This is a genomic window from Streptosporangium sp. NPDC001681 (genome assembly GCF_040298085.1).
Taxonomy (GTDB): Bacteria; Actinomycetota; Actinomycetes; order Streptosporangiales; family Streptosporangiaceae; genus Streptosporangium.
Genome location: NZ_JBEOZN010000021.1, coordinates 48,472 through 96,393, shown reverse-complemented (window position 1 = coordinate 96,393; position 47,922 = coordinate 48,472). Strand labels below are relative to the sequence as shown.

Genomic DNA, 47,922 nt, shown 5'->3' with positions numbered 1-47,922 from the left:
GCCGTGGCGAGGGTCGGTCAGGTGGTGTCTCGTAAGGCGGAGGAGGGAGCCGCAGCGTGCTGCGGTGACCGACGACAACGCGGCGAGGCGCCGCCTGACCGACCGCGGTAGGCAAAAGATCCAAGGGGCAGGGCCTAGGGCAGTGTCAGGATCTCGTGGCCGGTCTCGGTCACCAGAATGGTGTGCTCGAACTGGGCGGTCCGCTTGCGATCCTTGGTGACGGCGGTCCAGCCGTCGGGCCAGACGTCGTAGTCGATGGTGCCGAGCGTCAGCATGGGCTCGATCGTGAACGTCATGCCCGGCTCCAGCGTGACCGTCAGTGACGGGTCGTCGTAGTGGGGGACGATCAGGCCCGAGTGGAACGTGGTGCCGATGCCGTGGCCGGTGAAGTCACGGACCACGCCGTAACCGAACCGCTTGGCGTAGGCCTCGATCACGCGACCGGCCACGTTGAGCTGCCGGCCGGGGGCGATGGCCTTGATGGCCCGGTTGGTTGCCTCACGGGTGCGCTCGACCAGCAGCCGTGACTCCTCGTCGACGTCACCGACCAGGAAGGTGGCGTCGGTGTCGCCGTGCACGCCCCCGATGAAGGCGGTGATGTCGACGTTGACGATGTCGCCGTCGCGCAGCACGGTGTCGTCAGGGATGCCGTGGCAGATCACCTCGTTGATCGAGGTGCACAGTGACTTGGGATATCCCCGGTAGCCGAGCGTGCTGGGATACGCTCCCCGCTCGCAGAGGAACTCGTGGCCGATCCGGTCGAGTTCGTCGGTGGTGACGCCGGGCGCCACGTGCTTGCCGACCTCTTCGAGCGCCTGAGCCGCCAGCTTGCCCGCGATCCGCATCCGCTCGATGATCTCGGGGGTCTTGACGTCGGCCTCTCCGGTCTTCGGGGATTTCTTCCCGACGTACTCCGGCCGCTGGATGTGAGAGGGAACCCTGCGGAGGGGAGAGATCCGCCCGGGCTGGAGCAGTGTCGTCATGGTTCCACAGTCTAGTTGCGCTTCCCACTGGGCAGGATTGCCGCATGAGTGACCAATGGTGGTTCTGCCTGAAGCACATGGCCGTCGAACCCGACGAGGGTTGCCCGAACAAGGACCGGATGGGACCGTACCCGACGCGCGAGGCCGCGGCCAACGCGCTGAAGACCGCGGCCGATCGGAACGAGGACTGGAAGAGGGAGGACCAGGCCTGGGAGGACGACGACTGAGGGCGGAGCGCGGCCGGTACGTCTAGTCGGTGACCTGCGGGCCGCTGATCTGCTCCAGCAGCCTGGCCAGGCGGTCACGCAGGGTGGGGCGCCGTTCGACCTCGCCCGCGGCCATGCTCACCAGATGCTGTGCCCCGTCGAAGGAGAACGGTGCCCGTTCGGGGACCGTCAGCGCGTCGTGGGCCAGGCCGGTAAGGTCCGTGTCACCGCCGTCCAGGGCCAGGATCGTCGTGCCGGTCCTGCGGGCGTCGCTCACCCGCTCCAGCAGCGCCTCGGGAGCGCGCTCCTCGGCGACCACGAACAGGGTCTCGCCCCGTCCGGCCTGCCGGATCCGGTCCAGCCCGACCCGCAGGTGCGCGGGCGCGTCGGGGGCGGGTGCCCAGCGGACCAGCGTCGGGGAGAGCTGGGGCAGCCCGGAGAGCCTGGCCTCGTCGCTCAGGTGCGCGGTCAGGTGCCAGGGCTCCTCCTCGGGCGTGCCGACCACCAGCAGGCCGCCGGCCGAGCGGGTCGCGCGCAGGGCGAGGCCCAGCTCGCGGGTCCGCTCGATCCAGCCCGTCGAAGCCAGGATCTCGCGCAGCAGTGTCACCGACCCAGCGTCCATGGCACCATCGTGCACCAGCCCCCCGCAATGATCCTGGGAATGCGCCCCTGAGAGGATTCGGGGCAGACGATATGGTCGATGAAGTCCGATCTTGAGGGTCGGGGATGATGAGGAGCGGTGAGTGAGCACTGATATTCCGGACGTGGGGGGAATCTCGATCGGGATCCTGGGCGGGACCGGGGACCAGGGCAAGGGGTTGGCGCGGCGGTTCGCCCTCGCCGGGCACAGCGTGCTGATCGGCTCACGCAGCGCCGAGCGTGCTCAGGAGGCGGCGGCGAGCATCGGCGGATCGGTGCGCGGCGCCGGCAACCCGACCGTGGCGGCCGAGGCCGACGTGGTGATCGTGGCCATTCCCTGGGACGGGCACCGCTCCACGCTGGAGTCTCTCCGTGCCGAGCTGGCCGGAAAGATCGTCATCGACTGCGTCAACCCGCTCGGCTTCGACAAGCAGGGCGCGTACGCACTCGCGGTCGAGGAGGGCAGCGCCGCCCAGCAGGCGGCCGCGGTCCTGACCGAGAGCCGGGTGGTCGCCGCCTTCCACCACGTCTCCGCCGTCCTGCTGCTGGACCCCGAGGTCGACAAGATCGACCTGGACGTGCTGGTGCTGGGCGACGACCGCGAGGCCACCGACACCGTCCAGGCGCTGGCGGGCCGCATCCCCGGGATGCGCGGCGTGTACGGCGGTCGCCTGCGCAACGCCCACCAGGTCGAGGCGATGACCGCCAACTTCATCTCGATCAACCGCCGCTACAAGGCCCACGCCGGCCTGCGCGTCACCGACATCTAGCGCGACAGCCGGATATCTGACGATCTCGACCGCTCGGCAAGCCGGTGGCACCGGGGTCGCGGGAGAGCCGCCCGGCGCCGGCCGTGATCGGTGCTTCCGATGTTCACGGGCGAGGCGGCTCCGTCAGATCCAGCCGGCGTCCTCGGCGATCCTGTCGCGGGCGCCGCTCCTGGCGATGGCGCTCGTCAGGTGGTCGCGCACCGTCCCCGCGAACAGGTGCAGCCGCCTGGCGATCCCCTCCGCGCCGGCGCCCTGCGCGGCCTCCCTCAGCACCGTGCTCTTCCGGGGGCAGCGGGCTCGCGCCGGACCCGGCGGCCGTGGCGACCGGTTCGGGATCCAGCCCCCGCGGCCCCGGTGCGGTGCGCCGGATCGCGTCGGCCAGGGGTGTCCTTCGCCGGGTCACCCGACGGGGATCGCGAACACGCGGCCGGGAACCTGAGGCTGCCACGGTGGTCTTCCCGGTGTCCCGGGTCAGGGTGACCTGTGCTTTTGATGACGAACATCGCACCAAGCAGATCTGACAAACAGCCTGTTAACCGGACATTCTTATCTCATGACTGATTTTCGCCCGGAGACCCGCACCGTCCACCTTCCCCAGCCGCAGCTGAACGGCAGCCGCTCCATCACGGTGCCGCTCTACCAGACCTCCGGCTTCGTCTTCGACGACCCGGCCGTCTTCGCCGACGGGATGGGCCGCCCGGACGGGGCCTTCGTCTACGGGCGCCTGTCGAACCCGACGGTCCGCTCCCTGGAGGAGGCCGTCGCCGGCCTGGAGGGCGGTGCCGGGGCCGTGGCCACCGGTTCCGGAATGGGGGCCATCAACTCGGTGCTGCTCGCGCTGCTGGAGCCCGGTGATCACCTGATCGCGCAGCAGGCGCTCTACGGCGGCACCGCCTCGATGATCAACGACCTGGAGCGGCGCTTCCGGATATCGGTCTCCTACGTCCCCGAGGACGACCCGGCGGCGCTGCGCGCGGCCGTGCGGCCGGAGACGAAACTGGTCTACCTGGAGACCATCGCCAACCCGGTGACCCAGGTCGCCGACCTGCCGGGCATGTGCGCGGCGGCACGCGAGGCCGGACTCGTCTCCGTGGTCGACAACACCTTCGCCTCACCGATCCTGTGCCGGCCGCTGGAGCACGGAGCCGACATCGTGGTGCACTCCACGACCAAGTACCTGGGCGGGCACACCGACGTGCTCGGCGGGATCGCCGTCTTCGCCGCGGAGGAGATGTACCGCAGGGTGTGGGCCTACAACGTCAAGCTGGGTGCCACCGCGGATCCGTTCGCCGCCTGGCTCACCCTGCGCGGCATCCAGACGCTGCCGCTGCGGATGGAGCGCCACTGCTTCAACACCCGCGAGCTGGCCACCCGGCTGAACGACCACCCCGCGGTCTCCGTCGTGCACTGGCCGGGCCTGCCCTCGCATCCCTCGTACGAGCTGGCGGCCAAGCTCCTGCCGGACTTCGGGGGTGTCTTCTCGTTCGACCTGGTCGGCGGCCGGGCGGCGGGCGAGCGGTTCATGAGCTCGGTGCGGCTGGCCCTGCTGGCCCCGTCCCTCGGCGGTGTCGAGACGCTCATCCTGCACCCCGCGACCACCTCCCACCGCTCCCTGACGGCCGAGGAGCTCGCCCGGCACGGGGTCGGTGCGGGCACCGTACGGGTGGCGGTCGGCATCGAGCACATCGAGGACCTGTGGGCCGACTTCGAGCAGGCGCTCGCCTGAGGGATCCACGGCGTCTCCTAGACTGCGGCACGGGGCCGCAGGAAGGATGGCCGCTTTCCGAGCCGCTTTGTGGGAAGGAGACGCGCGTGAGCGTGTCGATCGGGGACGTGCGACGGGCCGCCGAGCGCATCGCGGGGTACGTCCGGCGCACACCGGTGGTCGAGGTGTCGCCGGGGCTGTTCTTCAAGCTGGAGGGGTTGCAGCACTCGGGGTCGTTCAAGGCGCGAGGAGGTTTCAACCGCGCCCTGTCCATGGGAGAGATCCCCGAGGCCGGGTTGATCGCGGCGAGCGGGGGCAACCACGGCCTGGCGGTGGCGTACGTGGCACGCGGTCTCGGTGTCCCGGCGGAGATCTTCGTGCCCACGGTGTCCAGCCCGGTGAAGGTGGCCGGGCTGCGCGCGCTGGGCGCGCGGGTGACCCAGGTCGGTGCCGTCTACGCCGACGCCTACGAGGCGTCCGTCAAGCGCGCGGCCGAGACCGGTGCCCTGGACGTGCACGCCTACGACCAGGCGGAGGTGGTCGCGGGGCAGGGCACGGTCGGCCTGGAGATCCTGGAGCAGACCGGGGGAGTCGACACGGTCCTCGTCGCGGTCGGCGGCGGCGGGCTCGTCGCCGGGATCACCGTCGCGCTCGACGGCCACGCCCGCGTGGTCGCCGTCGAGCCCGAGCTCATCCCGACCCTGCACCGGGCGCTGGAGGCCGGCCGGCCGGTCGGGGTCGAGGTCGCGGGGGTGGGGGCCGATGCCCTGGGCGCGAGCCGGGCGGGCGAGATCGCCTGTGAGATCACGGGCGCGGCGGGGATACGGAGCCTGCTGGTCTCCGAGGAGGCCATCGTCGAGGCACGGCGCGAGATGTGGCGGGAGCACCGGATCGCCGCCGAGCACGCGGGCGCCACCGCGTACGCGGCTCTGCTGTCCGGCCGCTACACCCTGGCCGAAGGGGAGCGGGTGGCCGTGGTCGTGTGCGGCGCCAACACCGACCCCGCCACGCTCGCCTGATCTCGCGCCGCGCCTGAACGCCCCGGCGCCGCCAGGGTTTCCTGGGACGCCGGGGCCCGGAGTCGTCAGCTGTAGCTGTGCTCGGGAGCGGGGAAGGCGCCGGTCGACACCTCGTCGGCGAAGCTGCGCACCGCCCGGTCCATCTCGTGGGCCAGGTCGAAGTACTTCTTGACGAACCTGGCCGGGCTGGCGGTCAGGCCCATCAGGTCCTGCCAGACGAGGACCTGCGCGTCGGTGCCGGGCCCGGCACCGATGCCGATCGTCGGGATCGACAGGGACGAGGTGACCCGCTCGGCCAGCTCGGCGGGAACGCACTCCAGGACCACGGCGAACGCTCCGGCGTACTCCAGGTCCTTGGCGTCGGCCATCAGCTCGTCACCCGACTGGCCGCGGCCCTGTACCCGGTAGCCGCCGAGCGCGTTGACCGACTGGGGGGTCAGGCCCAGGTGGGCCATCACCGGAATGCCCGCCGAGACCAGCGTCTCGACCTGGGGGAGCACCCGCCGCCCACCCTCAAGCTTGATCGCGTGGGCACCGGCCTCCTTCATGAACCTGGCGGCCGTCTCCAGGGCCTGCTGGGGAGATGCCTGGTAGGAGCCGAACGGCAGGTCGGCCACGACCATCGCGCGGGAGGAGCCGCGTACCACGGCCGCGGTCAGCGGCATGAGATCGTCCACCGATACGGGCAGCGTCGAGTCGTAGCCGTACACGACCATGGCCGCCGAGTCGCCGACGAGCAGCACGGGGATGCCGGCCTCGTCGAAGACCCTGGCGGTCATCGCGTCGTACGCGGTGACCATCGGCCACCGCTCGCCGCGCTCCTTGGCGGCGGCGACGTCGCGTACGGTGATCCTTCGGCCGGCCTGGCCGCCGTAGAGCGAGGTCGGCCGGCTGGGGGAGGAAGAGGACATGGGACCTCCAGTGAAGTCTCGAGGCGCCCCTGATGGCGTCCCCGGACGGTTCCGATGATTGCACGCGTTCGGCAGGTTCAACAGACCCGGCCGGCCTGGTAATCCGATGGCGGGGGTGTGGGTGGCGTACCGCACACCCCCGCGGTAAATCCGGTGGCGGAAGTGTCGGGTGCGTACGGCACAATGCTGGCGGAGGTAAGTAATCACAATGGCTGTAGAACCTTACCGCCGCCTGCTGGCACTGCCGGGCGTGCGGTCGTTGTTGCTGGTGGGGCTGCTCGCCCGCATTCCCTCGACCGCGGTCGCCATCACACTGACGATGCATGTCGTCGACCCCGGCGGACTCGGCATGGGCTTCGGCGCGGCCGGTCTGGTGACCATGGCGAGCACCGTGGGCATGGCCGTCGGCTCACCGCTGGCGGGCAGGTTCGTCGACAGGCACGGCCTGCGCCCGGTGCTGGCGGTGACCACGCTCGCCCAGCTCGTCTTCTGGTCCGTCGCGTGGGCGATGCCGTTCCCGGTGCTGCTCGCCGCCGCGGTGCCCGCGGGCCTCCTCGCCCTCCCGGTGTTCAGCGTGATCAGGCAGTGCCTCACGGCGCTGGTCCCGGTCGACCAGCGCCGGATGGGGTTCTCCCTCGACTCCATCATCGTGGAGCTCTCCTACATGGCCGGCCCCGCCCTGGCGATCGCGGGGGTGACCTCCCTCGGCAGCGTCCCCACCATGGGCATCGTCGCGATCGGTCTGGTCGGCTCGGGGACGGCGCTGATCGTGCTGAACCCGCCCATCCGCTCGGCCGAGGAGCTCCGTGAGCCGGTGGCGAGGGTCGCGCGCCGCCAGTGGCTCACCCCGGGCATGCTCGGACTGCTCGGCACCGTCGTCGCGGCGACCTTCGTGCTGGCCGCCACCGAGCTGTCCTTGGTGGCGACGATGCAGCGGAGCGGCGACACCGCGTGGATCGGGCTGGCGATCGCCCTGTGGTGCGCCTACTCGCTGACCGGCGGCTTCGTGTACGGCATGCTGCCCCGTGGGCGCTCGCCGCTGGTCCTGATCGGAGCCATGGGGCTGCTCACCATTCCCGTCGGGCTGGTCGGCGGCGACTGGCACTGGCTGGTCCTGGCCCTGCTGCCGGCGGGCGTGCTGTGCGCCCCCGCGCTGTCCTCCTCGATCGACACCGTGAGCCGCTGGGTTCCCGCGGAGGCCCGTGGCGAGGCGATGGGCCTGCACGGCACGGCGCTGCTGATCGGTGGTGCCTCCGCGGCGCCCATCGCGGGTGTGATCATCGACGGCCCCGGTCCCGGCTGGGCCTTCGCCGCCGCCGGGTTGGGCTGCGTGCTGATGGTCCTGGTCGCCCTGCCGTTCTGGCGGCGCACCGAGAGCTCGGTCGAGGAGCCGCTCCCGCTCGCCGCCTGAACCCCGGCGCGCTCCCAATGGTGCGTGTATCGCGATATGTCCTGATAAATACGAAACGACACGGTTGCGTATCGAAAAAGATGGCGCTACGGTGATGTTTCGAAACTCATACGTATCGAAAAACGGGGCCTTCGTGGAACAACAGCTTGGTCACCCGAGACGGTGGCAGATCCTGGGAGTGCTGGTCTTCAGCCTCCTGGCGGTCGTGCTCGACAACACCATCCTCAACGTCGCGCTGAAGACGATCGCCGATCCGAAGGTGGGCCTGGGAGCCAGCCAGAGCCAGCTGGAATGGGCGATCAACTCGTACACGCTCGTCTTCGCGGGCCTGCTGTTCACCTTCGGGGTGATCGGCGACCGTACCGGCCGCAGGCGCATGCTCATGGTGGGCATGGTCCTGTTCGGCCTGGCCTCGCTGGCCAGCGCCTACGCCCAGGACCCCATGCAGCTGATCGTCGCCCGGGCGTTCATGGGCATCGGCGGTGCCGCGATCATGCCGGCCACGCTGGCCATCATCTCCAACGTCTTCCCCCCGCAGGAGCGCGGCAAGGCGATCGGCGTCTGGGCCGGCGGCGTGGGCCTGGCCGTGGCGATCGGGCCGATCACCGGGGGCCTGCTCATCGAGCACTTCTGGTGGGGGTCGGTCTTCCTGATCAACCTGCCGATCGTGCTGATCAGCATGGTGCTGATCAGCCTGGTCGTGCCCGAGTCGCGTGACCCGCACCCGTCCAAGCTCGACCCGGTCGGCGTGATCCTCTCCATCGTCGGTCTGGTCGCCGTCACCTACGGCATCATCCGGGGCGGCGAGCTGGCCACGATCGCCAGCGCGGAGGTGCTCGTCCCGACGATCCTCGGCATCGTCGTGCTCGGCGTCTTCGTCTGGTACGAGCGCCGCATCGACCACCCGGCCTTCGACGTCCGCTACTTCCGCGACCCGCGCTTCGCCACCGCGGTCGGCATGGTCGGCATCGTGTTCTTCGCGATGATGGGCGCGATGTTCTTCCTGGTCTTCTACCTGCAGATCGTGCTGGGCTTCAGCGCGCTGCAGGCGGGCGCCCTGATGATCCCCTTCGCCGCCGCCCAGCTGATCTTCGCCCCGCTCAGCCAGCAGATGGCCGCGCGCTTCGGTGGCAGGCTGACCGCCACCGTCAGCATGGTCATCGTGGCCGGCGCACTGGCCGCCTACTCGCTGATGGACCAGCACACCCCGATCCTCGTACTGGAGATCGTGTTCTTCGTCCAGGGTGCGGCGATGGCCAACATCATGCCCCCGGCGACGACCGCGATCATGGAGGCGCTCCCCAGGGAGAAGGCGGGTGTCGGGTCGGCCATGAGCAACACGGTCCGCCAGGTGGCCGGCGCGCTCGGGGTCGCGCTCCTCGGCTCGCTGCTCTCGGCCACCTACCGCGACCAGATCGCTCCCGCGCTGACCGGCCTGCCCGAGCAGCTCAGGCACATCGCCGGGGAGTCGCTGCCCGGAACGCTCAATGTGGCCCAGGGCCTGGGTGAGCGGGGTGCGGCGCTGATCGAACCGGCGAAGCTCGCCTTCGTCGAGGGCATGCACGTCACCGCCCTCGTCTCCGCGGCCATCGCGCTGGTGGGAGCCCTGGTGGTGCTCAGATGGCTGCCCGGCAGGTCCTCCGGGACCCCCGCCCCGCGGGGCGTAGATCGCGAAGCGGAACCGGCAGTAGTGTAGGTGTGCGATGACGACCGCCGACGAGACCCAGATGGCCGAGGCTCGGACAGCCCAGGCTCAGACGACCCGCCCCGCGGGCCGTCCCCGCAGCGCCAGGGCGGAGAAGGCCATCATCGACGCGACCCTCGATCTGGTCGGGGAGAGCAGCGGCCTCTCCGAACTGTCGATCGAGGGCATCGCCGCTCGCGCGGGGGTCGGCAAGACCACCATCTACCGGCGCTGGTCCAGCAAGGAGGACCTGCTCGTTGACGCGCTGGCGACCCTCAAGAGACCGTTTCCCGCGCCGGGGGGCGTCTCGGTCCGCGAGGATCTGATCACCTACATGCGGGTCTTCCAGCAAGACGCGTGCGACGCGCGCAACCGCTGCGTGATGAACATCGCGATGAACGAGGCCGAGCGCCACCCGCGCCTGGTGGAACGCATCCGCCAGGCGACCATCGAGCCGCGCAGGGCGGCGATGGCCGCCCTGCTGCGGCGCGGCATCGCCACCGGCGAGCTCCGGGCCGGCCTCGACGTGCGCATCGCGATGGCGACGGTGGTCGGCACCATCATGTGGTACATCCGCACCGAGGGCCCGGAAGAGAACGGCGAGCTCCCCTCCGACCTGGCCGAACGGATCGTCGACCAACTCCTGACAGGCCTCGGCTCCGGCTGAGGCTCCTCGCTGCCTTCCAAAGGGATGTCGGCGACCTTCGGAAAGGTCTTCGTTTCTCGCTTTCCCGGGGAGGCCGAGATCGTAGAAATGACCTCTCACCAGAGTGAGGCTCGGCTGACACGTCGCTGCCTCACCTCAGCTCTTCGCGTGTCACGGTGAGGCCCCCGACACAAGGTGCATCGGGGGCCTCACCCACGTTCGTCAGTTGTCGAACTCTCCGAGCTTGACGCCGACGACGAAGGCATCCCATTCGGACTGGGTGAAGAACAGCTTGGGGCCCTCGGGATTCTTGGAGTCGCGGATCACATGAAGGGGGCCGGGGTCTGCCTTGTGACCGGTATCGGAGACATCCACGACGGCCACCTCAACGCAGTTACCCCCGCTGGAGCCGCTCAGGGAGGATTTGTGCCAGGTTACGCCGGTCAGGTCTGTTGCCATTCCTTCATCACCTTTGTTATGAGGTCGGCGCTGGCCCGTGCGGACAGGGCCTCCGAACGGATCGCTTCGTAACGCCTGCAGATCGCCACTACGTCGCGGGGATGATCCGTGACGTGCCCTGCGGCGGCGGACTCCACGAATACACTATCGGGGCTGCCCTCGACGCCTGCAATGATGAATGCTCCCTCCAGACCCGCTATGGTGCCGCCCGTCATGCCCAGCCCGCTGGGAACGATCTGTACGGAGATGTGTCTGTGCTCCGCTGCGATGAGCAGTGCGGACAGTTGGTCGTGCATTATCTCGGGACTGCCGATGTGGAGGTGCAGAGCTTCCTCTCTGATCACCGTCAGGAAAAGTGGCGGATCATCTTTGGTCAGCAACTTCTGTCGCTCCAGACGTCCGGAGACGAGTTCCTCAGCCCGCTCGTCGCTCACTCCTGGTTCGGCGCGAAGAACTGCGCTGGCATAGTCGGCGGTCTGGAGTAGGCCGGGGATTAGGAGAGGTTCCCAGTTCCTCAGAGTGTGGGCCTGGGGCTCGATCTCCAACCAGGGTTGGAATTGCGTGGAGTAGGCGGTATTGGCCAGCAGCGGCCAGATCCGTATGAGCAGTCCGCCACCGTTGAGCCTCTCGTCGCAACGTCTGGTGAAGTCGCGGGACGGGTTGCGTTTCCCGGTCTCCACCATGCTGATCAGCGCGATCGAGTAGGAGATCTCCCGGGCGAGCTGTTCCTGTGTCAGCCCGGCCTGCTCGCGCAGGCGACGTAGCTCCATGGCGAAGAAGGCGAGTGGGCTGGACGCGCTGTCGAGCTCACGCGAAGGGGGCATCGCGGACTCCTATCTCCCGGCCGACTGTAGTCGAATCACTACTAAAAGTAGTTCTCGGTCGCCCCGACCGGAAGCTCCCCTCGGAACTCATTGAATTGACTTCCGATTTGTCTGCTAACTGTTCTCGCTGTTTTCTTCACACTCTCGGTTGTGGGGAAGTCGGGATAACATGTTGAGGCTTTGTCATCCCAGCGTCTCTATCCAAGGAGACCAGGCTAAATGGTGGAGTTTGTCGGCATTGATCCAGCGGGGGCGCGACGTCTGATCACTGCCATGGGCGATGCCGCGCAACGGGGCCGGGTGTTGAGGCCCTCGCTGGCCGCCTCCATTGCCGAAGCGGGCCCCGACTGGCCGGTGGGTCCAGGCGCTGAGGTGCTGGACAACGTCGGGCGGTTTCTCGACGAGGCGCAGCGGGACCTGACCTGGCGGACCCAGACGATCGAGCGTGTCGAGGACACAGCACCGAAAAGCGGCCTCAAGACCGCTGAATTCGCTTTCGGCGACGCCACCACGTCCCGGAACGCGGGGACACTCGCCGGAGAGCGGACCCTGGCGGCGTGGCATGACTACCTGAAGGACCCCAGCGTCCAGAACTGGGAGAAGGTTCAGACGACGCTCCGGGAGGGACAGGGCAAGACCGTCGACGCCGCCTACTCGGCGGGGTTGCTGACGACGCTGGGCAGCGCCACTTTCGGAGCGATCTTCGCCGCCGTGAGCTCGCGGAACCAGAACGATCCGCGCGGTTACAGTCCCGGGAACCTGAAGAAGGCGGGCAAGGATCTGAAACCGCTGGCCGAGGCGTTCGCCTCAGCGGATGCGGCAGGCACCCTTCCCCAGGGCCTGCGTGACCACGCCCTGGGCAACCTCCCCATAGGCGACATGGCGGCACTGCTCGGCCTGGCCCGCCAGTCGCGCGAGTTCGTCCTCGCGGCCAGCGCCAAGCTGCTCCAGTACAGCGGCTCACGCGTGTCGGGAAAGGATTGGAACATCTACTGGCTGGCCAAGGCGCTGAGCCAGGATGTGGGAGCGACCCAGCGATTTCTGGTCTCAGCTGAGAACGCGACGTTGCTGTTGCGGCCCGAGGTGGTGAACGGTCTCGACGGTACGGACTTCGAGAAACTCCTAGCCACCGCTCTGGGCAGGGCACTGGCTCCCGGTGCGGGAGACGCCACCCTCCGCCGCGACTCCTGGCTCAACATCATCGATCTCTACAGCAGGAAGAACTTCTGGCCCGCACTGGCCGCCCCGTCTCCGATCGGCCAGGTGCTCGCCACACATATCTCACAGTACTTTCCCGAACTTGTCGATACCTGGAATCGAAAGGATAGGTTTCCGAGCCGCAGCACGGATCAGGGGTGGCAGAAGTTTGACTCTGCAAAGATTTCGAACTTCTTTGGAGGGTTACTGCAGAGCCCTGGGGCGCTGATGCCGCTCAGGAATGGCTATGGAGAATTCTTAAAGAAACTCGATTTAGGGGAAAGTCACCCGTTTGGTGATGCCTCAACCGAGGAGGCCAGGAAAGGTCAGCGTGAAATTTTCTATGAAAAAGTGGTCAGGTCGGGGGCGTTGGCATCGATTTTCTTCAGCGGTTTACATGAAGCTGATTTGTCTGCCGACGAAACGGATAAGGTCATCGTAGAGCTCCTTACTTTCCCCTTGGATATTTTTGCCGGAAGAGTCTTCGGTGAAGTGATCGATGGTGGGGTGTTCAAGGAGACGGTGGCTGGAAAGGCGACCGACATAGTCGGAAAGAACGACCTGAAGAGCGCGATTGAGGGGATCCTTGACCGGGAGCGGCCGGGAGAGGCCTCGGACCTGGTTGAGGTCCTGGTCGATGCTCAGGTGGCCGCCCTTAGCGCCTCCCGGCAGGCCCACGGTTACCCACCGCTTGGGGATTCGGACCTTCGACAGCTCAGGGATCTGTTCTACGGGCGGCTTGAGCCGGTTTTGAAGACCGCGCTCGACGCGCGCGGAGGATGACGATGGGGCCAAATGAACTGCTACGCCAAGCCGAAGAGAAGGAACTGCTGGCTGATCGACTTGAGGGATACGTCAAGAATCTTGAAACGATCCTTGATCGAGTTGAGACCGATTCGGCTGTTGATGGTCCAGTCTGGACCGGGCCATCGGCTCAGCGTTTCAATTCCGATGTAATTCAAAGGCGGTCGGACATCATTCGGCTTGCGGAACAGTGTCATGGCGCTGCGCGCAACCTGAGGCGGACCGCTTCGCGACTTCGAGAGCAGGCTCGTCTTTCCCGAACCCCTCTGTGATCACCGGCTTTCAAATATGCAGTCGGTCTTTCCGATGATCTCTACGTTGGGTTGGGAATCCTGTGCGACCAGGATGACGGTAATTCCCGGATCTTTTTTGTGTAGAACGCCGATGGTTCGCCCGGGGCGCGCCCAGCTGGATTTTCGATCGGCTTCGTAGCCGATTTTTTTAAGCTCCTCCATGAAGAGGAGACTGAATGACTCGACACGCTGCTCCGGAGAGGTCGGACTGTCTTTATTGAAATCACTGCTGAGTTCATAAGAGCGGAGGGCGGTTCCGTCTTTGCCGCAAACCGCGAAGTCGCTTTTTTCCTTGCCGGTCCTGTCGACCGTTTTCTTGTTTGTCGTCGGATAGAAGGGCTCAAGCTTTTTCATGTCCGCGGCCAGAACCTGGGCGGCCTCATCGAGGGTGGGGCTGCTGTTTGTGCAACCGGCCACCAGCAGAAGTAACAGAACGCATCCCGCGACATGACGCACCCTGCCGACTGTACTGATCATTCTCCGGTCAGGGGAGTGTGATGCCCAGAAACGTTCCCAGACCTCGTTAGGTCGTCTCGCGCCAGCGGTTGGTGATGGGGAGGCGGCGGTCGCGGCCGAAGTTCTTGGGGGTGATCTTGGGGCCCGGGGGATACTGGCGGCGCTTGTACTCGGCCAGGTCGACCAGGCGGATCACCCGGGCGACCAGCGCGGGGTCGTGTCCGGCGGCGATCAGCTCGGCCGAGCCCATGTCCTTCTCGACGTAGTCGCCCAGCAGCCGGTCCAGGACTCCGTACTCGGGAAGGGAGTCGGTGTCGCGCTGGTCGGGGCGGAGTTCCGCGCTGGGCTCCTTCTCGATCGAGTTCTCCGGGATCGGCGGCACCGCGAAGGGGTGCAGGAACTCACCCGAGCGGCCCGCCTGGGCGTTGCGCCAGCGCGACAGCTCCCAGACCAGGGTCTTGAGCACGTCCTTGATGGGCGCGAAGCCACCCGCGGAGTCGCCGTAGAGGGTGGAGTAGCCGGTGGCCAGTTCGCTCTTGTTGCCGGTGGTGAGGACGAGGTGGCCGTGCTGGTTGGACAGGCTCATCAGGAGCATGCCGCGCACCCGGGCCTGGAGGTTCTCCGCGGCCAGGCCGGAGAGCTCGATCTCCTTCTCGAAGCCGTTGACGATGTCGGCGATCGGCACGGTGCCGGCGTTGATCCCCTGTCGGTCGACCAGTTCCTGGGCATCGCTCAGCGAGTGGTCAGAGGAGTAGCGCGACGGCATCAGCACCGCGTGTACCCGGTCGGGGCCGAGGGCGTCGGAGGCGATCGTGGCGGTCAGCGCCGAGTCGATGCCGCCGGACAGGCCCAGGATGACCGACCCGAAGCCGTTCTTGGCGACGTAGTCGCGGACCGCGAGGACCAGAGCCGAGTAGATCTCGGCGGTGTCGTCGAGCTGCTCGGCGAGCGTGGGGGGCTCCGGCTCGTACGGCTCCAGGGGGCGGGGCGACAGCTCCAGCCGCTCCACCGTGATCACGGTGTTGTCCCCGGCGTCCACCTGGAACTCCCCGAGTCCTCCGTACCTGGCCTCGGGCAGCTCCAGGTCCGTGACCAGCAGTTCCTCGGAGAAGCGCGCCGCGCGCGCGATGAGCTCGCCGGAGGCGGAGACGATGAGCGAGTCGCCGTCGAAGACCAGCTCGTCCTGGCCGCCGACCTGGTTGACGTAGGCGAGGACGCAACCGGCCTCGCGGGCGCGCCTGGCCACCAGCGCCAGCCGTACGTCGTCCTTCTCCTTCTCGTACGGTGAGGCGTTCGGCACCACCAGCAGCCCGGCTCCGGCCTCGGCCGCCACGGCGACGGGGCCGCCCTCCTGCCAGAGGTCCTCGCAGACCGCGATCGCCACGTCGACGCCGTGCAGCCGGAAGATCGGCAGCCGGTCGCCGCGGACGAAGTAGCGGTACTCGTCGAAGACGCCGTAGTTGGGCAGGTGGTGCTTGGCGGTCTTGACGACCACCCGGCCCCGGTGGAGCAGCGCCGCCGCGTCGAGCGGGGCGCCCTTGGGCTGGCCGACGCGCGGGGCGAGATTCGCGCGGTCCACGTAGCCGACGACGACCGGGATCTCGCCGAGTCCCGCCTCGTCCAGTCGTCGCGCGGCCTTCTCGATCGCGGAGATCGACGCCTCCACGAACGAGGTGCGCAGCACCAGGTCCTCGACGGGATAGCCGGTCAGGAACATCTCGGTGAAGACGACCAGGTGCGCGCCGCGGTCCGCGGCGCGCCGGGTCCACTCGACGAGCCTGTCGCCGTTGGCGGCCAGGTCGCCGACGGCGGGATTGCTCTGGGCCAGGGCGATACGGAGTTGAGCCACCTGTCCATCCTATTGGGACGTACCACGAGATCACCGTTCAGGTGATCCCTCTGGGTGTGTTTTACCCACATAACCTGCCGTATCAGGATGAAAGGCGCAGTCCAGGCCCGGCGGCCGCCCGGGAAGTCCGGTGAGGTGCGACGAGAACGGCACGTTCCGAGCTCTGCCAGCCGGTTGCCAGCCGGTTGCGGCCGGTTGCCCGTCGGCCGGCGTCCGATGTCGCCGTCCGGCGGGCAACGCGCGGGTCATCAAGCCTGCCGACGGCGTCGTCTCACGCAGGGGAAGGCGTCAGTCGAGGACCCCGACCAGTCCGAGGTTCCTCGCCCCCGCCGGCTCGGCCACCCGCTGGAGCTCCTTGCCCGCGCGGGAGAGGATCACGATCGTGTTGGCGGTCGTGCCCTTGACGCGGACCGCCAGGCGGCCGTCGCGCAGGTAACGCGCGCCGAGCAGCCGCCCCTTGACCGGGATGGCGATCTTCGCCCCGGTCTTGGTGTCGTAGATCGACGGGGAGAATGACAGCGGCCAGGAACCGTCACCGCCCGGGGCGTTCGCGCCGATGGCGTTGACCACCACCCTGCGGCTGTCCGGCGACAGGCTCTCCACGTGGTTGGCGAGCTTGATGCCGGGGTTGCGGTTGGCGACACGCCGCCTGGTGTCCAGGAGGTAGACGCCGTTGACGTCGCCCGCGTACCCGGCGAGAGTCCTGCCGTCGGCCGACCAGGTCAGGTGACAGGGACCGAGGGTCTTGCCGGCGTTGAACCGGCCCTTGCCGTCGGCGCCGACCACGGCCACGGTGGTGGCCTCGGCGGTGCCCCGCACCGGGTAGGCGATCTGCCTGCCGTCGGCGGTCCAGGCGGGGGTCAGGCAGGGGCCGCCGTAGGCGGCGTTCTTGGCGATCACCTTGTCCCCGGTGGCCGACTTGACGTGCAGCCTGCTCTTGTCGTCGATCCAGGCGATCTTGCCGCCGTCGGGCGCGACCGCGAACTGACCGGCGAAGGCCCCCTCTCCGGCGGTCAGGCGGCTCCAGCCTCCCCGGTGGGTCAGCGCCTCGACCCCGCTGCCGGCGTAGCGGAAGTAGACGGCACCCGCTACGGGAGCCGTCTGAGGTGAGGCAGTTCGGGGTGAGGCCACCGCGGGGGTGGCGGTGGCAGACACGGCGAGTGCGGCGCCGGCGGCCAGTGCCCAGTACTTCAAGGAGATCTCCTCGGGTCAATTCCTTAACGGAGTTAGAGTCCCGAAAGGGGCAAAGGGTTTACAAATGATCAGCCGCGATCGGCAGCACGGCCTCCACGACCGTGCCGCCGCCGGGGGCCGCCCCGATCACGCAGGTCCCGCCCAGCTCGGCGGCGCGCTCGCGCATGGAGAGCAGCCCGACTCCCGAGCGGGGGCCGGCGGGCAGCCCGTGCCCGTCGTCCTGGACGCGCACCACCAGCGACTCCCCGCGCCGCAGCGAGATGGTCGCGGAGCTGGCCCTCGCGTGCTTGCGGACGTTGGTGAGCCCCTCCTGCGCGATGCGGTAGGCGGCCACCTCGGCTGCCGCGGGCAGGTCCGACAGGTTGCCCTCGGTCTCCACGGCGACCCTCGGTGTGCCCTCCTGGGCGAGGGCCCGCACGGCCCCCGCCAGGCCCAGATCGTCGAGGGTGGGCGGTCGCAGGCCGTACACCAGTTCCCTGATCTCCTCGCTGACCGCGTCCATGCCGCTGCGCAGCTCCGCCAGGAGCCGGTCGGCGGAGTCGGGGGCGGTGCGCAGGCTGATCCTGGCCATGTTGATGGCCATCGCCATGTCGGTCAGCGCGTGGCCGAGCCCGTCGTGCAGGTCCCTGCGCAGGCGGCGGCGCTCCTCCTCGCGGGCGGTGAGGATGCGCTCCCGGGAGTGCTGCAGGTCGGCGGTCATCCGTACCGCGTGTACCACGTCGGCGACGTACGGGGTGGCCACCGCGATCAGGCGGTCGTTGTACGCCGCGGCGAACCTGCGGGGGCCGGGGGAGCCCAGAAGCAGCAGCCCGACCGGCTCGCCGTGCCAGACCAGCGGTACGCCGCGTGGCGCCGGGCCCAGCAGGCCGACCTGTACCTGCCTGGTGCCGGGCTCGTACACCTCGACCGCGACCCCGGTGACGCTCAGCCCGTCCTTGACCACCGCGGCGACGGCGGCGAGCGCGTTGGTCGGCTCGGTCTCGCGGACCTCCCAGGCCAGGCGCGCGGCGAACGCCCGCGGGTCGCCGTGCGTGCCGTACATGAGCCGGTCCACCAGGCTCCTGAGCCTGTGCCGGAGCGGGTGGAAGATCACTCCGGCGAGCAAAGCCGCGATCAGGCCGCCGATCCGGTCATATCCCGACAGGGCCAGCCCGGCGACCGTGCCGACCGCGTAGATGACGCTGATCGCGGCGATCAGCCCGGCGGCGACGAAGGCGCGGCTGACCACGGTGTCGATGCCGTAGAGCCGGTAGCGCAGCACGGAGAAGGCGATGGCCACGGGGATCAGCCCGGCCCAGGTCGCGGCGGCCGGCCACCAGTCGGGTCCGGCGAGCAGACAGGCGACGTAGAAGGCGAACGCGAACAGCGGCCAGGCGATCTGCCGGCGCAGCGTGGGGCCGGCCCGCCGGAAACGCAGCACCAGGGAGACCAGCGCCAGCAACGCGAGAACCGATACCAGAATGGCGGCCGCCTGGCGCGCGGCCATGCTGTAGGGGGCCGTGGCCTCCAGCGCGAGTGGGTTGGGAATGATCCGCGGCCAGGGGTAGCTCGCCTGGTCGGGTGCCGGGCGGGTGAGGTCGAGCAGCGTGCTCGTCACCGCCGCGACCGCGCCGACCGCCACCAACGGCCGCCAGCGCCGGGAGGGCAGCCGGCCGTCGGGGGAGTAGAGCGGGAGTATGACCGCCAGCAGGATCCCGCCGGCGTGGTGGCTCATGACCATGGGCCAGCGGAGGTAGCCGGCCGTGTCCATGTCTCCCGCCGCGGCGAAGGCGAACAGCACCGATTCGGAGAAGATGTCGATCGCGCACAGCAGGCCGCCCACGCACATCAGCCATGCCGTGGCCGGACGCGAGCGGTGAGCCAGCAGGAAGGCGCCGACCACGGGGAACATCAGCCCCGCCGTCAGCTGGGGTGTGCCGTCCAGCATCGGTTGCCACTCGGGCGGCAGGTCGAGGCGGAGCATGACCCCGCCCGCGATGAGTCCCACGGAGAGGGTGGCCATCGCCACGGCGGCGAGCCGCCGTGGCGAGCGCGACAGAGCGCGCGCGAGCGGCACAGCGGGCCCGGCGGGCCCGGCGGGCACCGTGAGCGCGTCGACGGCCCGTCTGGGCACGTCGCCGACGCCGTCGAGCACCCGGTCGTGCTCCCGTGCCCGCGGGTGCATCGCTATCTGCCCACGTCGCCGGGGTTGACCAGCCCGGACTCGTACGCGGTGACGACGAGCTGGGCCCGGTCGAACAGCCCGAGGTGGTCCAGCAGCTTGATCACCGACTGTGAGACCGACCGCTCGGAGACCGCGAGGGTCGCCGCGATCTGCCGGTTGGTCAGCCCCCTGGCGACCAGCTTCATCAGGTCGAGGTCCGCGTCCCCGAGACCGGCCAGGCCGGGCGGCGCGGACGGGTTGGTGCGCCCGGCGAAGGCCGCGATCAGGCGGGTGGTGACGGCGGGGTCGATCAACGCGTCCCCTGCCTGCGCGGCTCGTATCGCGGTGATGAGCTGCTCGGGCGCCGACGTCTTGAGGACGAACCCGCTCACCCCCGCGCGCAGCGCCGCGTAGAGGTTGTCGTCCGTGCCGAAGGTGGTCATCATGACGACCTTCGGCGGTGCCTCGTCGGCCAGAATCCGTCGCGCGGCGGTCAGCCCGTCCAGCCTGGGCATCTGGATGTCCATCAGCACCAGGTCCGGAGCGGTCTCCCGGACCACGGCGATCGCCTGCTCGCCGTTCTCCGCCTCCCCGACGAGCTCGAAGCCGGGCTCGCTGTCCAGCACCACGCGCAGGCCGGTGCGGACCAGCGCCTGGTCGTCCACCACCACGATGCGCAGCCCGGGCAGCGCCCGCGCCCGCTCCTCGGTGGCCGTCGGGCGCGGTGCCGCCGGTTCCGCCGCGCGCGCGGCGACCGGCTCCGCGGGCGGGTCGAGGTGAACGGCCTGGGCCAGCATGTCGGACTCCAGGCGCTGCAGGGCGGCGCCGAGGTCGAGGCCGAGCTCGTCGCGGAGCATCCCCCTGGCCCGTCGGAGCGCTCCCAGCGCGTCCCCCTGCCTGCCGTTGCGGTACAGGGCCAGCGCGAGCAGCCGCCAGGCCTCCTCCCGCAGCGGGTGCGCCGAGGCGTGCGCCTCCAGGTCGGCGACCAGGGCACCGGAGTGACCGAGGAGGAGTCCCGCGTCGGCGCGGCGTTCGACCGCGATCAGCCGCAGCTCCTCCAGCCGGCCCGCCTCGGTCACCGCCCACGGCAGGTCGGAGAACTCGGCCAGGGCCGGACCCCGCCAGAGCGCGAGGGCGGTCTCCAGGCGCCCCCACACCTCGGTGGGTTCGCCACCGGCCTTGACCGCGTTCTCGAACATCCAGGAGTCCACCTGGTCCGCTGAGGCGCGCAGCGCGTAGCCCGGCGGGGCGGAGACCAGTACCTCGGCCTCCTCCCGTGGCGCGCGGCCGGGTTCCAGGGCGCGCCGCAGCCGCGACACGTATCCCTGGATGGTCGACAGGGCCTGGGTCGGAGGCTCACCCGGCCACAGCTCGTCGATCAGCATGGCCACCGGGACGGCGCGGCCGCCGGCTACGAGGAGCCGGGCCAGCACCGCCATCTGGCGCTGGCCGCCGAGATCGAGCAGCGTGCCGTTGTGGCGCGCCTGGAACGGTCCGAGAGCACGAAATGTCAGCATTGCAGGCGCAAGGTTAGAGCTACCTGGGCCAACGTCATAGGGCAACACTCGCCATCGTTCGCAGGCTGTAAGAAATCATCGATGGTCATATCTCCACATTCAAGTTCACCGGAAGAACAGCTTCGACCGTGGTGCCCCCCTCGGGCGGTGCCGTGATCATGCATGTCCCGCCGAGTTCGGCGGCCCGCTCGCGCATCGAGGCCAGTCCGATCCCCGCGCGACGCTCCGCGGGGATGCCGATCCCGTCGTCGTGCACCCGGATGCTCAAGAAGTCCTCGCCGCGTTCCAGCGACAGCCGCACCGTCGCGGCACCGGCGTGCTTGCGGGCGTTGGTCAGCGCCTCCTGCGCGATCCGGTACGCGGCCACCTCGGTGGCCGCAGGCAGCCCCGACAGCTCGCCCCTGACCTCCACGGTGACGCCGGGGCCCGCCATCTCCGCCAGCGCACCGGCCAGGCCCAGCTCGTCGAGGGTGGGCGGTCGCAGGCCGTACACCAGGTGCCTGATGTCGCTGGTGACGCTGTCCATGCCGGATCGCAGCTCGCTGAGCATACGCTCGGCCGTCTCGGGGGAGACGCGCAGGGAGTGCCTGGCCGCGTTGATGGACATCGCCATCCCGCTGAGTGACTGGCCGAGGCCGTCGTGCAGGTCACGGCGGAGGCGGCGGCGTTCCTCCTCGCGGGTGGTGACGATCCGCTCCCGGGAACGCCGCAGCGCGCCGACCAGCCGGACCGCGTGGGCCGCGTCCGCCACGTACGGCGTGAGCGCGGCGATGACCCGCTCGTTGTGCGTGGCCGGCAGGCGCCTGACCCCCGGCGGGCCGATGAGCAGGCGGCCGACGGGCTCGCCGTGCCACACGAGCCGGATGTCGCGCGCCACCTCCTCCAGCGTCCCCGCCGTCGCCTCCTCGGGCCAGCCGCCGGAAAAACGCACGCCCGTACCGGTGACGGCCAGACCGTCGCGCAGCACCTCCAGGGCGGCGGTCAGCCCGCCCGCCGGATCGGTGTGCTGCAGCCTGCGCCCGAGTTCGGCGGCCAGCGTCACCGGGTCGCCCTTGCTGCCGTAGAGCAGGCGGTCGGCGCCGCGCTGGAGCACCCGCCGTATCGGATGGAAGAACGCCCCCGCGCAGAGCGCGGCGATCAGGCCGCCGATCCGGTCCACGTCCGACAGGAACAGGCTGGAGGCGGTGCCCACCGCCACGTACACCCCGCCGATCACGCCGACCAGGCCCGCGCCGACCAGGGTCCTGGTGATCAGCGTGTCGATCCCGTAGAGGCGGTACCGCAGTACCGAGAAGGTGATCGCGAGCGGGACCAGCGGGATCGTGAACGACGCCAGCCACCACACCGGGTTGCCGAGCACCCAGGGGACGACGACCGTGGCGATCGCGACCAGCGGCCACAGGATCTGCCTGCGCTCTTCGGCGTCCGCCCGGCGAAACCGCATGGCCAGCGAGGCGAAGGCCAGGAGGATCACCGCGTTGGTGAGCATGTCCAGGGAGAACCTGAGGGGGTACGTGTCCCCTCTCCCCGGCAAGGACATGAAGTCCGTGACGAGTACGTCGAGCGCCAGGATGGCGACCGAGGCCCAGATCAGTGGCCGCCAGCGCGGGGAGGGCAGCCTTCCGTCCGGGTAGAGCAGCGGCAGCAGCACGACCAGGAACAGGATGGTCAGTCTCCAGTTCACCCCCGCGAGCGTCCAGGTGGCCTCGGACGGAACCGTCCACTCCCGTGCCGTGCCCAGCAGGGCGAGGTTCATGGTGAGGCTGTTCAGCGCGGAGAACAGCCCGCCCAGGCAGAGTAGCCAGCCGATGACCAGCCGGGGCCGCTGGAACACCAGCAGCGCTCCGAGGATGGGGAACGCGGTGCCGGCCACGTCCTCCGGCGCGAACGGCAGCGGCGTGTAGGAGGGCTGTGGGAGCAGCGTTGTGGCCCAGACGTTGACGCACACCATCGCGACGGACGCGCTGGTGATCAGCACCGCCGCGACCCGCCCCCGGACAGGCGTCACCCTTTGGATCAACAGGTTCAGCCCGCGCATGGTGGTTCAGGCCCTTCATCTGGTACTTGGAAGGACCTTAACCGGCTTGAAGCGCAATCCAATCAATAAGCGATCAAAGCAGGGCGTATCTCGTACGGAGCCTCGGAGTCGGCCCGATCGCCGGCGGGGCTTGGGGCAGGACACCGCTCCCACCCGGGCGGGCCCGCCCGGGTGGGAGCGGGCCGGTCACGGCACGTCGTACCGGCTGGACTCCAGGAGCCATTCCAACTGTGCTCTCGGCGCCGCGAGGAACGCGCACGCGACCTTGCTGACCTCCCTGGCCTGGCCGATCGACAGCTCGAACCGGTCGAACAGCGCCGGCAGCCGGCGCGCGGAGATCCGCAGGTCCTCGGCGCGGGCGGCGATCCGGTCGTTCACCCAGGTGACGGCGGCGCCGTCGGAGAGCCCGAACGCGGTCGCGGCGACCGTCACGTAGTTGTGCACGTCGCCGTTGGCCCGCTCCTTGTGGTGCGAGGCGACGTCGTTGCACCACGCGGTGACGTCGTTGCAGGCGTCCACCAGCGTCCGCCAGGTCGTGCTCTCGCGCAGTCCCGCGGGCACCTCCACCCCCAGGCAGGGCTCCACCAGGTCGAACAGGTAGGGGCCCGCGGTGCCCCGCCGCAGCCGCGGATACTCCGCGGGGGAGGGCACCCGGCCCGCGCACCGGTTCTCGGCCTCGGTGCGGCATGCCTCGCCCTGCGCCGCCAGCCCCGCCAGGAACCGGTGCCGCCACCGGGTGCTCATCCGCCCCGCGGTGATCTCCCAGAGGTCGGCGAAGGCGATCTCGACGGGCGAGGAGGCGTGGACGGGAGCGCGTGCGACGAGGTCGAGCCTGGCGAAGGTGGCCTCCACGATCTCGGCCGCGCGTCCGGCGGGCTTCTCATCCCACTCGTCGTCGAAATGGAACAGCCAGGTCAGCCATTTGGCGAACAGCAGCGCCGCCTCCACGCCGAACCCGGCGAAGGCCCGGCCCGCCATCCGCTCGAACCCGGCGCGTGGGGGAGCCTCCAGCCCGGCCTCGCGGGCCCAGCCGGCGAGCTCGGCGCCGATCAGGTCGACCGAGGGATGCATCCGGCACGGTGCCGACATCGACGGTACGAGCTCGGCGAGGGGGAGCAGCGAAGCCGCGGCCACCCCGGAGGGGGGTGGCGGCTTCGGGCATCCCGCGGTCCCGGGGGGCGGGGCGGCGAAGGGACGTGTGACAGGTGAGGGGGACGGGTGCAGGGAGTGTGACAAGGGTTGTGAGTGGGGTCGGGGAAAGGTCAGGGGATCGCCGAACGTCGGGGTGAGAGCCACTACAGCGGACCGAACAGCCAGTTGCCGGCCACGTCCGGATCGGTGCCCGTGTAGAACTGCCGGGTCGCCTCGACCAGTTCGCCCACGGACACCGCGCCGTCGCCGTCGCCGTCGAGCCGCTCGAAGGCGGCCGTCACGTCCTCGCGGGAGGTGCCGAACGCGGCCATCATGACCCAGAACTCGTCCGGCCCGACGGCGCCGTCGCCGTCGGTGTCGCACAGCCAGGCCACCGCCTCGGCCGCGGGTCCGAAGACCGCGTCGAACCGGTCGCCCTCGACGAACGCGGAGGTCATGCCGGCGCGGAACTCCTCCGGGGAGATCGCCCGGTCGCCGTCGGTGTCGATCTCCGCGGCCAGTGTCCGCCAGATCCCCTCGAAGCCCTGGGCGAGCCTGCTGCCGGCCGGGGAGGTCGGCGACTCACCGAAGCCGACGAGGATCCGGGCTCCGAGACCGAGAAGGTCCTCGCGCTCGATCGATCCGCTGCCGTCGACGTCCATGTGCTCGAAGGCACGGTCAAGCTTGCGATTGAGGAGCCTGGTGCTCATCGTTTACTCCGTCGTCACTTGATGAACTCGAACTGTTACCCTAAGTGACGATAGCGGGGCGTTTCCAGGAGCCACTCCAGATAAGCCCTCGGGATGGTCAAGAAAGCACATGCCACCCGCGTCACCTCCCGGGAGGCGGCGAAGCCGAGATCGTGCCGCTCGGTGAGCGCCGGGATCGCGCGGGCCGCCGTCCACAGCTCCTCCATCCGGGTGGCCACGCGGTCGATCACCCGCTCCTCCGCCATCCGGTTGGAGCGTTCCAGGAAGGCGCCTCTCGCGCCGTCGTGTTCGGCCGCCGCCTCCGCGCACCAGGTGGTCACGTCGCCGCTCGCCTCGACGAGCGCCCGCCAGCGCGGGCTCCGCCGTACCGGGGCGGGCACCTCCACCCCGTAGCAGGGCTCCACCAGGTCCAGCAGCCGGCGGCCGAAGGCGTTCGCGTGCTCGCCGTCCGGATGCGCGCCGCCGGCCAGTCCGGCGGTGAAGCGCTCGCGCCACGCGGCACTCATCCGGGGGGCGCACGCCCCCCAGAGACCGGCGAAGGCCCGCGTCAGCGGTGCCGTGCCCGGCTCGCCGCCCGCGGCCACGGCGAGGACCGGGGTGATCGCCGCGGGCTCCTCGCGCAGGCGCGCCTCCCAGGTCAGCCAGCGGGCGAGCAGCGTGACCGCGCGGGTTTCGCAGCGGGCGAACGCCCGCCCGGCCAGCCAGGAGGCGGCGGGGTCGGGGGTCAGCCCGGCCGCGTGGGCCCAGTCGGACGCGGCGGCCTCGACCAGGTGTATCGACGGGTGGACGGGGCAGGGCATCGCCAATGCCGCGAGGCGTTCGGTGAGCCTGACCGGTGACGAGACCGCGTACGGTGGTTCGTGAACTTCAGTGCGCATCATCGTTTCCCCCCGGATCGAACTTCCAGCGGCTCCGGTCGCACACTGTAAGAGGAGACGGGGTCTGTCGAGCGGAGGCGCGACGCGCATCTCACTGTTCTTCCTCGTAACGTGTGCGAAACACTTAGCGGGCAAACTGATAGACCACCAGGCGTGTCGCAGCACGTCAGCAATGAAGGAGAAGCCTTGGACCGCCAGCAGGAGTTCGTTCTCCGCACCCTTGAGGAGCGCGACATCCGGTTCATCCGGCTGTGGTTCACCGATGTGCTCGGGTTCCTGAAGTCGGTGGCCATCGCCCCGGCCGAACTTGAGGGAGCCTTCGCCGAGGGCATCGGCTTCGACGGTTCGGCGATCGAGGGCTTCGCCCGGGTCTACGAGTCGGACATGCTCGCCAAGCCCGACCCGTCGACCTTCCAGATCCTTCCGTGGCGCAGCGAGACGCCGGGGGCGGCCCGGATGTTCTGCGACATCCTCATGCCGGACGGCTCGCCTTCACACGCGGACCCGCGCTGGGTGCTCAAGCGCACCCTGTCGAAGGCCTCCGACATGGGCTTCAGTTTCTACACCCACCCGGAGATCGAGTTCTTCCTGCTGAAGAACCGGCCGGAGGGCCGTGAGCGGCCCGAGCCGATCGACGGCGGTGGCTACTTCGACCACACCCCGCACAGCTCCGGCCACGACTTCCGGCGTAACGCGATCATGATGCTGGAGTCGATGGGCATCTCCGTCGAGTACAGCCACCACGAGGGCGGTCCGGGCCAGCAGGAGATCGACCTGCGCTACGCCGACGCGCTCACCACCGCCGACAACATCATGACCTTCCGCCTGGTCATGAAGGAGGTCGCGCTGGAGCAGGGCATCTGGGCGAGCTTCATGCCCAAGCCCTTCACCGAGTATCCCGGCTCCGGCATGCACACCCACATGTCGCTCTTCGAGGGCGACCGTAACGCCTTCTACGAGCCGGGCGCCGACTACCAGCTCTCCAAGATCGGCCGCTCCTTCATAGGCGGTCTGCTGGCGCACGCCGCCGAGATCACCGCGGTCTGCAACCAGTGGGTCAACTCCTACAAGCGGCTCTGGGGCGACGCCGAGGCGATCGCCGGAGCCGGCGGCGAGGCCCCGAGCTACATCTCCTGGGGCCACAACAACCGCTCGGCCCTGGTCCGGGTGCCGATGTACAAGCCGCACAAGGGCGGCTCGACCCGCATCGAGTTCCGCTCGCTCGACTCCGCCTGCAACCCCTACCTGGCCTTCGCCGTGATCCTGGCGGCCGGTCTGAAGGGAATCGAGGAGGGGTACGAGATGCCCCCCGGAGCCGAGGACGATGTCTGGGCGCTGACCTCGGCCGAGCGCAGGGCGCTGGGCATCCAGCCGCTGCCCCAGTCGCTGGACGAGGCCATCGCGGTCATGGAGCGCAGCGAGCTCGTCGCCGAGACCCTCGGCGAGCACGTCTTCGACTACTTCCTGCGCAACAAGCGCGCCGAGTGGAACGAATACCGCCGCCAGGTCACCGAATTCGAGCTCGGCCGCTACCTGCCGGTTCTCTAGCCGCTTCCGCGTTGCCGGCACGGCGGGCGTCGTGGGCTCCCGTCGTGCCCGGAACGACCGCGCGGACCGTGCCGCACGGTCGTTGCCGGCGGCGTACCGACACGCCGCGGAGACGGGTAATCCGACGCCGCCCGCCGAACGTCATACCGGTGTTACCCGCTGCTAATCGAGGCGTCATCGACCCCGAGTTGGCTGTATGTACAAGCAGTCCGGTAAAATCGGTTAGTCCGAATACCGTTATTTTTGAGGATTAATCGCCATAAAAGGCGACAGGAGGTGCGGCATGACGACGGCTGCCGAGCTGCAGACCGTGCTGACCGTTCCGGCGCGTTTCCGCGGCCCCGAGGGCTCCGCGAACGGCGGATGGATCGCGGGCACGGTCTCCGAGGCGTTGCACGGCGCCCGGCACGACTCGGCTGTCGAGGTCACGCTGCACGCGCCCACGCCACTGGATACCGGGCTGTCCCTGCGCCACCTCGCCAACACCACGACCCTCACCGACGGTGAGAGGCTCCTCGTCGAGGCCATCACGGTCACCGAGGAGTTCGACGTACCGGCCTTCGTGCCCTTCAACGAGGCGGCGCGGGCCGAGGGCGGCTTCGCCGGCCTCGTCGAACACGCCTTCCCCGGCTGCTTCGCGTGCGGTCTGCGCGATCCCGGCGACGGCCTGCGGATCTTCCCCGGCCCGGTGTCCGGCACCGGCCTGATCGCCGCCGGCTGGCGGGTCCCGATGACCGTCACCGACGAAGACGGCGCGGTCCCCGACGCGATCGTCTGGGCCGCCCTGGACTGCCCCACCGGCTGGGCGCACTTCCAGCCGGGCGAGTTCGCCCTGCTCGGCCGGCTGACCGCGCGGCTGCACCGCCGGATCTATCCCGGCGGCACCTACTCCGTCGTCGCCCGCGCCGGCGGCCGCGAGGGACGCAAGCTCTTCGGGGAGAGCGCCATCTACGAGGCCGACGGCACCCTGGTCGCCGCCGCCAAGGCCGTTTGGATCGCTCCCGCCTAGGTCCTGCCCCCGGGTCCTTCGCCCGCGGCCGCCTTACGAGACCCGCTCGACCGATCCTCGCCACGGCGGGATCGGTCGGGCAGGGCCTGGTACGGGTGACCGTCGTTCCCTACGGTCAACGGGTGAGACGATCGGCGATCAGCGAGGCGCAGCGGTCGTCGAAGAGGATCGTGTAGTGGTTGCAGTCCTCGACCAGCTCGTCCTTCAGCGAGGGCACCCGCGCGGTCCACTCGGCGGCGAGCTCGTCGGGCAACATGCCGACCGGCTGGTTCAGCAGCCCCCTCGGGGCGCGCAGCAGTGACAGGGGCGAGGTGATCGCCCGCAGCGCGGCACCGATCGCCTCACCCTCGGTGAGCATCCACCGGCCGTCCTCGCGGACCGGCTCCTGCCGCGCCCGCGAGCGCACCGCGCCTTCCGGCCCCGAGGCGTCGTAGCGGACGTACTCCTCCGCCTCCTCGGTCCACGCGCCGACGAAGGCCGGGTGGGCCTTGAAGAAGTCCACGTACGCGTCGACGCTCGGGAAGGTCTGGGCCAGCCGGGCGACGGCGGGCCCGAGCGTGGCCTCGATGACCGCGTCGGGGTCCGCGCCGGGAGGCATCGGCAGCGGGAGCCCGCCGTCGACCAGCACCACCTTGGCGTAGTCGTGGCCCGCCGCGGCGAGCGCGGTGACGTAGGCGCCCATCGAGTGGCCGGTGAGCACGATGTCGGACTCCGCGCCCACGGACCGGGCGACGAGGTTCACGTCCTCGGCGTGCCCGGCCAGGCCGTACGGGCCGGGGAGCCCGGCGCTGTGGCCACGGCCGCGCAGGTCCATCGCGACCAGCGACCATTCGGCGGGCAGTCTGCGGGCGACGCCGGTCCAGGACATGAGCGAGGCGGTGATGCCGTGCACGGCCACGATCACGCGCGGCCCGGTTCCGAACCTGGCGACGCGCAGCGCGCCGCCGGGGACCTCGACATCACTCAGGACGGGATTCATCGCTACTCCTTGGAACTGGAGACCTCCACCTGCTTCCGGCGAAGGGGGGAACGCGGCCCTTCGGCAATGTATCTGGATCCGGTCAGGTCACCGAGCGCGTGACGGCGGCGGGTGCTCCGCTCAGGGGCGGCGGTTCTCCGGTTTCTTACGTCCGCTCTTGTATCCGTTTAAGCCCATAATTGCCGTATGAGAATTACCGTCATCGAGCACGAGGCGGATGCGGGCCTCGGGTTCCTCGCCGAATGGCTGTCCGGAGCCGGGGTCGCCTGCGAGGTCGTCCGGCCCTACCTGGGCGAGGCCGTGCCCGAGCGGGCCGCCGACGGGCTGATCGTCCTCGGCGGCGAGGCGGCGGCCTGGGAGGACGAGCAGTACCCCTGGCTGCCCGCCACCCGAGACCTGATCCGCGGCTGTGTCGAGGCGGGCGTGCCCACCCTGGGGATCTGCCTGGGAGCCCAGCTCATGACGCTCGCCTGCGGTGGCGCCGTCGAGCGCGGAGAGCACGGGCTGGAGGTGGGCGCGACCGAGGTCGTCCCGCTGCCGGCCGCCGGGGCGGACCCGCTGTTCACCGGCCTCGCCCCCGCTCCCGCCATCCAGTACCACCGCGACGCGATCACGCGGCTCCCCGCGGGCGCGGTGCCGCTGGCCACCGGCGACCCCTACCCCAACCAGGCCTACCGGCTGGGGGAGAACGCCTGGGCGGTGCAGTTCCACCCCGAGGCCACCCCGGAGATCTTCGCCGGCTGGACGGCCGGCTCGGCCGACCGCCTGACCGACCTGGGCCACCCGGTCGAGGAGCTCAACACGCAGGTGAAGGAGGCCGGAGAGCGGCTCGTCGCCGCCTGGAGGCCGCTCGCCGAGCGATTCGCCACCGCCGTCCAAACCGCGTGACTGAGCGATTACGTTCCGAATCCGCTAACGACGCCGCACAGTTTCAGGATTAGCCTGTGCGGCGACGCTCCGAATGCCCGAGGTGCGCGCCGAGGCCGACGCGACCGCGAGGGGCGTGCACCTTTGATCGCTCGGGGTAAGGATTGAGGAAGGGCACCCGTGCCTGTGATCGAGGACCATGGAGGGTCGGTGGAGACCGTGCCCCGGATGCAGACGACCGCCGGGCGTCTGGCCAGGCTCGGCTTCGCCGACGGGGCCAGGGCCGAGCGACTGCTCGACGAATTGGGGCCGGAGGCCTTCGGAGACATCGACCTGCTGACCTCGCTGGTCGCCGCGGCCGATCCCGACCTGGCGCTCACCTCGCTGAACCGGCTGGCCGAGCAGGACCCCAGCGTTCTTGGAGCGCTCCGATCGGATTCCGGGCTGCGTGCCCGGTTGCTCGGCGTCTTCGGCGTCAGCGCCGCGCTCGGCGACCATGTCGTCAGGCACCCGGAGCACTGGCGCCTGCTCTGCGGGGTGTCGGCGATGGAGCGCCCGGGCGAGGGGGAGCTCCGCGCGGAGCTGCTGCTCGCGGTCGGCGCCGAGCCCGACGACCCCGAGCCGAGGGCCGCCGACGCCTCCACCGCCACCCTCTCGGCGCTGCGCGTCGCCTACCGGGGCCGCCTGCTCCACCTCGCCGCGCGCGACGTCACCGGGGCCGTCTCGCTGTCGGAGGTGACCGCCGAGCTGTCCGACCTGGCCGGGGCCGCGCTGGAGGCGGGGCTCGCCGTCGCCAGGTCGGAGCACCCGGAGGCGGGGGCGGTGCGGTTGGCCGTCATCGGCATGGGCAAGTGCGGGGCACGCGAGCTCAACTACATCAGCGACGTCGACGTCGTCTTCGTGGCCGAGCCGAGAGAGGGGGCCGACGACTCCCTCGACGAGCACGGGGCCATCAAGCTCGCCACCCGGCTGGCCCAGGGCATGATGCGCGCCTGTTCGACCAGTACCCCGGAAGGGGCGCTGTGGGAGGTCGACGCGGCGCTGCGCCCCGAGGGCAAGGCCGGGCCGCTGGTCCGCACCCTCGCCAGCCATCTGGCCTACTACCGGCGCTGGGCCAAGACGTGGGAGTTCCAGGCACTGCTGAAGGCACGGCCGGTCGCGGGTGACACCGAACTCGGAGAGCAGTACGTCGCCGCGGTGAACGAGATGGTCTGGCAGGCCGCCACCCGGGACAAGTTCGTCGAGGACGTGCAGGCCATGCGCCGCCGGGTGGAGGAGCACGTCCGCGGCGGCGAGGCCGAGCGCCAGCTCAAGCTGGGGCCGGGCGGGCTGCGCGACATCGAGTTCGCGGTGCAGCTGCTCCAGCTCGTCCACGGCCGTCTCGACCCGCTGCTGCGCCGCCGTGCCACGCTTCCCGCGCTCGCCGCCCTCTCCCGCGGCGGCTACGTGGGCAGGGACGATGCCAAGGCCCTCGCCGAGGCGTACACCTTCCTGCGCCAGGTCGAGCACCTCATCCAGCTGCACCGGCTCCGCCGCACGCATGTGGTGCCCGACGGCAACGCCGACCTGCGCCGCCTCGGCAGGAGCCTGGGCATGACCGCCGACCCGGTGGGAGAGTTCACCACCAGGTGGCGGCGGCACGCCATGGAGGCGCGGCGCCTGCACGAGAAGCTGTTCTACCGGCCGCTGTTGCAGGCGGTGGCCCGGCTGCCCGAGTCCGAGGACCGGCTCTCCACCGCCGCGGCCAAGGCCCGTCTGGAGGCGCTCGGCTACACCGACCCGGCCGGGGCGCTACGCCACATCAGCGCGCTGACCACGGGTGTCTCCCGCCGTGCCGCGATCCAGCGCACTCTCCTTCCGGTCATGCTCGGCTGGTTCGCCGACGCCCCCGACCCCGACGCGGGCCTGCTCGGCTTCCGTCAGGTCTCCGACAAGCTCGGCTCCACCCCGTGGTACCTGCGACTGCTGCGCGACGAGACCGCGGTGGCCTCGCAGCTGGCCCGGATGCTCGGTACCAGTCGCTACGTGACGGGACTGCTGATGCACGCACCGGAGTCGGTCGCGATGCTCGGCTCGGACACCGAGCTGGCCCCCAGGCCCGCCGAGGCGCTGCTGTCGGAGGCGCGGACCGTGGTCGCCCGCCATCCGGGGGACGCCGAGGGCGCGGTGGCCGCGGTCCGGGGGCTGCGCCGCAGGGAACTGCTCCGTACCGCCGTCGCCGACCTCGCCGGGCTCATCGACATCGAGGAGGTCGGCCAGACGCTGTCCGGGCTCAACGACGTGACGATCCAGGCCGCGCTCGACGCCGCGATCGACAAGGTCGAGATGGAACGCCGTACCCCGCTGGGCACCAGGTTCGCGGTGATCGCGATGGGCCGTCTGGGCGGGATCGAGTCCTCCTACGGCAGTGACGCCGACGTGATGTTCGTGCACTCTCCGCTGGAGGGGACGGCCGAGCGCGAGGCCACCGAGATGGCGTTCGAGGTGGCCAACGAGCTGCGCCGGCTGCTGGCCCTGCCCGCCCCCGACCCGCCGCTGCTCATCGACCCCGGCCTGCGCCCCGAGGGCAAGGCAGGGCCGCTGGTCCGCACCCTGGCCTCGTACGCGGCCTACTACGAGCGGTGGTCCTCGCCGTGGGAGTCGCAGGCGCTGCTGCGCGCCCGCTTCTCCGCCGGGGACGCCGAGCTCGGGGTCGGCCTGCTGCACCTGGCCGACCCGCTGCGCTATCCGCCCGAGGGCATCTCCGAGGCGGCGGTGCTGGAGATCCGCAGGCTCAAGGCCCGGATGGAGGCCGAACGGCTCCCGCGCGGCACCGATCCCGCCCTGCACACCAAGCTCGGCCCCGGCGGGCTGTCCGACGTGGAGTGGGTGGCCCAGCTCATCCAGCTCCGCCACGCCGGGCGCCTCCCGGCGCTGCGGACCACCCGCACCCTGGAGGCCCTGGGCGCGGCGGTCGCCGAGGGCCTGCTCGCGGAGGCCGACGAGGCGATGCTCGCCGAGGCATGGCGGTTCGCCTCCCGCATCCGCGACGCCATCGTGGTGGTCCGGGGCCGGGCCTCGGACACGATCCCGGTGGACGCCCGCGAGCGCATGCTCATCGCCCGCGCCCTCGGCTACCCGCCCGACGGTACGGAGGACTTCGTGGACGACTACCGCCGAGCCACCCGCCGGGCCCGCCGGGTCGTGGAGCGCGTCTTCTACGAGGACTGACCGTTCTCGCGGCCGGATGGGACCGGCACCTGTTCCGGCCACGCGCGAGGAGGCGGCGGCCCACCCGAAGCCCGCGCGGCGGGCGAGGATCTCCGTCCCCCCGGGGTGGAGTGGATGCCTGGCACCCGACCTGGATCGTCACGAAAACCGACCCGTTTCGGTGATCTCGTTGCGCCGCCGGGGGCGGGCGTGTATCAACGGTCCGGGTGATCCTTTTGATATCGGTTTACATTGATCTGGCCATCGGCCTGATCCTGGCCTTCCTGCTCCTGTCGCTCCTGGTGAGCGGGATCAACGAGGCCATCGTCCGGCTGCTCGGGATCCGCAGCAAGTTCCTGTGGGCCTATCTCAGGGACACCCTGGACGGCTCATCGGAGGAGGGCAGATCGTGGATCCCGTCGAAGGTGGCCGACGTCTTCGCGAAGCTGCCCTTCTCCGGTAACGATCCGCGCCCGGCGCACAGTCCCGATCCGGCGCCCGCCGTGGTCGAGCCGATGCGGGTCGACTCCGCCACGGTCCTGGCCACCGAGAACGCCGAGGAGAAGGTCTCGGCGGAGATCGCCGAAGGGATCGCCCCGGAGGGCGTCGCGGGAAAGACCGCCGGGGAGATCGGACCCGACGAGGCGGGCGTCGGTGGGCCCGCGGCCGAGGACCGCGCGGAGCCGCCCACGCCGGCGGTCGACATGACCGCGCGGCTGTACGAACGGCTCCAGGAGATCGACCACCCCAAGGGCACCCGCACCAGCATCGCGAACATCCCGCCCGAGCGGTTCTCCGGTGCCGTCATGGAGCTGGTCGCCGCGGAGGAGGGCGGGGTCGACGGCCTGCTCGCCAAGCTGGAGGCCATCCGCAGCCCGCTCGCGGGCCATCTCAAGGGCGTCTGGCAGGGTGCCCAGCGGGACGCGCAGAAGTTCCGGCAGGGCGTCGAGGACTGGTTCAACGGGGAGATGCAGCGCCTGTCCACCCTCTACGCCCGCTACGTCAGGTGGGTGGTGTTCGCGCTGGGTCTGGTGCTGACCCTGCTGTTCAGCATGGACGCGCTGGAGTACGGCAAGACCCTGCTGCGCGACAACGCCTACCGCGCCGGGGTGGCCGCCATCGCGGGCGGCGGTGGGGAAGGGTACGCCGCGCTGAAGGACAAGTGCGCGGGAGCAGGGAGCGGCCTCGCCGAGCCGTACCAGTGCGTGACCGAGTCCCTCAGCTCCCCGGCGCTGGTCAAGATCTTCGACCACGCGATCGTGAGCATCACGATCCCGCCCGACGGCTCCGACGATCCTTCCTTTCACTGGAACGGCGCAGCCTGGTGGGACCGGCTCGTCACCCCCGGCCACTGGCCGGGTTACCTGCTCACCATGGTGGCGCTGCTGTTCGGCGCCTCGTTCTGGTGGGACGTGCTGCGCCGCCTGACCGGCGTCCGGGGCAACCGTTCCTAGGCCTGGCCGTGCCGCTGTCCGGTGCCCGGTGCCCGGGACGACCGCCCCTAGCGGAGCTCGGCCAGTAGCAGGTCGACCTGGGGGAGCGGGTCGGGTCCGAACGGGCGGACCACGACGGTGCGGGCACCCGCCTCCCACAGTGACCTGACCTGGTCGGCGGCCTCCTCGGCGGAACCCACCGCCATCACCACCTCGTCCGGGGCGACCTTCAGGAACTCGGCGGAACCCTCGGCCAGCGCGGTGACCGTCGCGGCGTCGTCGCCGATGTAGAGGTTGACGAAGACCACCAGCTCGTGATCGCCCCCGCCGGTCAGCGTGAGGGCCTCCTCGATCTTCCCGGAACCGACCCCCTCGGGCAGGATCGTGCCCTGCGCCACCCGTCCCGACAGTTCCAGCGAGCGGGGCCGCAGCACCCCGGCCAGCAGCGGCGGCACGACGGCGGGGGGATGCACCAGGCGCACCCCGTCGAGCCGCACGGCCTTGCCCTCCAGGGTGACCGTCTCACCGCGCAGCAGCTCGCGTACCGCCGTGATCGTCTCCTCCAGCAGTGCCAGCGGGGAGGGCGCGAGTGCGCCCACCTGGCGCATCCAGTCCTGGACGCCGTGCCCGATGCCGGCCGCGAGCCGGCCCGGGTGCAGGCGGGCCAGGTTGCCCAGCTCCATGGCCAGCAGGGCGGGGTTGCGCAGCGGCGCCGGGGTGATCCCGATGCCCACCCGCAGGTGCTCGGTGACGGCGAGCGCGGTGGCCGCCGACGAGATCGCCCCGGTCCAGCCGAGATCCTCCACCACCCAGACGTCGTCCACCTCGGCCGCGTCCAGATGGCGGCAGAAGGGGATGAGCGACTCGGGGGGAAGGTCGCGATCGAACATGACGCCCAGACGCATGTCTCTCCTACGGTCGATGTCTTTCCCGGTGCGGGACCCCGGGTGTTCCTGCCGCGCGGTTTCCGCGGCACCTCATCTTCGCGGCATCCCGCTTTCGAGGCACCTCAGAGGGCTCCCGCGTAGCGGAAGTAGCCGACGAGGTCGTCGAGGGCCGCGACGCGATCGATCCGCACCTCGGTCCCGGTCCTCCGTGCATTGATCATCTTGCCCTGGCCGACGTAGACGCCGACATGATGGGTGCTGACCCTACGCTTGCCGATCTTGCCGTAGAAGACGAGGTCTCCCGGCCTGGCCACGGCGGCGGGGATCCTCTTGAGCCGCTTCACGTGGTCGTCGGTGTTGCCGGGCCCCAGCACGTCGCGCCCGTAGGCGAGATGGTAGACCCAGCGGGTGAGGCCGGAGCAGTCCAGGCCGAGGGTCCGGGTGGCCGGGCAGGGCCGGATCGCCCCCGTGTAGCCCTGGCAGGTGCCGAGGGAGGGGCCAGGCCTCTCGCCGTGACCGCCGCCCCAGGAGTACGGGATCCCGCCGCCCTGCCAGCCGGGTTGGTGCCATCCGGCCTCGATCGCGTACGCGATGGCGGTGATCCGGTTGAGGGCGACCGGCAGGGTCGGCACCGAGGCGCTCAGCAGCAGGAGCATTCCCAGCAGCACGGCCGCCGCGGCCTGCCGCCGGTGTCCGAGAAGATCGCGAAGTCGGTGAGGGCCGGCCTCTGTCACGTCACCTCGCCAGACTTGTCGCTATAAGTCATGACAAGTCTGCCCAACAATCCGGCCCCGTGCCGGCTACGCCACTCCTGCGGCAACGGCGCCAAAGGAGTGGCGTAGCCAGGTCCGGCTCTATCCGGCCTGGTACCGGTACGTGACCCTGACCATGCTCGCGCTGGCCTTCCTCCGGCGGCCTCAGCCCCCGATCGCGGGCATGCTCTCGGGAACGGTCTCCGCCGCCGCGTCCGGTCTCGGAGTCGCGAGAAGCTTCACCAGGTGGTCCGCGATCGCGGAGATGGTGGGCTGCTGCCACAGCAGGGTCGCGGGGAGACGGCAGCCGAAGCGCTTCTCCAGGCGCCGCCGGACCATGACGGTCATCACCGAGTCCAGCCCCTGCTCGACAAGGGGACGCCGGGTCGCCAGGTCCTCGGGGGCCAGCCTCATCACGGCCGCGATCTCCGCGCGGATCTCGGGCAGGACGCGCTCGCGCAGGTCCTCGGGCGCCAGGCCGGCGAACGACTCCGCGGGCCCCCGGAGATCCTCCTCGGCCGAGGCGGGCGTGTCGATCACCGGATAGCGGAGTCCCGTGAGGTGTCCCACCACCCGGCCGTCCACCTCGGCCAGGAGCGCCCGGACGGTGTCGTCGGCGGCCGGGTCCACGGCCGCGTTGATGATCACCGTCGAGGGTGGCGTGCCGGTCAGCACCACCTCGTCGATGTGCACGACCATGCGCAGCACCGGATCGCCGGGAAACACGCAGGGCGCCACGGACATCGCCGCGTCCAGCGCCGGCGCCCAGCTCCCCGGTTCCTCGGTGCGGACCGTGGCCCGCAGCACGCCGTCTCCGCTCAGCAGCGTCTCAATCGTCCAGTCGAAGCCCGTCGAGGGCACGCCGACGGTGGCCAGCCGCTTGTGCACGAACCCGGGATCGATCGGGGTGAGATCGCCGGCCTCCGGCAGCACGTCGGGTTTCACCTGGCCCGGAGCAGCCACGTCCGCGGTGACGTGCACCAGCCAGGCGGGTTCGGGCTCGTCGGGACCGGCCGGTGTACGGGCCGCGAGCCGTACCACCGGAGGCTCGTGCACGACCTGGATCTGCCTGCGTTCCGCGGTCATCAGCGGATGCATCATCTCCACGTCGGTGAGCGTGACGTCCTCGTCCTCGACCGCGTGCAGGAACGTGTTGACCAGCACGGCGGCGGGCACGATCTCGACCCCGTTGAGGGCGTGGCTGCCCGGGTAGGGCCGGTTGGCGTCCTCCAAGCCGGTCCGCCACACCCGGGTCCGGCTGCCCGCGAGGCGGGCCCCGGCTCCGAGCAGGGCGTGGGAGTGCACGTCGTGCCCTCGGTTGTCGTCCTCGATGTACGCCTCGCGCCAGTGGCGGCGGTGCTGCCAGGCGTACGGCGGCAGATCGGCCAGGCCGCCGGACGGCTGCAGCCGACTCCAGTCCACCTCGACGCCGTGACAGTGCGCCGTGCCCAGCGCGATGAGGAAGGTCGGCGACTCTGGCTGGTTCCGGCGCAGTGACGTGCCGACGAACACGTCCTCGAACCCGTTCTCCGAGAGGGTCTCGGTCACCGAGTGCGCGACCACGGGGTGGGGGGAGATCTCCAGGAACACGCGGTAGCCGTCCTGCGCCGCGGCCGTCGTCGCCGCGGCCAGCCGCACCGGGTCCCGGAGGTTCGCCGCCCAGTATGCGCTGTCCAGGACGGGCGTCGACCGGGGGTCCGCCAGCGCGGTCGTGTACATGGGGATGCGAGGCGCCCCGAACGAGAGATCGGCGGTGGCGGCGGCCAGTTCGACGGCCAGAGGATCCATGTGCGGGCTGTGGAAGGCGACATCCGACGCCACCCGCCGCACCACGATGCCCTCGGCCGGCCACTCGTTCACCACCGCCTCGACCGCGGCGACGTCGCCGGACAGCACGGTGGAGCCGGGGGCCGACGAGATCGCGGCCACCAGGTCGGTACGGCCGGCCAGCCTCTCCGCCGCCTCCTCGAAGGACAGGTCGACCATCACCATGGCCCCCTTGCCCTCGGCCTGGCGCAGCAGCCGGGAACGGCGGCAGATCAGGCGGGCGCCGTCGGCGACGGTCATCGCGCCGGCCGTCACCGCCGCCGCGATCTCGCCGACGGAGTGGCCGATGACGGCCTTCGGCGCGACCCCGTACGCGTTCCAGAGCCTGGCGAGGCCCAGCTGCATCACGAAGATCATGGTTTGCACGCGGTCGATGGTGTCGAGATCGCCGTCGGCCAGGACCTGCCGGGGGGAGAAGCCGATCTCCTCGACGAAGATCGGTTCCACCTCGTCGACCAGGGACGCGAACTCCGGCACGGCGAGCAGCTCCCGCCCCATCCCGCGCCACTGGCAGCCCTGCCCGGAGAAGACCCAGACCGGCCCGGGACCGAGCTCGGGCAGCACGTCACCGGTGAGGACGGCCTCGGCCGGCACGTCCTCCGCGAGCCTGCGCAGGCCGGCCGCCAGCTCGTCCCTGTCCGCCCCGATCACGACGGCGCGACGGGCCAGATGGGTGCGCCGGAGCGCCAGCGTGTGCCCCGCCGACGCCAGGTCGAGCCCCTTCCCGAGGTGATCGGCGAGCTTGCCCGCGTACTGCCGCAGAGCCTGCTCCGATGCGGCCGACAGCGGGAACAGCCGCTCCCCGGTCCGCTCGCCCCGGGGCGCCTCCTGGGCACAAGGAGCCTGCTCGAGCACGATGTGCGCGACCGTGCCGCCGTACCCGAAGCTGGAGACGCCCGCCCGGCGGGGGTGGTCGCGCTCCGGCCAGGCTGATCGTTCGGTCACCACGCGGAGACCCGAGGCCTCCCACGGGATGGCCGGGTTCAGGGTGGTCAGCACGCTCGGGGGGATCTCAGCGCGGTCGAGGGCGAGCACCGCCTTGATGACGCCGGCGATGCCGGCGGCGCCTTCGAGGTGACCGATGTTGGACTTGACCGAGCCGATGAGGCACGGGTCGCCGGGGGACCGCCGAGTGCCGTACACGGAGGAGAGCGCCCCCGCCTCGAGCGGGTCGCCGAGCCGGGTCCCGGTGCCGTGCGCCTCGATGTAGTCGACGGTGGACGGCGCGACGCCCGCCTGCCGGCAGGCCCGGATCATCACGTGTTCCTGGGCCTCCCCGCACGGCGCCATGATGCCGTTGGTGTGCCCGTCCTGGTTCACGGCGCTGCCGATGACGAGCGCGAGGATCCGGTCACCGTCGCGCTGCGCGTCGGACAGCCGCTTGAGCACGACCACGCCGCAGCCCTCGCCGCGTCCGTAGCCGTCGGCCGACGCGTCGAACGACTTGGACCGCCCGTCGGGGGCCAGGGCCCCGGCTGTGCCGAGCGTGACGGTCTGGCCCGGGGTGACCAGCAGGTTGACGCCGCCGGCGAGGGCGATGTCGCTCTCGCCGAGCCGCAGGCTCTGCGCGGCCAGGTGCAGCGCGACCAGCGACGCCGAGCAGGCGGTGTCGATCGCCATGCTGGGTCCGCGCAGGTCCAGGGAGTAGGAGATGCGATTGGCGACGGCGCAGGTCGCGGCGCCGATCCCGGTCCACGCCTCGATCTGGGGCAGGTCCTCCAGGAGGCGGCTTCCGTAGTCGTTGGTGCAGACCCCGACGAACACCCCGGCGTCGGTGCCGGCCAGCTCGTGCGGTGGCAGGCCGGCGTTCTCCAGGGCCTCCCACGCGGTCTCCATCAGGATCCGCTGCTGCGGGTCCATCAGCTCGGCCTCGCGGGGCGACAGGCCGAAGAACTCCGCGTCGAAGCCCTCGATGTCGCTCAGGAAGCTGCCGTGACGCACGGCGTCGCGCAGCGCGGCGGCGTATTCGGGGCTCCGGTTCTCATACCGGCGCCAGCGTTCGGCGGGCAGCGGCCGGGTCGTGTTCCGGCCGGCGCGCAGCAGGTCCCAGAACTCGTCCGGTGAGCGGACGTCGCCGGGAAGGCGGCATCCGATCCCGACCACCGCCACTGGTTCCACCCGGACTCCGCGCGGACTGTCGACCATCTGCGTTTGTTTCCCTTCGATTCAGGCCCATTGAGGATTGTCGATGATCTTGATCACGGCACTGGAGACGGTCACCCCCGGCCCGGTGCCGAGCATCAGCATGTGGTCGCCGGGGCCCAGCTGCCCGGTCATGAGCAGGTGGTCGAGGGAAAGGACCTGGTCGCTGGCCCCGCAGTGGCCGATGGTGCGGCCGTAGTCCCAGGTCGAGCGGGACATGGGCAGGTCGAGCATGGCCATGCACCGCTGTTCGACGATCTCTTCGGAGTAGTTCATGAACGCCACCCGGGCGAGATCGCGGGCCTCGATCCCGCTCTCGGCCAGCGCGCGCTCGACCATCTCCATCAACGCCCGCTGGATCTTGAACAGCGCCGCGGTGGCCTCGCCCCTGGGCATGACCTGCTGCCGGAACTGCTCGTTCCTGGCCGCGAAGCTCATCCGGCGCCCGACCGTGACGCCCGGCGGGAACAGGGGTTCGCTGCCCCGGTGCAGTTCCTCGGCCTCGGTCACCGTCGTCGTGCAGACCGACATCAGGCGCGCGAAACCTGTCTCCTTGGTGAGCACGAGCGCGCCGGCGGCGTCCCCGCCGATGTAGCCGGGGCCCATCCGCCACCGGTCCATCAGCGGGGTGCCGTAGTTGTCGGCGGCGACCAGCAAGGCGGCCTGCCGGCCGGGAGCGGCGTCCAGGTAGCCGGCCGCGAGTTCCAGGGCGATGAACATCCCGTTGCAGCCCTGCCGGATCTCGGTGGCCAGGGCGTCCCCGCCGACGAGATGACGCTGCAGGTAGGAGTGCGGGGGCCAGCCGTCCGGTCCCTGGTGCCACGTCGAGGCGTACAGGAGGAGATCCAGGTCGGCCGGCGCCCGCCCGCTGCGCCTGAGCGCGCTCCGCGCCGCGTGCAGGGCCATCTCCGGAGCCGGTACGTCACCGGCCACCGCCGCCCCGGCCAGGTTGTGCAACTCGGCCTCTTCGGCCGGGTACCAGCCTTTGGCGACGGCTTTCTCGACGCTGACGACGGTCCGGGGGAGGAAGGCTCCCACTCCGCTGATGTACGTGTCCGCCCACTGCATGACTCTGCCCTTGCCCCGGCTAAACGGATTCGAGTTCTCTGACCATCGCCACGATGGTCACGACGTCCCGGAAGTTCTCGGGGTCGAGCTTCGCGGCGGGGATCGGGACGCCGATGTCCCTCCGGAGGAAGTTCAGCAACCGCGCCGTCCGCAGGGAGTCCAGGAGACCCGACACGAGGAGCGGGGTCGTCTCGTCGACCTTGATGTCGTCGCCGTCCAGGACGAGGTTCTCCTGGATGAAGTCGACCAGCCTTCGCGTGAGCTCGGTCATGCGCGTGCCTCTCTCGTGACGGGAGAGGTGGCCAGGACCCTGAACGCCGCCGCGGCGACGGACGTTCCGGAGCCGAACCCGACCATGAGCAGGTGATCGCCGGCCACCAGCCCGCCGGTCGCGATCAGATGCTCGAAGGCGATGAACTGGTCCACCGCGCCGCAGTGGCCCACGCGCCTCCCGTAGTCCCAGGTCGTCTGATCCTCGTCGATGCCCAGCCAGGACATCTGCCCGTCCAGGTCCTCGCGGCGGCCGTGCGGCAACGCCACCCGCGTGATGTCGGCAAGTCCGATCCCGGCCTCATCCAGGGTCTGCTCGACCTGCTGCATCATCGTTTTTTGGATCGTCAGGTGGATCCCGGTTCCCTGTGCTTTGAGCAGCCGCTGGCGGAATTCCTCGTGCCGGTCTCCGAAGCTCAGCCCTCTGCCGATGGTGGCGTCCGGGGGGAACAGGGGGTAGGCGCCGTCGTTGACCGCGTCGGCCTCCGGGATCACCGTCACGTTCACCGACAGGAGCTCGGCCATGCCGTACCCCTTGCCGAGGATGAGCGCGGCCGCGGCGTCGCCGATCAGTGCCCCGGGGGTCATCCGCCAGCGGTCCACCAGCGGGGTGCCGTGGTTGTCCGAGGAGACGACCATGGCCGTCTCCCGGTCCGCGTCGGCCTGCAGATAGCTCGCCGCCAGCTCGAGCGAGCTGATCATCCCCACGCAGCCGCTCCGGATCTCGAACGCCGGCACGTTCCCGCCGAGGAGGTGCGTCTGCAGGTAGTGCTGGGGCTGCCAGCCGTTCGGGCCCTGGTGCCAGACCGACGGGTAGAGCAGAAGGTCGAGATCGCGCGGGGAGGACTCACCCCAGCGGTCGTACGCGTCCAGGACCGCGAGTCGCGCCATCTCGGGTGCGGGCATGTCGCCGGCCACCGCCGCGCCGATCTGCTGGAACCTCTCGACCTCCTCGTCCGGGTACCAGCCCTCACGAACCGCCTGCTCGACGCTCACACTGTCAGGCACATAGACACCGAGACTCCTGACAAACATGTTGGATGTACGCACACGTCCCCTAACTCATCGGTGATCCCGGACAACGGATTTCAGGCATCGGAAGGCGGTTTATCCGACTTATTTCGGGTCTCGGGATATCAAGCGACCCCCGGCCGTCAATGAAAACAACGGGAAATAGGCCGGTGAGCCGTCCGGGGCAAGAATAGGGGCGGGCCGTCGGATAAAGCAATATGAACGTAAGCGACCAGGTCCGCGACATTCCGTGATCAAGATTCGACGGAACGTGTTGAATTTTGGAAATACGCCTTTCCGCTCCAGGCCGCGGTTTCTCCGAATGTAATGGTTTGGAATCCGGACGACGAGAGAACGGTGCCGGGCCGTCGCCATTCGGCTCAGGCCCGGCGCGTCGTGTCAGGCGGGCACTCTCGTGCAGGCGATGTTGTTGAGTTTGAACTGGGCTGGAATATCGTTCGTCCCGGTGGCGGTCGCCGAGAAGCCGAGGCTCTGACTGGAGCCGGGGCCGATGTAGGAGTTGTGGCCGGCGTCGCGGGCGGTCACCTGGGCGCCGGCCTGGGTCACCGTGGCGTTCCAGGCGGTCGTGATCTGCTGGTTGCCCGGCCAGGTCCACGTCACGGTCCAGCCGTTGATGGGGGTCGTGCCGGTGTTCCTGACGGTCACGCTGCCGTTGAAAGCGCCGTTCCAGACGCCGGTGGTGTAGACGACCTCGCAGGAGGTGCCCATCTTGAGCCCGCCGCGCAGGAAGGTCGCGAAGTTGGCCCAGGTGGGGTTCAACGTGCCGGTCCCGACGGTCTCGGCGCAGTTGGTGGTGGTGCGGACGGTCTGCATGCCGTACTGGGCGGGGTCCATGATCTGGGGCATCATGTGATCCGCTCCGGGTACCGAGACGAACGTGGCGTTGCCGCACTGAGCCTTGATCCTGTTGTAGAGCAGGACGCTCTGCCCGTGTGGCACCAGGAAGTCGGCCTGGCCGTGCAGGAACATCAGCGGCGGGTCGTTGCCGTCGACGTAGGTCATCGGATTGGCCTGGGCCACCTGGGCCGGGCAGGTCTGGATCGGGCAGCCGACCAGGAGGGATTCCGGGGAGGCGGGAGAGTTGTGGTCAAGCCCGCCGGTCGGCAGGTTCTGCGCGTTCATCTGCAGGAAGTCGGTCGGGCTGTAGAAGGCGAGTCCTGTCTGCACGGCGCTGGAGACGCCGGTCGTGCCGACGGTGCCCTCCAGCGCCGTCACGCCGCCGGACAGGGTGGCCATCTCCGTCAGCCAGCCGCCCGAGGAGTCGCCCATGATCGCGAAGCGATTGGGGTCGAGCTGGTACGTGGCGGCGTTCGCACGCAGCCAGCGGATGGCCGCCTTGATGTCGTGCACCTGGGCCGGGAAAATCGCCTGAGCGCTGGACCGGACGCTGACGCCGGCCACAGCGAAGCCCAGCGGGTTGAAGATGTTCGCGATCGCGTCCGCGCCGGCCTTGCCGTCGTCGCTCGTCCAGGCTGAGCCGGTGTGCCAGATCAGCAGCGGCCGGGGCGTGATGCCGGTGGACGGCAGGTAGAGGTCCAGCAGATGCCCCCTGCTCCCGGCCGGTTGTGCGGGCGCGTAAGCGACGTCAGTGATCACCTGCGTGGCGTGAGCCGGCGGCGCGAAGGCCGCTGACACACCGACGGCGGCCAGCACGGTCATCGCCATGCCGACGATCATGGCCGTGCGGATTCGAGCTTGCATGGTGCGGCTCCGGTTGGTCGGATGATCGCCGCTTCCCCGGTGACCGTCCGTGTCTTCTCCTGTGCCGGGGCGGCCGCGATCAGCACGCCGACCGTGGCGCCTGCGAGAACAACGTCCTGCTCGAGTGTCGCGGCTTACATCGATATGGGCGGGGAGACGATATGCCACGTAAGTGTCGATGGTCAAAGTTTTCTGTACATCGTTCCAATCGAACAGGAAGAGCGGCATAAATCGTACTTTATAGATCACATAGTGCGAAGACAGTCCAGATCATCCATGGCATGCACAGGCGGTCGGATACGCACCCACGAGGTCTTTCGAGGGCGCCACGTCTGGAATTGGACAGCGGCTGGAACCCCCGAGAACAGGCGGCTCGGAAAGCGATACCGGCTTTACCGGCGGTACACACCCGTGAAACATGCACCGCTCCACGACGACGCCGATGAAAGTTTCATCTCCTCCCGCGACTGATTCGGACGTGACGATCTTCCTGACGCGTGGTTAGTGATAATGTCCACCGTCATGATCTCCCCAGTCACAGGAGGACGAATGCGAAAGGTACGCGCTGTTCTCGTCTCGGCCGTCATGGTCTTCGGAGTGTCGCTGACGATCGGTGCCGCCCCGGCGCACGCCGAGAGGCTGGCCGGCGTCTTCAAGGACTACTCGGAGTGCGAGCGGATCGGAACCCAGGGCATCACCCAGGGCTGGTGGGACGGCTATTCATGCGAGTGGGAGGGCCGGTACCGCTATTACTTCCTCTACGCGTGACCCGGTGAAACGCACGCACCCCCGGCTCTGAGAGGTCGAACCGGGGGCGCGTGCCCGTGATCCGTGGGTCGTGGATTCGAGTCCCACTCGCCCTACCGCGCCGACCTGCGGCTTTACACGGACCTGTAGTCGCGTCATCTGATCGTGAGTCACGCCCCTGCCCGAACCTTGCCGATCTTCCGATTGGCCGCCCGCGCCGCCTGCCGCACGCAGTCGTTGCGTGTCACCTTCGTGCACGCGACCGCGATGCCCCGGAGGCGTGGTCCGGGGCACCTTTCCCCGACCGGTCAGACGGCGCTCTCGCCGAGCCAGACCAGGTCGGAGCCCAGCCGATGCGCGGCCCGGTGGGCGTTCGTCCAGCGGCCGAACCCGTACCCGCTCCTGGTGACGGTCGCCGCCGTCCCATCCGGCAGCGCCAGCCCGTACGCCACCACTTCCGGCGACCTCGGCCCGTCCCTCTCGTCGTCCTCGTCGAACTCCTGGACCAGGGCGAACATGCGCGGGAGATCATCGGGCGGCACGCGCGCACTCGCGTACGCACTCTCCGGGCCCGTGGTCTGCGGGCAACGCTCGTCGAAGTCCGGGTCATGGCAGACGGATGGCTGGTCGGAACCAGCGTGCTGCTCCATGTTGGTACTCCCTTCCGGTGCTGAACCTGAGTGGAGATCTGCTGGACGGCCCCGCTTCGATTTCTCTGCGTCTTCAAGCAAACGCATAGCGTGACCGTCGATGCCTCGGTAGCGTGACATCGAATTTACGAGTGCGCAAGCTTGCCTGAAGAGCTTGTTGGACTTGTCCCGATTCACCCCTTATCGAATCAGCGATACAGGCGTCGCGAGCTCGAAGGAGACGACAATGGGCGCGAAACGAGGACCGACACTGCGGGCGCAGTGGCTCGGCAAACGCCTCAAGGAGTCCCGGGAGTCGGCCAAGCTGACGCTCAGGCAAGCGGGTGACTACCTGCAGCGCGACGCGGCCACCATCAGCCGACTGGAGTCCGGCATCATTCCGGCGAGGGTGTCCGACGTGCTGGCTCTCCTCAACCTGTATGACGTCGGTGATCAGAAGATCCGCGACGGGCTGGAGCGGCTCAGCCGCGACATCTGGCGAAAGGGCTGGTGGGATGGCTACGCCACCGACTCCCTCGGCGGGATGTTCGATCACGTCTGGCTCGAAACCCGCGCGGAGGGGATCCGCTCCTACGAGGTGATGGTTGTCCCTGGTCTTCTCCAGACCCGGGACTACGCCTTGGCGGTCATCGCGGCGGGCGACGCGGATCTCCCCGGGGAGCAGATCGAGCGCTGGGTGGAGTTCCGGATGGACCGGCAGCGCGTGCTCGACGCCGAGTCGGCTCCGAGCATAGAGATCGTTCTCGACGAGGCCGTGCTGTACCGCATGATCGGCGGCCCGAAGGTGATGCGCGCCCAGTTGGAGCACTTGGCCAAGTCCATGTCGAGGCCGAACGTGACCGTCCGGGTCCTGCCGTTCGCCGCAGGGGAGCACGCCTGCCTGGAGGGTTCTTTCACGATCTTTGCCATGCCGGAGCCTTACTCCGACGCGACCTATGTGGAGACCAGAGGGGGTGCCGTCTACACCGAAGCGGAAGGTGCCGAGATCTTCGCACGAGCGTACGATTCCCTACGTAGCGCCGCGCTCACCCCGGATGAGTCTATGACCGTCATCCGGACCGCAATCGGTCGTGCCAAACGCGCGAGAGGGAGCACAGGATGATCACCCCTGAGGAGTTGGCGGGTGTGGCCTGGCACATCAGCACCAGGAGCGCCAACAGTAACGGGCAGTGTGTCGAGGCCGGGCCGCTGGCCGATGGCAGCGGGCGCGTCGCGGTACGGCACAGTCGTCGCCCCGGCGCCGAGGTGATCGTCTACACCCGCGCCGAGTGGCAGGCATTCGTCGACGGCGTCAAGAACGGCGAATTCGACTTCTCCCCCAGGTGAAAGGGAACGGCCTCCGGCGGGCGTTCACGACCGTGCGCCGGTCGTCCTGGTCGTCAGCGGCGACGCCGTCCCTGCCGAGCGCGTGGACGGGACGGTCGTTCAGTAACCGCGGCTCGAGGCCGCTTGGCGGATCTTCGCTCCACCGTACTGACCGCGCGGGATGCATCCGGGACACGGGCAGGGGAACCTGCCGTGGGCGTTGGGCATGTATCTCCAGCCGGTCACCTGGTTCACGCCGCGAACGCGGTGGACCTCCTTGGCGGTGATCGCCCGCGGGATGAAGACCTCGTAGCCTCGGGCGTCCTCGCATCCGGCGATCAGGGCCGCGGCCTCGGCACTGGGAAGCTCCTCGTGTCCCCCTGAGAAGTAACCCACGAACACCGGCTCGTCATCGGGCACCCGAAAGTCGACGGCCACCATCATGGTGCGTCGGCCACCGCGTTTCAGCTCGCGAACCCACTGGTGAGTGAGCTGGTAGGAGGGGAGGATCGGCAGGCAGAACACTCCCGGCAGGCCGTCATGGTTTCTGCTCTGCGCGCGGATACCGGCCCGCCGCACCGAACGGACCTTCTTGGCCGCGGTGAGATGTACGAAAAGGGTCATGAGCCGTGCCGTCCGGGGTGCGACATCTGGCCTGCCAAAAGCACCTCTTCCAGGAAGATCAACGAGAGCCTGGTCAGCAGCGTAGCCCGGCAGGCGAATATGCCAAACAGCTTTTCCGCCGCAAAGCGGGCCACAGCTATCACTGCCTACGAAATCCTCCGTGAATAGGAATGCCTCGGCCGTAGGCGGGTGGCTACGCTTCCCGACGAACGGGAGAAGGGGGCGGGGTGCGGCAACGGGTGCGGGGTCCTGCGATGTGCCGTTGTGCGCTTACTGATGAAGAAAGTTGGGCGTCACGGGTTGCTCGGGGGGCTTGTCTGCACTGTTTGACCAGGTGACAGCCTGGAGGTATGAGGTACTCGGACAGCAGCGGGGGATTGTCCGGCACGGCGCGGGAGCGTCGTGAAGCACTGCGGCTTCGGGCG

The 47,922-nt window shown here is 69.7% G+C and carries 42 protein-coding genes; 16 read left to right on the top strand and 26 right to left on the bottom strand.

Annotation, left to right across the window (positions count from 1 at the left end):
- Positions 1-134: 134 nt before the first annotated feature.
- Positions 135-983, bottom strand: a complete 849-nt coding sequence (gene map / locus ABT130_RS12985) for a type I methionyl aminopeptidase (protein WP_350955354.1) — start codon at positions 981-983, stop codon at positions 135-137.
- A gap of 44 nt (positions 984-1,027) precedes the next feature.
- On the opposite strand from map, the gene ABT130_RS12980 reads away from it, so the two are divergent.
- Positions 1,028-1,210 carry a hypothetical protein gene (locus ABT130_RS12980; RefSeq protein ID WP_350955352.1) on the top strand — a complete coding sequence of 61 codons (183 nt, stop codon included), beginning with the start codon at positions 1,028-1,030 and terminating at the stop codon, positions 1,208-1,210.
- Between the two features lie 22 nt (positions 1,211-1,232).
- Here ABT130_RS12980 and ABT130_RS12975 read toward each other — a convergent pair whose 3' ends face one another.
- Entirely contained in the window at positions 1,233-1,811 is a 579-nt protein-coding gene (locus ABT130_RS12975) for a hypothetical protein (RefSeq protein ID WP_350955350.1), read from the bottom strand.
- Positions 1,812-1,932: 121 nt separating this feature from the next.
- Between ABT130_RS12975 and npdG the strand changes: the two genes are divergently transcribed.
- Entirely contained in the window at positions 1,933-2,598 is a 666-nt protein-coding gene (npdG, locus tag ABT130_RS12970) for an NADPH-dependent F420 reductase (RefSeq protein WP_350928003.1), read from the top strand.
- Positions 2,599-2,721: 123 nt separating this feature from the next.
- Here the strand turns inward: npdG and ABT130_RS12965 are convergent, their stop codons facing one another.
- Entirely contained in the window at positions 2,722-2,871 is a 150-nt protein-coding gene (locus ABT130_RS12965) for a hypothetical protein (RefSeq protein ID WP_350955348.1), read from the bottom strand.
- A gap of 280 nt (positions 2,872-3,151) precedes the next feature.
- Here ABT130_RS12965 and ABT130_RS12960 point away from each other — a divergent pair, with 280 nt between their 5' ends.
- Together ABT130_RS12960 and ABT130_RS12955 are read left to right on the top strand one after the other, a co-directional pair.
- Positions 3,152-4,324: a trans-sulfuration enzyme family protein gene (locus tag ABT130_RS12960; RefSeq protein ID WP_350927999.1), complete on the top strand. Its 1,173-nt coding sequence runs from the start codon at positions 3,152-3,154 to the stop codon at positions 4,322-4,324.
- 86 nt (positions 4,325-4,410) lie between these two features.
- On the top strand, positions 4,411-5,322 hold the full coding sequence (locus ABT130_RS12955; RefSeq protein ID WP_350955346.1) for a threonine/serine dehydratase: 912 nt from the start codon (positions 4,411-4,413) through the stop codon (positions 5,320-5,322).
- Positions 5,323-5,387: 65 nt separating this feature from the next.
- Here ABT130_RS12955 and panB read toward each other — a convergent pair whose 3' ends face one another.
- Positions 5,388-6,233, bottom strand: coding sequence for a 3-methyl-2-oxobutanoate hydroxymethyltransferase (gene panB / locus ABT130_RS12950; RefSeq protein WP_350955344.1), 846 nt, complete (start codon positions 6,231-6,233; stop codon positions 5,388-5,390).
- Positions 6,234-6,441: 208 nt separating this feature from the next.
- Between panB and ABT130_RS12945 the strand changes: the two genes are divergently transcribed.
- The 3 genes from ABT130_RS12945 to ABT130_RS12935 all read left to right on the top strand — a co-directional run bounded on the left by ABT130_RS12945 (position 6,442) and on the right by ABT130_RS12935 (position 9,995).
- Positions 6,442-7,644: an MFS transporter gene (locus ABT130_RS12945; protein ID WP_350955342.1), complete on the top strand. Its 1,203-nt coding sequence runs from the start codon at positions 6,442-6,444 to the stop codon at positions 7,642-7,644.
- A gap of 133 nt (positions 7,645-7,777) precedes the next feature.
- Complete coding sequence (locus ABT130_RS12940) at positions 7,778-9,340, top strand: MFS transporter (RefSeq protein WP_350955340.1); 1,563 nt, start codon at positions 7,778-7,780, stop codon at positions 9,338-9,340.
- A gap of 7 nt (positions 9,341-9,347) precedes the next feature.
- Positions 9,348-9,995: a TetR/AcrR family transcriptional regulator gene (locus ABT130_RS12935; protein ID WP_350927989.1), complete on the top strand. Its 648-nt coding sequence runs from the start codon at positions 9,348-9,350 to the stop codon at positions 9,993-9,995.
- A gap of 201 nt (positions 9,996-10,196) precedes the next feature.
- Here the strand turns inward: ABT130_RS12935 and ABT130_RS12930 are convergent, their stop codons facing one another.
- Positions 10,197-10,433: a DUF397 domain-containing protein gene (locus tag ABT130_RS12930; RefSeq protein ID WP_350955338.1), complete on the bottom strand. Its 237-nt coding sequence runs from the start codon at positions 10,431-10,433 to the stop codon at positions 10,197-10,199.
- Positions 10,418-11,257 (bottom strand): helix-turn-helix domain-containing protein, encoded by an 840-nt coding sequence (locus tag ABT130_RS12925; protein WP_350955336.1) that lies wholly within the window; start codon positions 11,255-11,257, stop codon positions 10,418-10,420. Before ABT130_RS12925 ends, ABT130_RS12930 begins: the two co-directional genes overlap by 16 nt.
- A 219-nt stretch (positions 11,258-11,476) precedes the next feature.
- On the opposite strand from ABT130_RS12925, the gene ABT130_RS12920 reads away from it, so the two are divergent.
- A complete protein-coding gene (locus ABT130_RS12920) occupies positions 11,477-13,237 on the top strand; it encodes a hypothetical protein (RefSeq protein ID WP_350955334.1) in 1,761 nt (586 codons plus the stop codon).
- Positions 13,238-13,257: 20 nt separating this feature from the next.
- Here ABT130_RS12920 and ABT130_RS12915 read toward each other — a convergent pair whose 3' ends face one another.
- The 10 genes from ABT130_RS12915 to ABT130_RS12870 form a co-directional block, all read right to left on the bottom strand.
- Positions 13,258-13,455 carry a hypothetical protein gene (locus ABT130_RS12915; RefSeq protein WP_350927981.1) on the bottom strand — a complete coding sequence of 66 codons (198 nt, stop codon included), beginning with the start codon at positions 13,453-13,455 and terminating at the stop codon, positions 13,258-13,260.
- Between the two features lie 75 nt (positions 13,456-13,530).
- A complete protein-coding gene (locus ABT130_RS12910) occupies positions 13,531-14,007 on the bottom strand; it encodes a hypothetical protein (RefSeq protein WP_350927979.1) in 477 nt (158 codons plus the stop codon).
- Between the two features lie 67 nt (positions 14,008-14,074).
- Positions 14,075-15,856, bottom strand: coding sequence for an NAD+ synthase (locus tag ABT130_RS12905; RefSeq protein WP_350955332.1), 1,782 nt, complete (start codon positions 15,854-15,856; stop codon positions 14,075-14,077).
- Between the two features lie 288 nt (positions 15,857-16,144).
- Positions 16,145-17,050 carry a TolB family protein gene (locus ABT130_RS12900; RefSeq protein ID WP_350955331.1) on the bottom strand — a complete coding sequence of 302 codons (906 nt, stop codon included), beginning with the start codon at positions 17,048-17,050 and terminating at the stop codon, positions 16,145-16,147.
- Between the two features lie 58 nt (positions 17,051-17,108).
- Positions 17,109-19,214 (bottom strand): sensor histidine kinase, encoded by a 2,106-nt coding sequence (locus tag ABT130_RS12895; RefSeq protein ID WP_350955329.1) that lies wholly within the window; start codon positions 19,212-19,214, stop codon positions 17,109-17,111.
- 2 nt (positions 19,215-19,216) lie between these two features.
- A complete protein-coding gene (locus ABT130_RS12890; RefSeq protein WP_350955327.1) occupies positions 19,217-20,710 on the bottom strand; it encodes a BTAD domain-containing putative transcriptional regulator in 1,494 nt (497 codons plus the stop codon).
- Positions 20,711-20,795: 85 nt separating this feature from the next.
- Positions 20,796-22,718: a histidine kinase gene (locus ABT130_RS12885; RefSeq protein ID WP_350927969.1), complete on the bottom strand. Its 1,923-nt coding sequence runs from the start codon at positions 22,716-22,718 to the stop codon at positions 20,796-20,798.
- A 216-nt stretch (positions 22,719-22,934) separates the two neighbouring features.
- Entirely contained in the window at positions 22,935-23,882 is a 948-nt protein-coding gene (locus tag ABT130_RS12880; protein WP_350955325.1) for a terpene synthase family protein, read from the bottom strand.
- Between the two features lie 161 nt (positions 23,883-24,043).
- A complete protein-coding gene (locus ABT130_RS12875; protein WP_350927965.1) occupies positions 24,044-24,589 on the bottom strand; it encodes an EF-hand domain-containing protein in 546 nt (181 codons plus the stop codon).
- A 35-nt stretch (positions 24,590-24,624) separates the two neighbouring features.
- Positions 24,625-25,470 (bottom strand): terpene synthase family protein, encoded by an 846-nt coding sequence (locus ABT130_RS12870; RefSeq protein WP_350955323.1) that lies wholly within the window; start codon positions 25,468-25,470, stop codon positions 24,625-24,627.
- A gap of 183 nt (positions 25,471-25,653) precedes the next feature.
- On the opposite strand from ABT130_RS12870, the gene glnA2 reads away from it, so the two are divergent.
- Together glnA2 and ABT130_RS12860 are read left to right on the top strand one after the other, a co-directional pair.
- Positions 25,654-27,015, top strand: coding sequence for a gamma-glutamylpolyamine synthetase GlnA2 (glnA2, locus tag ABT130_RS12865; RefSeq protein ID WP_350927961.1), 1,362 nt, complete (start codon positions 25,654-25,656; stop codon positions 27,013-27,015).
- Between the two features lie 283 nt (positions 27,016-27,298).
- The gene (locus ABT130_RS12860; protein WP_350955321.1) at positions 27,299-28,024 is read left to right on the top strand and encodes a hotdog fold domain-containing protein; all 726 of its coding nucleotides are present in this window, start codon (positions 27,299-27,301) and stop codon (positions 28,022-28,024) included.
- Positions 28,025-28,139: 115 nt separating this feature from the next.
- Here the strand turns inward: ABT130_RS12860 and ABT130_RS12855 are convergent, their stop codons facing one another.
- Positions 28,140-29,003, bottom strand: coding sequence for an alpha/beta hydrolase (locus ABT130_RS12855; protein ID WP_350927957.1), 864 nt, complete (start codon positions 29,001-29,003; stop codon positions 28,140-28,142).
- Between the two features lie 186 nt (positions 29,004-29,189).
- Here ABT130_RS12855 and ABT130_RS12850 point away from each other — a divergent pair, with 186 nt between their 5' ends.
- From ABT130_RS12850 to ABT130_RS12840, 3 genes are all read left to right on the top strand, one after another.
- Positions 29,190-29,891 (top strand): type 1 glutamine amidotransferase, encoded by a 702-nt coding sequence (locus ABT130_RS12850; RefSeq protein ID WP_350955319.1) that lies wholly within the window; start codon positions 29,190-29,192, stop codon positions 29,889-29,891.
- Positions 29,892-30,098: 207 nt separating this feature from the next.
- A complete protein-coding gene (locus ABT130_RS12845; RefSeq protein ID WP_350955356.1) occupies positions 30,099-33,080 on the top strand; it encodes a bifunctional [glutamine synthetase] adenylyltransferase/[glutamine synthetase]-adenylyl-L-tyrosine phosphorylase in 2,982 nt (993 codons plus the stop codon).
- A 206-nt stretch (positions 33,081-33,286) separates the two neighbouring features.
- Positions 33,287-34,513: a hypothetical protein gene (locus ABT130_RS12840; protein WP_350927953.1), complete on the top strand. Its 1,227-nt coding sequence runs from the start codon at positions 33,287-33,289 to the stop codon at positions 34,511-34,513.
- A 47-nt stretch (positions 34,514-34,560) separates the two neighbouring features.
- Here ABT130_RS12840 and ABT130_RS12835 read toward each other — a convergent pair whose 3' ends face one another.
- From ABT130_RS12835 to ABT130_RS12805, 7 genes are all read right to left on the bottom strand, one after another.
- Positions 34,561-35,397 carry an LLM class flavin-dependent oxidoreductase gene (locus tag ABT130_RS12835; protein WP_350927943.1) on the bottom strand — a complete coding sequence of 279 codons (837 nt, stop codon included), beginning with the start codon at positions 35,395-35,397 and terminating at the stop codon, positions 34,561-34,563.
- Between the two features lie 104 nt (positions 35,398-35,501).
- Positions 35,502-36,113, bottom strand: coding sequence for a C40 family peptidase (locus ABT130_RS12830; RefSeq protein ID WP_350955317.1), 612 nt, complete (start codon positions 36,111-36,113; stop codon positions 35,502-35,504).
- Between the two features lie 183 nt (positions 36,114-36,296).
- Complete coding sequence (locus ABT130_RS12825; protein WP_350955315.1) at positions 36,297-40,076, bottom strand: type I polyketide synthase; 3,780 nt, start codon at positions 40,074-40,076, stop codon at positions 36,297-36,299.
- Between the two features lie 48 nt (positions 40,077-40,124).
- On the bottom strand, positions 40,125-41,168 hold the full coding sequence (locus ABT130_RS12820) for a ketoacyl-ACP synthase III family protein (protein ID WP_350955313.1): 1,044 nt from the start codon (positions 41,166-41,168) through the stop codon (positions 40,125-40,127).
- Positions 41,169-41,187: 19 nt separating this feature from the next.
- The gene (locus ABT130_RS12815) at positions 41,188-41,439 is read right to left on the bottom strand and encodes an acyl carrier protein (RefSeq protein WP_350927935.1); all 252 of its coding nucleotides are present in this window, start codon (positions 41,437-41,439) and stop codon (positions 41,188-41,190) included.
- Positions 41,436-42,446, bottom strand: coding sequence for a ketoacyl-ACP synthase III family protein (locus ABT130_RS12810; protein WP_350927933.1), 1,011 nt, complete (start codon positions 42,444-42,446; stop codon positions 41,436-41,438). Before ABT130_RS12810 ends, ABT130_RS12815 begins: the two co-directional genes overlap by 4 nt.
- A 402-nt stretch (positions 42,447-42,848) precedes the next feature.
- Entirely contained in the window at positions 42,849-44,171 is a 1,323-nt protein-coding gene (locus tag ABT130_RS12805) for a cellulose binding domain-containing protein (protein ID WP_350955311.1), read from the bottom strand.
- A 549-nt stretch (positions 44,172-44,720) separates the two neighbouring features.
- Between ABT130_RS12805 and ABT130_RS12800 the strand changes: the two genes are divergently transcribed.
- The gene (locus ABT130_RS12800; RefSeq protein WP_350927928.1) at positions 44,721-44,939 is read left to right on the top strand and encodes a hypothetical protein; all 219 of its coding nucleotides are present in this window, start codon (positions 44,721-44,723) and stop codon (positions 44,937-44,939) included.
- 287 nt (positions 44,940-45,226) lie between these two features.
- Here ABT130_RS12800 and ABT130_RS12795 read toward each other — a convergent pair whose 3' ends face one another.
- Positions 45,227-45,568, bottom strand: coding sequence for a hypothetical protein (locus ABT130_RS12795; protein ID WP_350927926.1), 342 nt, complete (start codon positions 45,566-45,568; stop codon positions 45,227-45,229).
- A 226-nt stretch (positions 45,569-45,794) separates the two neighbouring features.
- Here ABT130_RS12795 and ABT130_RS12790 point away from each other — a divergent pair, with 226 nt between their 5' ends.
- Together ABT130_RS12790 and ABT130_RS12785 are read left to right on the top strand one after the other, a co-directional pair.
- Entirely contained in the window at positions 45,795-46,670 is an 876-nt protein-coding gene (locus ABT130_RS12790; RefSeq protein ID WP_350927924.1) for a helix-turn-helix domain-containing protein, read from the top strand.
- The gene (locus ABT130_RS12785; RefSeq protein WP_350927922.1) at positions 46,667-46,894 is read left to right on the top strand and encodes a DUF397 domain-containing protein; all 228 of its coding nucleotides are present in this window, start codon (positions 46,667-46,669) and stop codon (positions 46,892-46,894) included. The genes ABT130_RS12790 and ABT130_RS12785 overlap by 4 nt, the downstream gene beginning before the upstream one ends.
- Before the next feature lie 99 nt (positions 46,895-46,993).
- On the opposite strand, the gene ABT130_RS12780 is transcribed toward ABT130_RS12785, so the two are convergent.
- Positions 46,994-47,497, bottom strand: coding sequence for a hypothetical protein (locus tag ABT130_RS12780; RefSeq protein WP_350955309.1), 504 nt, complete (start codon positions 47,495-47,497; stop codon positions 46,994-46,996).
- Between the last annotated feature and the right edge of the window lie 425 nt (positions 47,498-47,922).

What these genes read in the sequence shown, in the direction of transcription:
- map (WP_350955354.1), bottom strand. Translation starts at nt 983, where the DNA reads ATGACGACACTGCTCCAGCCCGGGCGGATCTCTCCCCTCCGCAGGGTT.
- ABT130_RS12980 (WP_350955352.1), top strand. Translation starts at nt 1,028, where the DNA reads ATGAGTGACCAATGGTGGTTCTGCCTGAAGCACATGGCCGTCGAACCC.
- ABT130_RS12975 (WP_350955350.1), bottom strand. Translation starts at nt 1,811, where the DNA reads ATGGACGCTGGGTCGGTGACACTGCTGCGCGAGATCCTGGCTTCGACG.
- ABT130_RS12960 (WP_350927999.1), top strand. Translation starts at nt 3,152, where the DNA reads ATGACTGATTTTCGCCCGGAGACCCGCACCGTCCACCTTCCCCAGCCG.
- panB (WP_350955344.1), bottom strand. Translation starts at nt 6,233, where the DNA reads ATGTCCTCTTCCTCCCCCAGCCGGCCGACCTCGCTCTACGGCGGCCAG.
- ABT130_RS12945 (WP_350955342.1), top strand. Translation starts at nt 6,442, where the DNA reads ATGGCTGTAGAACCTTACCGCCGCCTGCTGGCACTGCCGGGCGTGCGG.
- ABT130_RS12935 (WP_350927989.1), top strand. Translation starts at nt 9,348, where the DNA reads ATGACGACCGCCGACGAGACCCAGATGGCCGAGGCTCGGACAGCCCAG.
- ABT130_RS12930 (WP_350955338.1), bottom strand. Translation starts at nt 10,433, where the DNA reads ATGGCAACAGACCTGACCGGCGTAACCTGGCACAAATCCTCCCTGAGC.
- ABT130_RS12925 (WP_350955336.1), bottom strand. Translation starts at nt 11,257, where the DNA reads ATGCCCCCTTCGCGTGAGCTCGACAGCGCGTCCAGCCCACTCGCCTTC.
- ABT130_RS12920 (WP_350955334.1), top strand. Translation starts at nt 11,477, where the DNA reads ATGGTGGAGTTTGTCGGCATTGATCCAGCGGGGGCGCGACGTCTGATC.
- ABT130_RS12915 (WP_350927981.1), bottom strand. Translation starts at nt 13,455, where the DNA reads ATGACACTGTTCCGCAAGCCGAATGATGTCCGACCGCCTTTGAATTAC.
- ABT130_RS12895 (WP_350955329.1), bottom strand. Translation starts at nt 19,214, where the DNA reads ATGCACCCGCGGGCACGGGAGCACGACCGGGTGCTCGACGGCGTCGGC.
- ABT130_RS12890 (WP_350955327.1), bottom strand. Translation starts at nt 20,710, where the DNA reads ATGCTGACATTTCGTGCTCTCGGACCGTTCCAGGCGCGCCACAACGGC.
- ABT130_RS12875 (WP_350927965.1), bottom strand. Translation starts at nt 24,589, where the DNA reads ATGAGCACCAGGCTCCTCAATCGCAAGCTTGACCGTGCCTTCGAGCAC.
- ABT130_RS12870 (WP_350955323.1), bottom strand. Translation starts at nt 25,470, where the DNA reads ATGATGCGCACTGAAGTTCACGAACCACCGTACGCGGTCTCGTCACCG.
- ABT130_RS12860 (WP_350955321.1), top strand. Translation starts at nt 27,299, where the DNA reads ATGACGACGGCTGCCGAGCTGCAGACCGTGCTGACCGTTCCGGCGCGT.
- ABT130_RS12855 (WP_350927957.1), bottom strand. Translation starts at nt 29,003, where the DNA reads ATGAATCCCGTCCTGAGTGATGTCGAGGTCCCCGGCGGCGCGCTGCGC.
- ABT130_RS12850 (WP_350955319.1), top strand. Translation starts at nt 29,190, where the DNA reads ATGAGAATTACCGTCATCGAGCACGAGGCGGATGCGGGCCTCGGGTTC.
- ABT130_RS12845 (WP_350955356.1), top strand. Translation starts at nt 30,099, where the DNA reads ATGCAGACGACCGCCGGGCGTCTGGCCAGGCTCGGCTTCGCCGACGGG.
- ABT130_RS12835 (WP_350927943.1), bottom strand. Translation starts at nt 35,397, where the DNA reads ATGCGTCTGGGCGTCATGTTCGATCGCGACCTTCCCCCCGAGTCGCTC.
- ABT130_RS12820 (WP_350955313.1), bottom strand. Translation starts at nt 41,168, where the DNA reads ATGCAGTGGGCGGACACGTACATCAGCGGAGTGGGAGCCTTCCTCCCC.
- ABT130_RS12815 (WP_350927935.1), bottom strand. Translation starts at nt 41,439, where the DNA reads ATGACCGAGCTCACGCGAAGGCTGGTCGACTTCATCCAGGAGAACCTC.
- ABT130_RS12805 (WP_350955311.1), bottom strand. Translation starts at nt 44,171, where the DNA reads ATGCAAGCTCGAATCCGCACGGCCATGATCGTCGGCATGGCGATGACC.
- ABT130_RS12800 (WP_350927928.1), top strand. Translation starts at nt 44,721, where the DNA reads ATGCGAAAGGTACGCGCTGTTCTCGTCTCGGCCGTCATGGTCTTCGGA.
- ABT130_RS12795 (WP_350927926.1), bottom strand. Translation starts at nt 45,568, where the DNA reads ATGGAGCAGCACGCTGGTTCCGACCAGCCATCCGTCTGCCATGACCCG.
- ABT130_RS12790 (WP_350927924.1), top strand. Translation starts at nt 45,795, where the DNA reads ATGGGCGCGAAACGAGGACCGACACTGCGGGCGCAGTGGCTCGGCAAA.
- ABT130_RS12785 (WP_350927922.1), top strand. Translation starts at nt 46,667, where the DNA reads ATGATCACCCCTGAGGAGTTGGCGGGTGTGGCCTGGCACATCAGCACC.
- ABT130_RS12780 (WP_350955309.1), bottom strand. Translation starts at nt 47,497, where the DNA reads ATGACCCTTTTCGTACATCTCACCGCGGCCAAGAAGGTCCGTTCGGTG.